48 protein-coding genes, 1 pseudogene and 1 riboswitch (2 of these 50 running past the window's edge) are annotated in these 57554 nt (G+C 66.8%); of the genes and pseudogenes, 17 read left to right on the top strand and 32 right to left on the bottom strand.

Features of this window, described 5'->3' with window-relative positions:
• Positions 1-124, bottom strand: partial view of an ABC transporter permease gene (locus tag J2T07_RS08905; RefSeq protein WP_306849080.1) — the 5' end (the start) only. The gene continues 860 nt to the left of window position 1, outside the view; the window shows 124 of its 984 coding nt (coding positions 1-124); its start codon is at positions 122-124; its stop codon lies off the left edge, out of view.
• Positions 121-1602, bottom strand: coding sequence for a sugar ABC transporter ATP-binding protein (locus tag J2T07_RS08900; RefSeq protein ID WP_306849079.1), 1482 nt, complete (start codon positions 1600-1602; stop codon positions 121-123). The genes J2T07_RS08905 and J2T07_RS08900 overlap by 4 nt, the downstream gene beginning before the upstream one ends.
• A gap of 242 nt (positions 1603-1844) precedes the next feature.
• Between J2T07_RS08900 and rpiB the strand changes: the two genes are divergently transcribed.
• Both rpiB and J2T07_RS08890 read left to right on the top strand, forming a co-directional pair.
• On the top strand, positions 1845-2306 hold the full coding sequence (rpiB, locus tag J2T07_RS08895) for a ribose 5-phosphate isomerase B (RefSeq protein WP_306849078.1): 462 nt from the start codon (positions 1845-1847) through the stop codon (positions 2304-2306).
• Positions 2307-2348: 42 nt separating this feature from the next.
• On the top strand, positions 2349-3317 hold the full coding sequence (locus tag J2T07_RS08890; RefSeq protein ID WP_306849076.1) for a sugar-binding transcriptional regulator: 969 nt from the start codon (positions 2349-2351) through the stop codon (positions 3315-3317).
• Here the strand turns inward: J2T07_RS08890 and J2T07_RS08885 are convergent.
• Positions 3314-5524 (bottom strand): autotransporter outer membrane beta-barrel domain-containing protein, encoded by a 2211-nt coding sequence (locus J2T07_RS08885; protein WP_306849075.1) that lies wholly within the window; start codon positions 5522-5524, stop codon positions 3314-3316. The two genes, J2T07_RS08890 and J2T07_RS08885, sit on opposite strands and share 4 nt — an antisense overlap.
• 159 nt (positions 5525-5683) lie before the next feature.
• Complete coding sequence (gene rsgA, locus J2T07_RS08880) at positions 5684-6739, bottom strand: ribosome small subunit-dependent GTPase A (protein ID WP_306849074.1); 1056 nt, start codon at positions 6737-6739, stop codon at positions 5684-5686.
• 118 nt (positions 6740-6857) lie between these two features.
• On the opposite strand from rsgA, the gene J2T07_RS08875 reads away from it, so the two are divergent.
• The 4 genes from J2T07_RS08875 to grxD all read left to right on the top strand — a co-directional run bounded on the left by J2T07_RS08875 (position 6858) and on the right by grxD (position 10788).
• Positions 6858-8102 (top strand): aminotransferase class I/II-fold pyridoxal phosphate-dependent enzyme, encoded by a 1245-nt coding sequence (locus tag J2T07_RS08875; protein ID WP_306849073.1) that lies wholly within the window; start codon positions 6858-6860, stop codon positions 8100-8102.
• Positions 8103-8105: 3 nt separating this feature from the next.
• A complete protein-coding gene (locus J2T07_RS08870) occupies positions 8106-8720 on the top strand; it encodes an SGNH/GDSL hydrolase family protein (RefSeq protein WP_306849072.1) in 615 nt (204 codons plus the stop codon).
• A gap of 215 nt (positions 8721-8935) precedes the next feature.
• Positions 8936-9808 carry a UDP-2,3-diacylglucosamine diphosphatase gene (locus tag J2T07_RS08865; RefSeq protein ID WP_306849071.1) on the top strand — a complete coding sequence of 291 codons (873 nt, stop codon included), beginning with the start codon at positions 8936-8938 and terminating at the stop codon, positions 9806-9808.
• Between the two features lie 71 nt (positions 9809-9879).
• Positions 9880-10788 carry a Grx4 family monothiol glutaredoxin gene (gene grxD / locus J2T07_RS08860; protein WP_306849070.1) on the top strand — a complete coding sequence of 303 codons (909 nt, stop codon included), beginning with the start codon at positions 9880-9882 and terminating at the stop codon, positions 10786-10788.
• 188 nt (positions 10789-10976) lie between these two features.
• Here grxD and J2T07_RS08855 read toward each other — a convergent pair whose 3' ends face one another.
• From J2T07_RS08855 to J2T07_RS08800, 12 genes and pseudogenes are all read right to left on the bottom strand, one after another.
• Positions 10977-11699: an adenosylcobinamide-GDP ribazoletransferase gene (locus J2T07_RS08855; RefSeq protein WP_306849531.1), complete on the bottom strand. Its 723-nt coding sequence runs from the start codon at positions 11697-11699 to the stop codon at positions 10977-10979.
• Entirely contained in the window at positions 11696-12235 is a 540-nt protein-coding gene (locus J2T07_RS08850; protein WP_306849069.1) for a histidine phosphatase family protein, read from the bottom strand. Before J2T07_RS08850 ends, J2T07_RS08855 begins: the two co-directional genes overlap by 4 nt.
• Positions 12232-13275: a nicotinate-nucleotide--dimethylbenzimidazole phosphoribosyltransferase gene (gene cobT, locus J2T07_RS08845; protein WP_306849068.1), complete on the bottom strand. Its 1044-nt coding sequence runs from the start codon at positions 13273-13275 to the stop codon at positions 12232-12234. Before cobT ends, J2T07_RS08850 begins: the two co-directional genes overlap by 4 nt.
• Entirely contained in the window at positions 13272-13793 is a 522-nt protein-coding gene (cobU, locus tag J2T07_RS08840; RefSeq protein ID WP_306849067.1) for a bifunctional adenosylcobinamide kinase/adenosylcobinamide-phosphate guanylyltransferase, read from the bottom strand. Before cobU ends, cobT begins: the two co-directional genes overlap by 4 nt.
• Positions 13787-15253, bottom strand: coding sequence for a cobyric acid synthase (locus J2T07_RS08835; protein WP_306849066.1), 1467 nt, complete (start codon positions 15251-15253; stop codon positions 13787-13789). The genes cobU and J2T07_RS08835 overlap by 7 nt, the downstream gene beginning before the upstream one ends.
• Positions 15250-16350 carry a threonine-phosphate decarboxylase gene (locus tag J2T07_RS08830; protein WP_306849065.1) on the bottom strand — a complete coding sequence of 367 codons (1101 nt, stop codon included), beginning with the start codon at positions 16348-16350 and terminating at the stop codon, positions 15250-15252. Before J2T07_RS08830 ends, J2T07_RS08835 begins: the two co-directional genes overlap by 4 nt.
• Positions 16343-17251: an adenosylcobinamide-phosphate synthase CbiB gene (gene cbiB / locus J2T07_RS08825; protein WP_306849063.1), complete on the bottom strand. Its 909-nt coding sequence runs from the start codon at positions 17249-17251 to the stop codon at positions 16343-16345. The genes J2T07_RS08830 and cbiB overlap by 8 nt, the downstream gene beginning before the upstream one ends.
• Positions 17248-18537 (bottom strand): cobyrinate a,c-diamide synthase, encoded by a 1290-nt coding sequence (locus J2T07_RS08820; RefSeq protein WP_306849062.1) that lies wholly within the window; start codon positions 18535-18537, stop codon positions 17248-17250. Before J2T07_RS08820 ends, cbiB begins: the two co-directional genes overlap by 4 nt.
• Entirely contained in the window at positions 18534-19136 is a 603-nt protein-coding gene (cobO, locus tag J2T07_RS08815; RefSeq protein ID WP_345783958.1) for a cob(I)yrinic acid a,c-diamide adenosyltransferase, read from the bottom strand. Before cobO ends, J2T07_RS08820 begins: the two co-directional genes overlap by 4 nt.
• Before the next feature lie 23 nt (positions 19137-19159).
• Entirely contained in the window at positions 19160-19741 is a 582-nt protein-coding gene (locus tag J2T07_RS08810; RefSeq protein ID WP_306849060.1) for a hypothetical protein, read from the bottom strand.
• Between the two features lie 26 nt (positions 19742-19767).
• Positions 19768-21642 (bottom strand): TonB-dependent vitamin B12 receptor, encoded by a 1875-nt coding sequence (gene btuB, locus J2T07_RS08805; RefSeq protein WP_306849058.1) that lies wholly within the window; start codon positions 21640-21642, stop codon positions 19768-19770.
• Positions 21643-21762: 120 nt separating this feature from the next.
• A riboswitch (cobalamin riboswitch) is annotated at positions 21763-21994 on the bottom strand.
• Positions 21995-22062: 68 nt separating this feature from the next.
• Positions 22063-22971, bottom strand: a pseudogene (locus J2T07_RS08800) (acyltransferase family protein); the annotation flags it as partial.
• A gap of 259 nt (positions 22972-23230) precedes the next feature.
• Here J2T07_RS08800 and J2T07_RS08795 point away from each other — a divergent pair.
• Together J2T07_RS08795 and J2T07_RS08790 are read left to right on the top strand one after the other, a co-directional pair.
• The gene (locus J2T07_RS08795) at positions 23231-23512 is read left to right on the top strand and encodes a hypothetical protein (protein ID WP_306849056.1); all 282 of its coding nucleotides are present in this window, start codon (positions 23231-23233) and stop codon (positions 23510-23512) included.
• Between the two features lie 18 nt (positions 23513-23530).
• Positions 23531-25351 carry a GGDEF domain-containing protein gene (locus J2T07_RS08790; RefSeq protein WP_306849054.1) on the top strand — a complete coding sequence of 607 codons (1821 nt, stop codon included), beginning with the start codon at positions 23531-23533 and terminating at the stop codon, positions 25349-25351.
• Here J2T07_RS08790 and J2T07_RS08785 read toward each other — a convergent pair.
• The 7 genes from J2T07_RS08785 to J2T07_RS08755 all read right to left on the bottom strand — a co-directional run bounded on the left by J2T07_RS08785 (position 25348) and on the right by J2T07_RS08755 (position 32470).
• A complete protein-coding gene (locus J2T07_RS08785; RefSeq protein WP_306849052.1) occupies positions 25348-26058 on the bottom strand; it encodes a LytR/AlgR family response regulator transcription factor in 711 nt (236 codons plus the stop codon). The genes J2T07_RS08790 and J2T07_RS08785 overlap by 4 nt on opposite strands.
• Positions 26055-27110: a sensor histidine kinase gene (locus tag J2T07_RS08780; protein WP_306849050.1), complete on the bottom strand. Its 1056-nt coding sequence runs from the start codon at positions 27108-27110 to the stop codon at positions 26055-26057. Before J2T07_RS08780 ends, J2T07_RS08785 begins: the two co-directional genes overlap by 4 nt.
• Before the next feature lie 35 nt (positions 27111-27145).
• Complete coding sequence (locus J2T07_RS08775) at positions 27146-27619, bottom strand: nuclear transport factor 2 family protein (RefSeq protein ID WP_306849048.1); 474 nt, start codon at positions 27617-27619, stop codon at positions 27146-27148.
• Between the two features lie 100 nt (positions 27620-27719).
• Positions 27720-28202 carry a hypothetical protein gene (locus tag J2T07_RS08770; protein WP_306849045.1) on the bottom strand — a complete coding sequence of 161 codons (483 nt, stop codon included), beginning with the start codon at positions 28200-28202 and terminating at the stop codon, positions 27720-27722.
• Between the two features lie 112 nt (positions 28203-28314).
• Entirely contained in the window at positions 28315-30942 is a 2628-nt protein-coding gene (gene mgtA / locus J2T07_RS08765) for a magnesium-translocating P-type ATPase (RefSeq protein WP_306849044.1), read from the bottom strand.
• Positions 30943-31098: 156 nt separating this feature from the next.
• On the bottom strand, positions 31099-31278 hold the full coding sequence (locus tag J2T07_RS08760) for a hypothetical protein (RefSeq protein WP_306849042.1): 180 nt from the start codon (positions 31276-31278) through the stop codon (positions 31099-31101).
• Between the two features lie 283 nt (positions 31279-31561).
• Positions 31562-32470 carry a LysR substrate-binding domain-containing protein gene (locus J2T07_RS08755; RefSeq protein ID WP_306849040.1) on the bottom strand — a complete coding sequence of 303 codons (909 nt, stop codon included), beginning with the start codon at positions 32468-32470 and terminating at the stop codon, positions 31562-31564.
• Between the two features lie 118 nt (positions 32471-32588).
• On the opposite strand from J2T07_RS08755, the gene J2T07_RS08750 reads away from it, so the two are divergent.
• Together J2T07_RS08750 and J2T07_RS08745 are read left to right on the top strand one after the other, a co-directional pair.
• A complete protein-coding gene (locus J2T07_RS08750; RefSeq protein WP_306849038.1) occupies positions 32589-32783 on the top strand; it encodes a hypothetical protein in 195 nt (64 codons plus the stop codon).
• Between the two features lie 63 nt (positions 32784-32846).
• Positions 32847-33794: an aldo/keto reductase gene (locus J2T07_RS08745; protein ID WP_306849036.1), complete on the top strand. Its 948-nt coding sequence runs from the start codon at positions 32847-32849 to the stop codon at positions 33792-33794.
• Between the two features lie 91 nt (positions 33795-33885).
• Here J2T07_RS08745 and J2T07_RS08740 read toward each other — a convergent pair whose 3' ends face one another.
• The 4 genes from J2T07_RS08740 to J2T07_RS08725 form a co-directional block, all read right to left on the bottom strand.
• Positions 33886-36123 (bottom strand): NADP-dependent isocitrate dehydrogenase, encoded by a 2238-nt coding sequence (locus J2T07_RS08740; RefSeq protein ID WP_306849034.1) that lies wholly within the window; start codon positions 36121-36123, stop codon positions 33886-33888.
• 283 nt (positions 36124-36406) lie between these two features.
• Positions 36407-39541 (bottom strand): efflux RND transporter permease subunit, encoded by a 3135-nt coding sequence (locus J2T07_RS08735; RefSeq protein WP_306849032.1) that lies wholly within the window; start codon positions 39539-39541, stop codon positions 36407-36409.
• A 134-nt stretch (positions 39542-39675) separates the two neighbouring features.
• Positions 39676-42918: an efflux RND transporter permease subunit gene (locus tag J2T07_RS08730; RefSeq protein WP_306849030.1), complete on the bottom strand. Its 3243-nt coding sequence runs from the start codon at positions 42916-42918 to the stop codon at positions 39676-39678.
• A gap of 75 nt (positions 42919-42993) precedes the next feature.
• Positions 42994-44250, bottom strand: coding sequence for an efflux RND transporter periplasmic adaptor subunit (locus J2T07_RS08725; RefSeq protein ID WP_306849028.1), 1257 nt, complete (start codon positions 44248-44250; stop codon positions 42994-42996).
• A 367-nt stretch (positions 44251-44617) separates the two neighbouring features.
• Between J2T07_RS08725 and J2T07_RS08720 the strand changes: the two genes are divergently transcribed.
• Positions 44618-45115 carry a c-type cytochrome gene (locus J2T07_RS08720; RefSeq protein WP_306849528.1) on the top strand — a complete coding sequence of 166 codons (498 nt, stop codon included), beginning with the start codon at positions 44618-44620 and terminating at the stop codon, positions 45113-45115.
• On the opposite strand, the gene J2T07_RS08715 is transcribed toward J2T07_RS08720, so the two are convergent.
• On the bottom strand, positions 45108-45704 hold the full coding sequence (locus J2T07_RS08715; protein WP_306849026.1) for an ACP phosphodiesterase: 597 nt from the start codon (positions 45702-45704) through the stop codon (positions 45108-45110). The genes J2T07_RS08720 and J2T07_RS08715 overlap by 8 nt on opposite strands.
• Before the next feature lie 96 nt (positions 45705-45800).
• Between J2T07_RS08715 and J2T07_RS08710 the strand changes: the two genes are divergently transcribed.
• From J2T07_RS08710 to J2T07_RS08695, 4 genes are all read left to right on the top strand, one after another.
• On the top strand, positions 45801-46451 hold the full coding sequence (locus J2T07_RS08710) for an alpha/beta hydrolase (protein WP_430539334.1): 651 nt from the start codon (positions 45801-45803) through the stop codon (positions 46449-46451).
• Entirely contained in the window at positions 46448-47560 is a 1113-nt protein-coding gene (zapE, locus tag J2T07_RS08705) for a cell division protein ZapE (RefSeq protein WP_306849023.1), read from the top strand. Before J2T07_RS08710 ends, zapE begins: the two co-directional genes overlap by 4 nt.
• A gap of 90 nt (positions 47561-47650) precedes the next feature.
• Positions 47651-48091, top strand: a complete 441-nt coding sequence (locus J2T07_RS08700) for a hypothetical protein (protein WP_306849021.1) — start codon at positions 47651-47653, stop codon at positions 48089-48091.
• Positions 48088-48870 (top strand): N-acetylmuramoyl-L-alanine amidase, encoded by a 783-nt coding sequence (locus J2T07_RS08695; protein ID WP_306849019.1) that lies wholly within the window; start codon positions 48088-48090, stop codon positions 48868-48870. Before J2T07_RS08700 ends, J2T07_RS08695 begins: the two co-directional genes overlap by 4 nt.
• Here J2T07_RS08695 and ltaE read toward each other — a convergent pair.
• Complete coding sequence (ltaE, locus tag J2T07_RS08690) at positions 48864-49877, bottom strand: low-specificity L-threonine aldolase (protein WP_306849017.1); 1014 nt, start codon at positions 49875-49877, stop codon at positions 48864-48866. The genes J2T07_RS08695 and ltaE overlap by 7 nt on opposite strands.
• An 85-nt stretch (positions 49878-49962) precedes the next feature.
• Here ltaE and J2T07_RS08685 point away from each other — a divergent pair, with 85 nt between their 5' ends.
• The gene (locus tag J2T07_RS08685; RefSeq protein WP_306849015.1) at positions 49963-50466 is read left to right on the top strand and encodes a gluconokinase; all 504 of its coding nucleotides are present in this window, start codon (positions 49963-49965) and stop codon (positions 50464-50466) included.
• Positions 50467-50544: 78 nt separating this feature from the next.
• Positions 50545-51756 carry an MFS transporter gene (locus J2T07_RS08680; RefSeq protein ID WP_306849013.1) on the top strand — a complete coding sequence of 404 codons (1212 nt, stop codon included), beginning with the start codon at positions 50545-50547 and terminating at the stop codon, positions 51754-51756.
• Between the two features lie 64 nt (positions 51757-51820).
• On the opposite strand, the gene J2T07_RS08675 is transcribed toward J2T07_RS08680, so the two are convergent.
• The 3 genes from J2T07_RS08675 to J2T07_RS08665 form a co-directional block, all read right to left on the bottom strand.
• The gene (locus tag J2T07_RS08675) at positions 51821-54280 is read right to left on the bottom strand and encodes a glucose/quinate/shikimate family membrane-bound PQQ-dependent dehydrogenase (RefSeq protein WP_306849012.1); all 2460 of its coding nucleotides are present in this window, start codon (positions 54278-54280) and stop codon (positions 51821-51823) included.
• 94 nt (positions 54281-54374) lie between these two features.
• A complete protein-coding gene (locus J2T07_RS08670; protein WP_306849011.1) occupies positions 54375-56054 on the bottom strand; it encodes an AMP-binding protein in 1680 nt (559 codons plus the stop codon).
• 63 nt (positions 56055-56117) lie between these two features.
• On the bottom strand, positions 56118-57554 hold the 3' portion of the coding sequence (locus tag J2T07_RS08665; RefSeq protein WP_306849010.1) for a methyl-accepting chemotaxis protein. 252 nt of this gene lie beyond the right edge of the window; only the last 1437 of its 1689 coding nucleotides appear in the window; its start codon lies beyond the right edge, outside the window; it ends in the stop codon at positions 56118-56120.

Genomic DNA, 57554 nt, shown 5'->3' with positions numbered 1-57554 from the left:
ACGCGAGCACCACGCAGAGCACGACGAAGATGATCGGCATCGCGAAGCGGTCGATGAAGGTGCGCATCCGCTGCCGCGGCGCGACGGTTGCCGTTGCCGGCGTGGTGAGGGTCTGTGCGTTCATGAGGCGAGATGCAGCAGGGTTTCCTGGGAGAGGTTGTCGTCGTCGCGCATGGCGACGATCCTGCCGCCCTTGAAGACGGCGATGCGATCGGAGAGATAGAGCAGCTCCGGCGCCTCGGACGAGACGACGATCACGGCGCCGCCGGCGCGAACGAACTGGTCGAGCAGCTTGTAGATCTCCTGCTTCGCGCCCTCGTCGATGCCACGCGTGGGCTCGTCGCAAAGCAGCAGCGTCGGGCCGGTGGAGAGACACTTGGCCAACACCACCTTTTGCTGGTTGCCGCCGCTCATGGAACTGACCGGCAGCTCTTGCGAGGCCGTCTTCACGTTGAGCTTGCCGATCATCTCGTCGGCCAGCGCCCGTTCCCTGCGACCATTGATGACCGACAGGCTCGACAGGCTGGGATACGCCGCCATCGCGATGTTCTCGCGCACGCTGCCGGACAGGACCAGGCCGGTATCCTTGCGATCTTCCGTCACCAGCGATATGCCGGCACGGATCGTCGCCGCCGGGTCGCCCTTCGGCAGCGGCTTGCCATCGAGCAACACGTTGCCGCCGTCCGGTGATGTCAGGCCGTATACGCAATTGAGGAATTCACTACGTCCCGAGCCCATCAGGCCATAGATGCCGAGGATTTCCCCGTGGCGCACCTGCAGGCTCACGTCGCTGAACTCGTTCTTGCGCGAAAGACCATCCACGTTGAGGCAGACCTTGTCGCTGGCGGGACGCTTTTCCTTGTCCACGGCCACGAGTTCCCGGCCGACGATGCCGCGGACGAGGTGGGCGCGGTCGATATCCACCAGCTTCCCGCTTTCGACGTAGGCGCCATCGCGGAAGATCGTGTAGTCCTCGGCGATTTCCGCGAGCTCGGACAATCGATGCGACACGTACACGATGCCCGCGCCGTTGGCCGTGACGCTGCGGATCGCCGCGAACAGCGTTTCGGTCTCGCGTTCGCCGATCGCGGAGGTGGGCTCGTCCATGATGATCACCTGGCAGTCGTAGCTGAATGCCTTGGCGATCTCGACGAGCTGGACCTGGGCGAGGCTCAGCTCGCTCATCACGCGGCCGGCATCGATGGCGAAGCCGAGCCGGTCGAGCAAGGCCTGGGCCTGTTTCCGCAGCTTGCGGTAATCGACGAAGAAGCCGCCCAGGGTGGGTTCACGGCCGAGGTAGAGGTTTTCCGCCACCGTCATGCCCATCACCGGGGAGAGTTCCTGGGTGATGATCGCCATGCCGTGGGCCAGCGCGTCGCCCGGGCTGGCGAACGACACCTCGACGCCATTGCGGCGGATGCTGCCGCCATCGCGCCGTAGCAAGCCCATGAGGATATTCAGGAAGGTCGACTTCCCCGCCCCGTTGCCCCCGCAGAGGGCGTGGACGCTGCCCGCGCGAAGGGTGAGCCGGCCGTCGCGCAAGGCGGTCACGCCATTGAAGCTCTTGGAAACCTCGCGTGCTTCGAGCAGGACGTCGTTCACCGAACACCTCTAGAACTTTTGCTCAACAGTGAGCAGTTGATCTAAGCGGAGCCGATAGTAGCCACGTCGTTTTTCGGGTGTCAACAGGGATGGTGACCCAGCTAACTCTTTGCTGCATAGCAACATTCGGTCCTGCGACGGGGTTACGCTTGACAGGATAGGAGCCCGCCCCTATAAATCGCCAGCATGATCTTTTGCTCAATGACGCGCATATGATCGCGCGATTTCCGGAGAAAGACCCCATGAAAGTGGCGATCGGCTGCGATGAAGCCGCCTACGCACTCAAGGAATCGGTGAAGCGGCACATCGCCGAAAAGCACCCCCACGTCGAGCTGACCGATTTCGGCACGCATGGTCCGGAGGAGAAGGCGTTGTACCCCGATGTCGCCATCGCCGTGGCCGAACGCATCGCCGCGGGCGACTTTCCGCGCGCCATCCTGCTCTGCGGCACCGGTATCGGCATGGCCATTTCGGCGAACAAGGTGCCAGGCGTGCGCGCCGCCCAGTGCCACGACACGTATTCCGCCGAACGGGCCAGGCGCAGCAACGACGCGCAGATCGTGACCCTGGGCGGCCGCGTTATCGGCAACGAACTGGCCAACAGCATCGTCGACGCCTGGCTCGGCGCCGAGTTCGACGGCGGCCGTTCCACGCCGAAGGTCGAGAAAATCCTCGCCTACGAGAAGACGCTCGGCCATCTTTGACCGCTAAGATGCGCCGTGCGGTTCCCACGCCCGAAGGATGCGATGACCAACGAAGAACTGACCCAGCTCGCCAAGCTCTACTACGTGGACGGGCTGACCCAGGAAGACCTCGCGAAGAAGTTCTCGCTCTCGCGGGCAAAGGTCGGCCGCCTGTTGAAGCGTGCCCAGGACGAAGGCATCGTCGAGATCCGCGTGCGCCATCACCCTCAGGCCACCCAGGCGCTGGAGGATGAGCTTACCTCCCGTTTCGGCATCGACCGCGCCATCATCTCGGTGGACCACAAGGACCAGGACAAGCAACGCGAACTCCTGGCCGGACTGGTGGCGAGCTACCTCGACCGCATCCTCACCGACGGCAGCATCGTGGCGGTGGGCATGGGCCGCAATGTCAGCTCCATATCGCACCACGCCGTGTCGTCCACCCAACGGCAGTGTTCCTTCGTCTGCGCCATCGGCGGTTCGTACCGCGGCGGTGAGGCGATGAACGCCGACCACATCAGCCGCCGCCTCGCGCTGCGCTTTGGTGGCGACAGCGAGACCCTGTATGCGCCGGCGCTGGTCAGCGATCCGGCCATGTGCAAGGCCTTGCTCGAGAACGAGACCGTCCGCCAATCGCTGAGCAAGGCGCAACGCGCGCATATCGCCCTGGTCGGTGTCGGCGACATCCTCGAGGACAGCAACATGGTGCGCATGGGCTGGTTCACCCAGGCCGAGATCGCCGAGGCGAAGCGCTCCGGCGCCGTGGGCGACATCATGGGCTACGACTTCATCGATATCCATGGCAGGCCCGCCACCACCCTGATGCAGGACCGCGTGGTGGGCCTTTCCCTGCCCGACCTGGAGCGCATCCCCAACGTGATCGCGATCGCCAGCGAGCACACCAAGGCCACGGCCATCCTCGGTGCGTTGCGCACGGGCGTGATCGATACGCTGGCCACGACGGAAGCCATCGCGCAGACCGTATTGAGCCTGGAGCAGGCCACGCGTGGCATGGATGTGGCCCGCGTCTAGAACGTGAGGGCCAGCCCGGCGCGCGCGGTGAGCCCGGCCTCCCCACCCTGCCCGATGCGAACGCGCCGGACCGCGTCGATATGGGCCGTCATGCGCGACCACAGGTGAAAGGCCGCGCCGACCGACAGTTCGGCCGCACGCGTCGCGCGCTCCATGGGAAACCGCTCACCGGACAGACCCGTCGATCCGTGCGAAGGACGGACGACCGCGTGCCGAAGCTCCAGGTAGGGCGTCCACGCATATAGCACGCCGCCTTTGGGCGCGAGCATCAGCGATGCCCTTGCCCCACTCTGAAGCATCACGCGCCGTGGCGTGCCGCCAAGCACGTCGAGCCCGTCGCCATCGACGGCACGGCTGAAGCGGAGCCGCTGCCAGAGCAGGGAGGAGCCCGGCTCGATGGTCAACCGATCCGTGACCTGCCAGCGATACCCTGCGGAAAGCGCGTTGTCGTTGCCATTGGCCCGCAGCCGTCCCAGCACCTCGCCCCGCGTGGGCGTGCGCACGCCGATCCGGTAATGCGTCATGGCGTAACTGGCCGCCACCTGCCAGCCGTCTTCCGTCGCCAGCTGCGCATGCACCGCCACGCCGCGAGCGCCGACGCGGGCTTCGCTTCGACCGTCGACGATGCGGGGCGACACGAGACTGCCACCCAGCGAAGCCGCCACCCCCACGCGCCACGTCGTATCGCCGGCGGCATGGACGAGAAAGTCTCCGGCGACCTGCACTCCCCGGTCGTGGCGCCTGTAGTCCACGCCGTAGGAGGTGAATGGCAAGGTACTGCGATAGGCCACGTCGCCACCGAACGTGCGTACGCGCAACGCCGGATCGCGAGCGATGTCCCGCTCGTGCGGACGGAGCGCATCGAGCGCCACCGCGCCATAGCCGAACAGCGCCTGGTTCAACACCAGGTATGCGGGCGCTTGCGGGGCAAGTGCGGGACGCATGGCGGGTGCCGTCGAGCGGCTCCGCCCCTCGCGTCCCTGCGCGGGGCCTTCGACTTTCCTGCTTTGCAGGCGGAAATCCCAGAATCCGCCGCCCTCGCCGTCGACCAGCCGCTGGCGGGCATCGCTCTGGCCCGGCTCATAGGCCTGCAAGGCGTAACTCCACGGCCCGACCACCACGTGGTCTCCCGCCAATTGGAAGGACCCCGCGCTGGCTCCGCCTCCGACCTGCACGAGACTGATGCCATCGTCGGGGCCGTTGCTCCCGTCTCGTCCCGCGGTCGCCGCGCCCTTGCCGCCGGCATGGGTCACGTGCACCACGGTGCTGCCGGATGCGTTGCCGCTGATGAGCAGGCGGTCGGTAGCCTGCCGGCGCAACGATCCGCCGGCATCGAGCCGCGTGCCGAGAACGATTCCGCTGGCACCCGCATCAGCCGTCCACGTGCCGACCCGGAGCGCCGTGAAGCCCGGCCTTGTCCGGTCGAACGCGACCGTACCTCCCCGGGACAATTGCAGTGTGTCGACGGTACTGTCCCCGCCCACGATCCAGATGCTGTCTTCGAGGGAGAGGCCTGAAAGCCGCCCCGCCTTGCCTCGCCATGCGCTGCGCGCCATTCGCAGGTCGAGCGCACCCGTGCCCTCGCGCACGATGTCGCCGTCGATACGACTGGCGACGGACGTGATGCCGAGACTCACGTCGCCACCGCCGATACGACCGCGGATCGTCGAATCCTCCAACCGCACCCATGCCGTTCCGCCACCGGGAAAATGCGTGGCGATCGCATGGCCACGCCCTCCATCGATCGAGGATCCATGGAGCCGTGCCGTGCCACCGGCGAGCGCCAGCGCGATGGACCTGTCCCCCGCGCCGCTGGATACCTCGACGCTGGAATGACCCAGTTCGATCGTGGCATGGCGTTGCGCCTGGACCCCGATCGTGCGGCGTCCGTTCAATTGGATACGGCTGTCGGCCAGCGACACCTCGGCACCATCGATGGCGAGGATGCCGAAGGCATGGCCCGTGGGGACGGTCGCGCCCTCGTGGACGAGGGTCAGCGCTTCCGCGTCGAAGGTGGCACGCGAGGCCACGCGGACCCCGACGGTCTTGTCTCCGGACACATGGATGATATCGCCGGGATCCAGCTGCACGGCTTCACCGTGGTCGATGAGGATGCCGGTCTTCCATTCCGTGGATTGCGCAGGCGAGGCGAGCGCGCCGACGAGGGCCATGGCGAGCGCGCCGCGCCCGCACGATACCGTGGCCATGGTGGCCTCCTTGCATGCCGATAGGGACAAGCAAGGTAGTTACCCGGGTGCGCGGTGTATGTCGGGTGCGGGCGCGAAGTGTGTAAGGGCGATGAGGTGCCATCGCCGACAGGGTCGGCTCCCACCGGATAGTGGGGGGGCACCGACAGGTCGGCGGTCTCAATCCTCGTTGCGTGACCAGTCGCCGCGGCGGGGTTTGCCGGCGGGCTTGGGGCCCGCCTTGCGCTTCAGGCGAGCTTCCAGCGTGGCGGCCTGCTCCTCTCGTTCGTCATGCAACTTGAGGTAGTTGCGCCAGCGCAGCGGCGACAATTCGCCCGAGGCGAGTGCCGCCTGGATCGCACAGCCCGGCTCGTTGCCGTGACTGCAATCGGCGAAACGGCATTGCGCGGCGAGCGCTTCGATGTCGGCGAACAGGTCGAGGTTTTCCTCGCCGGTGAGCTTGAGCTCGCGCATGCCAGGGGTGTCGATCAGGCAACCGCCGGTCGGCAGGCTCAGCAGGGCGCGATGCGTGGTGGTGTGCCGCCCACGGCTATCGTTCGTGCGCACCGCACCCGTGGCCATGCGCTCCTCGCCGAGCAGCGTATTGGTGAGCGTCGACTTGCCCGCGCCCGACGAACCGACCAGGACCGCGCTCATGCCGGGACCGAGGTAAGCCGCCAGCAGATCCACCGTGGCGGGATCCTTGGCATTGATCGCATGCACCGCGGCATCGGCGGGCAGGCGGGTCTCCAGCGCGGCGATCGCCGCGGCCACGTCCACGCCCGTGTCGGCCTTGCTCAGCAAGACGACGGGATGGGCGCCGGAGCCTTCCACCAGGGTCAGGTATCGCTCGATGCGCGAGGGGTTGAAGTCGCCATCCAGCCCGGTCAGCACCAGCACGTAGTCGATGTTGGTGGCGATGATCTGCCGCTCGTAGCGTTCGCCGGCGGCGGCGCGGGTGAGGACGGAGCGCCGTGGCAGCACCGCTTCGATCACGGGGTGGCTCGCGTGGTCGAGGAAGACGAAATCGCCTACCGCCGGCCGCAGCGAGGGATCGAGGCCTCGTTTGAGGAAGGGGCCGGCGGGCTGGGCGTTGAACGCCACCGAGCCGTCGTGCACCTCGTAGCCCGCGCGATGCTGTGCCACGACGCGCGCGAGGCGGCGTGGGTCGTCGGGCAAGGCGGGGTCGCGCCAGCCGATGTGGCGCAGGCGCGCCAGGTCCGAGGAATCGGTCATGGGCGGGATTATGCCCGCTCGCGGCCCGTTTTCCGCCTCGCGACGCCGTAAAGACGCTGTTAGGATCGGGACACGACCGCCGGGAAGGGCCCGGCCGGTACGCAATGGAAGTCCCGACGTGTCCTCGATCAAGCCCAGCGCGCACCTGGCGGAAGTGCGCTATGAAATCCGCGGCGCCCTCACCCGGCGTGCGCGCGAGATGGAAGCGGCGGGCCAGCCGATCATCAAGCTCAACATCGGCAACCCCGGCCGTTACGGGTTCACGACCCCGCCGCACCTGCGCGAGGCCATCGGCGCGCACCTCGTGGACAGCGAGGCCTACGGCCACGAACAAGGCCTGGAAGAAGCCCGCGAGGCGATCGTCGCCCAGCAGCGGAGCCGCGGCGCGACCGGCGTCGATGTCGAGCACGTCTTCATCGGCAATGGCGTGAGCGAACTGATCGACATCTCGCTGCGCGCCCTGCTCCAACCCGGCGACGAGGTCCTCCTGCCCAGTCCGGACTATCCGCTGTGGAGCGCCGCGACGATCCTCAACGATGGCAGCCCCCGCTATTACCGCTGCCTTGCCGAAAACGGCCACCTGCCCGATCCCGACGAGATCGATGCGCTGGTCGGCCCGCGCACCCGAGCACTGGTGCTGATCAATCCCAACAATCCTACCGGCGCGGTCTACCCGAAGGCGCTGCTCGAACGCATCGTCGAGGTCGCCCGGCGGCACGGCCTGCTCCTGCTGTGCGACGAAATCTACGATGAGATCCTCTACGACGGCATGCCGTTCCAGCCCCTCGCGGCGGTCGCCGGCGACCATCCGTGCGTGAGCTTCGGCGGGCTGTCCAAGGTCCATCGCGCCTGTGGCTACCGTGTCGGCTGGATGAGCCTCTCGGGCGACCAGCGGCGCACTGCCGAGTATCGCGATGCCTTGCAGCTGCTCGCCGCGCTGCGCCTGTGCGCGAACGTGACGGCACAGTGGGCCGTGCGCCCCGCCCTGCTCGACAAGCCGACGATCGGCGCACTGACCGCGCCGGGCGGCCGCCTCCACGAAGCCCGCCGCATCGTGCTCGAAAGCGTCGCCGCCAGTCCGTTCCTCGAGACGGTGGCGCCGGGCGGTGCGATCTACGCCTTCCCCCAGGTGCGCGCCGATGCGATCGCGCATTTCGACGACACCGCCTTCGCCCTGCGCCTGCTCGAGGACGAGAACGTGCTCGTCGTGCCTGGCACCAGCTTCAACCTGTCCGCGAGCCGCCACCTGCGCCTCACCTTGCTGCCCCCGCCGGAACAACTCGCCGAGGTCTTCGTCCGCATGGACCGCGTTCTCGCGCGCATGGCCGACGAGGCGATACCCGCCGCCAGCGCGGTCGCCTGATCGATGGCGGATCCCGCGTTTCTCGCCTTGGGCGATTCGTACACGATCGGCGAAGGCGTTCCCGACGAAGGCCGCTGGCCGGTGCAACTCGTCGCGCGGCTGCGCGAAAGCGGAGTCGCCTTGGGTGCGCCGCGCATCGTCGCCACCACGGGCTGGACGACGGACGAGCTCTCCGCGGCGATGGACGCGGCGGCACTGCAGCCAGGCTATGCGCTCGTCACCCTGCTGATCGGTGTGAACAACCAGTACCGCGGACGGCCCGCGACGGAATACCGCGAGCAATTCCTCGCCCTGCTCCAACGGGCGGCGGAGTTGTCCGGCGATGTCCGCCGCGTCGTCGTCGTGTCGATTCCCGACTGGGGCGCGACCGCCTTCGCGGAAGGGCGCGACCGCGCGGCGATCGGCCGCGAGATCGATACGTTCAACGCCATCGCGCGCGATGAAACACTGCGCATGCACGCACGGTGGGTGGACGTGACGGCGGCATCGCGCGAAGCGGGGGCGAAGCCTGGCATGCTGGTGGACGACGGGCTGCATCCGTCGGCTGCGCAATATGCCGAGTGGGTGAAGCGGATCCTTCCCGAGGCCCAAGCCGCGTTGCGTGAACTTCACCACTGATCGCCGATGAATCGGCTCCCACAGGAGCATCGCCGACAGGGTCGGCTCCCACCAGAGCCTTGACTGTCCAGGGGCCGGCAGGGTGGGAGCCGATTCATCGGCGATCCGGCGCGAAGCGCCGGCCAGGCCGCAACACCGCTGCAACACCGCCGCCACGCACCCGTTACCTCAAGCCCCGAGACTGGGCACCCGGGACAACCCCGGGAACCGATGCCATGGCGAAGCTCACCTGCCGCAGCGCCTTCATCTCCGACGTGCACCTCGGCACGCCCGATTGCAAGGCGGCCTATCTGCTCGACTTCCTCCGCCACCTGGAGTGCGAGCGGCTCTACCTCGTCGGCGACATCGTCGACCTGGAAGCGTTGGCGAAGCGCCATTGGTGGCACCCGGACCATAGCGCCGTGATCGCCGAACTGGTGGCGATCGCCGCGCGTGGCGTCGAAGTGATCTACATCCCCGGCAACCACGACTTCCAGATGCGCGGCCTGGCCGGATCGAGCATCGCCGGCATCCGCGTGGAACTGGATGCCATCCACGAAGGCGCCGACGGCCGCCGCTACCGGGTCAGCCACGGCGACGAATTCGATCCCGAGCACGTCGGCCGCCGTTGGATCGCCTGGCTGGGCGACACCCTGCACCGCTTCATCTGCTGGGCCAATCGCCGTGTGCACGCGGTGCGCCTGCGCCTGGAGCTGCCCTACCTGCCCCTGTCGATCATCCTGAAGTCGCACGTCGGCGCGGCCCTCGATTACATCCGCGGCTACGAGCAGCGCGTGGCCCGCGACGCCCGCGAACGTGGCCTCGACGGCCACATCTGCGGGCACATCCACTTCGGCCACGTCCGCCCGATCGACGGCATCCTCTACCTGAACGACGGCGACTGGGTGGAGCACTGCACCGCCCTGGTCGAGGACGCCACGGGCGCCATGGAGCTGATCCACTGGACGGAGCGGGTGACCCCGCTGGGCCGGGCCAGCCGGGAGACCGTGCTGCCCTCGCCGGAGGCGGTGCTCGGGTTCGCCCCGCTGGCCGACTGCCGGGCCGATCTCTCCACCCTGCGCGGCACCGGGGTGTCGATAGCGGGTTGAAACGGACCGGATAGGGCCCATGTGCGGTGGATGCCGGTAAAATGGCTCCCTTCCCTTTCCGCGGTGACCCCATGGCCCTCGACACCCCCACCCGCGAGCGCATCGAAACCCTCCTCGGCCAGCACGACGTCGTGCTGTTCATGAAGGGTTCGCGCCAGCAGCCGATGTGCGGTTTCTCCGCGGCGGCGATCAACACCCTCAACGACGTGATCCCCGCCTACCACACGGTCGACGTGCTGCAGGATCCCGAGATCCGCGAAGGCATCAAGGAATACGGCCAGTGGCCCACCATTCCCCAGCTCTACGTGAAGGGTGAACTGGTCGGGGGCTCGGACATCATCCGCCAGCTCTATACCAGCGGCGAGCTCTACACGATGTTCGGCGTCGATGCCCCGGACCGCACACCGCCGGAAATCACCATCACCGAGAAGGCCGCCGAGGCCATCCGCGGTGGCATGGCCAACGCCCAGGGCATGGCCCTGCACCTGGAGATCGGCCCTGACCACAGCGCCGGCTTCCAGCTGGCGCCGGCCGGCGACCACGACATCGTCGTCATCGCCAACGGCATCGAAGTGCATTTCGATCCCGGCAGCGCCGCGCGCGCGAAGGGCATCGTGATCGACTGGGTGTCCACGGTGCAGGGCGAAGGCCTGAGCCTGAATTTCCCGGGCGCCGTCGAGATCGCTTCGCTGAGCGTGCAGGAACTGAAGGCCAAGCTCGATGCGGGCGATGTCGTCCTCATCGACGTCCGCCCGGCCCAGAGCCGCGCGGTGGTCGCCCCGATCGACGGCGCACGCATCCTGGAAGACGAAGGCTACGAAGGCCTCGGCCAGTTGCCGAAGGACACGCCGATCGCCTTCATCTGCAACGTCGGCATGTCCAGCCGCGCCGCCGCCGAGCGTTTCGCCGCCCATGGTTTCACCCGCATCTTCAACGTCGAAGGCGGGATGGACGCATGGATGCGTGAAGTAGGCGGCTGAGCGAAGGGGTCCGGTTAGGGACCCGTCATGTCTTCTGGTGGGAGCCGACCCTGTCGGCGATGGGTGCTTGCCGTAACCTGGCCCGCTGCCGCGGGATCGCCGACAAGGTCGGCTCCCACAAGCTGAGGTCGGGTCGGCTCCCACAAGAAGGTCGGCTCCCACCAGGTTTGCCGCGACCCCGCAGGCTCTCAGCCGTGGATCGCCACGAGTGCGACCAGCGTCGCCGCCTCGACCATTTCCACCAGCGCGCCGGCGGTATCTCCGGTGAAGCCGCCGAGGCGCCGGATGCAAGCGCGCCGCCATAACCAGCCGGTGATAGCGGCGGCACCAAGCGCCAGCAACCCCGCGTATCCGAAACACGCCGCCAACCCCACGGCAAGCAGCAGCGCCACGCGGCAACCGACGGCCGGTGCGCCACGAAGCGGTTCGCCAAGGCCCTGCCAGCGCACATAGCTTGTCGTGAGGAACCACGCGACGATCGCCGTGCGCCCGAGTAGCGGTGGCAACACCAGCCACCACGTGCCACCCAGCGTCGCCAGCGCCGAGAACTTCAACAGCAACACGAGCACCAGCGAAATCACGCCGGCCGGACCGCTGCGTGGGTCCTTCATGATCGCCAGCGTGCGCTCGCGATCGCCCATGCCGCCGATCCAGGCATCGGCACTGTCGGCGAGGCCGTCCAGGTGCAGGGCGCCGGTCAACGCCACCCAAACAACGAGGACGATCGCCGCGGCCGGTAGCACGGGGAACGCATGCAGCAGGTGCGCGGTAGCCACCAGCAAGCTGCCGATCGCCAGTCCCACCAGCGGATACCATTTCAGCGACGCCGCCTGCGCACCGGCACCGAAGTTCACCCGCGGCACCGGCAAGCGCGTGAGAAAGGCGAAGGCCACCGCCAATCCACGCATCAGCGATTCCAATGCAAGGCGTGCAGCGACGCATGCGGCACGTCGATACCCGCCATGTCGCCGAAGCCGCGCCCTTCCGCGACACAGCGCAACAGGCGGATCGCGCCGCCATGGGTGACGACGAGGGTCCGTGCATCGGCCACCTCCGCCGCGACATCGTCCAGCGCCGCGGACAAGCGCGCACGGAACGCGTCGAAGCGTTCCGCACCCGGCGGCGGATACGTGACCGGATCGGCCCAGAAGCGCTCCAACGCCTGGCTGTCCGTCGCCGCGATCGTCTCGATCGGCACGCCCTGCCAGTCGCCGAAGTGGTATTCGGCCAAACGCGCGTCGACACGCAGAGGCAATCCGCGCCGTTGCGCGAACTCCGCCGCGAACGCGGCGCAGCGCGTCATCGACGACGACACCACGCGATCCCATTCACGGCCTTCGACGGCCTCGCGCAACTGTCGCCAGCCCAGTTCGCAGAGCGGATCGTCCAGTTGGCCGCGATAGCTGCGCTGGCCCGTGTCTCCGTGACGAAGCAGGTCGATGCTCATGCCTCGGACACCCCCGCTTCGGCGAAGGTCGCCATGGATGCGTGCAGTGCGCAGGCCATGCGCAGCAGCGGCACGGCGACCGCCGCACCACTCGCTTCACCCAGCCGCAACCGCAGGTCGAGCAACGGCTCGGCGTCCAACGCCGCGAGCACGCGTGCATGACCCAACTCCTGCGAACGGTGCGAGAAGATCAGCCACGGCTTCGCATCCGGGCGCAGGGCGACCGCGGCGAGTGCCGCGACGCTGGTGATGAAACCATCGACGAGCACCGGCAAGCCACGCTGCGCCGCGGCGACGAAGGCACCCGTCAACGCCGCGATCTCGAAACCGCCCAGGCAGCGCAAGCGCTCGCGCGCCGTATCCACCCCGGCGTGCATCGCCAAGGCGCGCGCGATCACACGCTGCTTCCGAACGACGCCTTCGGCACCCAGTCCAGTCCCCGCGCCTGCAAGTGCATCCGGCTGCGCATCGAGCAAGGCGCAAGCCAGCGCACTGGCGACCGTGGTGTTGCCGATACCCATGTCGCCACCGATATAGACATCCGTCCCTGCGTCGATGGCGTCGGCCACGCTTGCCGCGCCCGCCATCAACGCGGCGTCCAGCTGGGCATCCGTCATCGCCGGCCCCGCGCAGAAGTTGGCGCTCGACGGGGCGATCACGCGACGCCGCACACCGGGAACATCGCCCGGATCGTTCACCGTGCCCAGGTTCACCACCTCGAGCGTGGCGCCGAGTTCGCGCGCCAGGACGGCGATCGCCGCACCGCCACCGGCGAAATTGCGCAGCATCTCCCCCGTGACCGCCTGCGGGAAGGCGGATACACCTTCGGCGGCGACGCCGTGATCGGCGGCGAACACGGCGATCCGGACACGCGCGGCGGAGGGCCGTTCACGCCCTTGCAGGCCGGCCAGTTGCACGGCGAGCGCCTCGAGCCGGCCCAGCGAGCCCGGCGGCTTGGTGAGGGTGTCCTGGCGTGCGGCCGCGGCACGGGCGACGGCGTGGTCCGGAACGCGGCTGGGTGCCGCGAGCCAGTCGATCATGGCGGTGTTCCTTTGAGGGTCAGGGGCAGGCCGGCAGCGACGAAGACGACGCGATCGCACCGTTGCGCCAGGGCCTGGTGGAGGCGTCCCGCTTCGTCGACGAAGCGGCGCGTGAGTTCGCCCAGCGGCGTGATGCCGAGGCCGACTTCGTTACTGACGAGGACGATGTCGCCCGGCAGGCCGCATACGCCGTCGAGCAAGGCATCCCGCTGCGACGCGAAGTGCGCGCCATCGTCGATACCGAGCAGGTTCGATAGCCAGAGCGTGAGGCAATCCACCAGCAGGAAGCGGTCCGCGCGCGCGTGTTGGCGAAGCGTGGCGACCAAGGCCAGCGGTTCCTCGACCGACATCCATTCGGCGGGCCGCCGCACGCGATGATGCGCGATGCGTTCCGCCATCTCGGCGTCGAGCGCCTGCGCCGTCGCGATGTAGACAACGTCACGGCCGCTGTCGATGGCGAGACGTTCCGCCAGCGCGCTCTTGCCCGAGCGCGCACCGCCAAGGACAAGGCTCAGCACCGGCGCAACCCAAAGATCCGCTCCAGCGTAGCGGCATCCATATGCGCGTCGACCGCATCGGCCAGCCGTTCCAGTGCCGCTTCGCGCTGTACCTGGATGTCGAAGCGCTCGGCCGCGTGCAACCCCGCGTCGCGGAGCCACCCGGCCAGCGCATCGGGATGGTCGAAGATGCCGTGCAGATAGGTACCGATCACTCGTCCGTCGTCCGAGCGCGCGCCGTCGCCACGGCCGTCTTCCAGCCATACGGCCGGCATGGCCATGGCCGGTCCTTCGCTCACGCCACAGTGAATCTCGTAGCCGCTCACCGCGGCCTGGCTGTCCGCCAACCTGCCCCGCACGTTGCGCAACTGCTTCGTCGGCGCCAGGGTCGTTTCCAGGTCGAGCAAGCCGAGGCCTTCGCTGGATCCCTCCTGGCCCTCGATGCCACCGGGGTCGTGTACGGCGCGGCCGAGCATCTGCATGCCGCCGCAGATGCCGATCACCCGGCCGCCATAACGCACATGACGAAGGATCGCCTCGTCCCACCCCTGTGCGCGCAACCAGGCGAGATCGGCCCGCGTGGATTTGGAGCCGGGCAGCACGATCAGGTCGCAGGCCGGGAAGGCGTCGCCGGGACCGACGAAGACGCAGTCCACCTCCGGATGCCACCGCAGTGCGTCGAGATCGGTGTGGTTGCTGATCCGAGGCAGCGCGGGCACCGCGACGCGCAAGGCGGACCGTGGACGTTCGCTGCGATCTCGCGGCAACGCGTCCTCCGCTTCCAGGACCAGGCCGCTCAGGTAGGGCAACACGCCAAGCACCGGTTTTCCGGTCTCGCGCTCCAGCCAGTCCAGCCCCGGCTGCAGCAAGGCGATGTCACCGCGGAACCGGTTGATGACGAAGCCCACGATGCGTGCGCGCTCGCTTTCGGAGAGCAAGGCCAGGGTACCGACGAGGTGCGCGAAAACGCCGCCGCGATCGATGTCGGCGACGAGCACGACGGGGCAATCCACCGCCTCCGCGTATCCCATGTTCGCGATGTCCCGGTCGCGAAGATTGATCTCGGCCGGACTGCCCGCGCCTTCGACGACCAACGCGTCGTACCGATCCACCAACCGCGCATGCGAGGCGAGCACCGCCTCCATCGCCACCCGTTTGTAGGCGTGGTAGCCGACGGCGTCCATGTTGCCTATGGCGTGCCCGTGCACGATCACCTGGGCGCCGGTATCGCTGTTCGGTTTCAACAGTACCGGGTTGAAGTCGGTATGCGGGGGCACACCCGCCGCCTGCGCCTGCACGGCCTGTGCGCGGCCTATTTCGCCGCCATCCACGGTCACGGCGGAATTGAGTGCCATGTTCTGTGGCTTGAACGGTGCGACAGCGGCACCACGACGGTACAACCAACGGCACAGCGCGGCGACCACGGTGCTCTTGCCCGCGTCGGACGTGCAGCCTTGCACCATGAGTACGCGGGCACTCATCGCATGACCTCCGCGAGGACACGATCCAGTCGCGCGAAAGCGGCATCATCCGCGGGCAAGCCAAAACGCACGGCCCGCGGGGCGTCGAAATATCGGACGAGGACCGCGTGTCGCGCCAGCGACCGCTGCAGTTCCGCCGCGTCGGATCGTTCGCAGTACTGGAAGAATTCGCAGCCACGGGACGGACGCAGGCCATGCTTCGTCAGCATCGTCCACAATCGTGCGGACGCCTCGTGCAACCACGCCCGCGCGGAGACCTGCCACGCGCGGTCCATCAGCGCCTGTGTCACGGCATACCGGCTCGGGCCCGTCAGCGTCCACGGTCCGAGCACTTCCGCCAATGCATCGAGCAAGCCCGGCCATGCCGCGATGAAACCCGCGCGTGCACCGGCCATCCCGAAGAATTTACCGACCGAGCGAAGTACGATGATGCCGTCGCGTACATGCGGCACCAGGCTGTCGTCCGGCCGCGTGTCGATGAACGCCTCGTCCACCACGAGCCAAGGATCGTTACCTGCCATGGGACCTGCTACGGAGCCTGCTACAGGGCCTGCTTTTGTGGGAGCCGCTTCAGCGGCGATGAGGGCTTGACTCGAACTGACCCGCTGCCGCGGGATCGCCGCTGAAGCGGCTCCCACAAGAACGGTGTGCAAGTCCAGCAGAGCGTCACGGTCCAGGCAGGCACCGGTGGGATTGTTCGGGCGGATCACGATGACGACATCGAACTCCGAAGCCCGTGCGAGCAGTTCCGGAAGTGGCAGTGGCACGACGTCGTGACCCGCTTGCCGCCATGCGTGCGCATGCTCCGCATAGCCGGGCGCGATCACGCCCACTCGCGACCGCGCGCGCAAACGCGGCAGCGCCGCGATGGCGGCTTGCGAGCCCGCGACCGGCAGCAGGTGCCGGGTACCGTAATAGGCACGCGCGGCATCCAGCAGGCCATCGTCATCCTCGGGAAGACGCTGCCACGCGTCGGCCGGGACGAGAGGCACCGGCCACGCGCGAGGACTCACCCCCGTCGACAGATCGAGCCAGGCCTCGCGTGGGATAGCGAACTCGCGAGCGGCGCGCGCAAGACGTCCACCGTGTTCAAGCATGCGCCGCCACTCCCACCAACAGCACGACAACCAGCCAGGCGACGACCGCGCGATCGACCAGACGCAACGCGCGGACTATCGAGGACGCATCGGGCAACTCGCCCTCGCCAAGCATGGGACGCTCTTCCCACCGGCCGTGATAAGGAGCCGGACCACCCAGACACACGCGCAGCGCACCCGCGCCGGAAGCCATCACCGGACCCGCATTGGGGCTGTCCCATGACGGGGCTTGCGTGCGCCAGCAGCGGAGGGCCGTGACGGCATCGCCCATGGCGGCATAGCTGAGCGCGGTGAGCCTGGCCGGCACGTAACCGAGGACATCGTCGGTCCGCGCCGCGGCCCAACCGAAGCGTTCGTAGCGATCGGTCCGGTAACCCCACATGGCGTCAAGCGTATTGACCAGGCGGAACAGCAAGGCCCCGGGCGCGCCGAACACGATGAACCAGAACAGCGCACCGAATACGGCATCGTGGCCGTTCTCCAACACCGATTCCGTGCCGGCCGCGGCGACATGCGTGGCATCCAATGCGCCTGTGTCGCGGCTCACCATGCGGCCCACGGCGGCACGCGCCCGTGGCAGGTCGCCATCGCGCAAGGCGGCAGCCACCGGCCGCGCATGTTCACCGAGGCTGTGTCGCCCCAAGGCGAAATACAGTACGAGCACGTCGAGGGCAAAGACGAGGACAGGCGGCGACACGGCACGCAATCCACAAAACAATGCCACCGGCACGAGCACGGCAAGCATCCACGCGGCAATACCCGCCAGGCGATGGTCGGCATGGAGCCGGCGTTCTACCGCGCTGGCCAGCGAACCGAAGCCGACCAGCGGATGGAAACGGCGCGGCTCGCCGAGTACGGCATCCAGCGCCAAGGCCAGCAGCATCGCCAGCAAGGTCGTCATCGCAGGAAGAGCCGGCACGCCGCGCCGGGATTCGACGGAAAGTAGAAGTGCACGAAGCTCGCCGTCATGCGTCCGCGGCGGTAGACCTTCTCCGCCGTGGGACCGCCGTGAGGGTTGCTCGCCAGGGCCAGCGGCGTCGCCTCCACCGTCGCCTGCGCATAGTGGAACGAGTGCCCGCGCAGGCTTCCCTCGGGCAATTCGACGGCCTGCATGCCCAGCGCCGCCAGCCGCGGCTGGATCGCGGCGTGGCCATGCAACAAGCCCAGCATCGCACCTTCATGGCCATCGCGATCGGCAAGGCGGTCCAGCGCGTAGAGCAGTCCACCGCATTCGGCGAGCAGCGGGCGGCCTGCCTCGACGTGCGCGTGCAGGTCGCGGCGCAGGTCGTCGTGTGCGGCGAGTGCGTCGATATGCAGTTCGGGATAACCGCCCGGCAGCCAGGCCGCATCGCAATCGGGCAGCGGATCGCCCGCCACGGGCGAGAAGAACGACAGATCCGCACCCGCGTCGCGGAGCACGTCGAGGTTGGCGGGATAGAGAAAGGCGAATGCCGCATCGCGTGCGATGGCGATGCGTACGCCATCGAGGCGTACCGAGGAGACGGGCGCCGGGGGCGCCTCGAAGGCGACCGCAGGCGGCAGGTCCATCGGCCCTTGCGCAAGCAAGGCATCCGCCAGCGCATCCAGTCGCGCATCGAGGTCGGCCAGTTCCGCCGCCGCGACGAGACCCAGGTGCCGCTCCGGCAAGGCCATGGCCGCGTCGCGCGGCAATGCCCCGTACCACGCCATGCCCGGGGGCAGGCTGTCGCGCAACAATCCGGCGTGATACGCGCCGCCCACGCGATTGGCGAGCACGCCTTGCACGTGCAGGCCGGGGCGGTAGCTCGCCAGCCCATGTGCCAGCGCACCGAAGGTCTGCGCCATGGCGCTGCCGTCGATCACCGCCATCACCGGCAAGCCGAACGCCATGGCCAGGTCCGCGCTCGACGGCGCACCGTCGAACAGGCCCATCACGCCCTCGACCAGGATCAGGTCCGCGTCGGCCGCGGCGGCGTAAAGCCGTGCGCGAACGTCGTCGTCCCCGCCCATCCAGGGATCGAGCTGATACACCGGTGCCCCGCTCGCGCGCTCCAGGATCATCGGATCGAGGAAATCCGGCCCCGTCTTGAACACGCGCACGCGGTGTCCCTGCCGCACGTGGGCACGGGCGAGCGCGGCGGTGACGCTGGTCTTGCCCTGCCCCGACGCAGGCGCGGAAACCAGCAGCGCGGGACAGGCACGGCTCACAGCTCGACGCCCTTCTGCGCGCGGATACCTGCCTGGTAAGCGTGCTTGACCACGCGCATCTCCGTGACGGTGTCGGCGGCGGCGACGAGTTCATCGGGCGCACCACGGCCGGTGATGACGACATGCTGCCGTTCGGGCCGTAGGCGCAGTGCCTCCAGCACGCGGTCGAGCGGGACATAGCGCTTCACCAGGGCGATGTTGAGTTCGTCGAGCAACACGAAGTCGTAGGCGGGATCGCGAAGCATGCTCTCCGCCACTTCCCACGCCGCCGTCGCCGCGGCGACATCGCGCGCCTTGTCCTGGGTTTCCCAGGTGTAGCCCTCGCCCATCACGTGGTAGTCCAGCGGGCCGTCCTCGAACATGCGGAAAAACGCCTCCTCGCCGGTGGAGAAACTGCCCTTGATGAACTGCACGACGCCACAGCGGAAGCCATGGCCGAGCGACCGCGCCAGCATACCGAAGCCCGACGAACTCTTGCCCTTGCCGTTGCCGGTGTTCACCACCAGCACGCCGCGGTCGATGGTCGCCCTGGCGATGCGCCGGTCGATCAGCTCCTTCTTGCGGCGCATCCGGTCGCGATGGCGCGCATCCTCGTCCATGTCCTGCCAGGGCACGGCGTCGTTCATGCGCTGGCCGTCTTGCCGTCGCCTGCGCGCGGCGCGAAGCGGAACACCAGGGCCTGGACCAGCTGGGCCGCGAGCACGTAACCGGCAGCGGCACGAACGAACAACGGCGCCCATTGGGCGAAGCGCTGCACGTACTGGGCCATGTTCGGCTCGGTGTAACGGCCACCCAGCCAGTAGAACGCGCCGTTCGAGATCGCATAGGAGACCGTGGCGCTGACGACGATGCCCGCGAAGACGAGGGCGTGCGAGGCAAGCGATCCGTCGAAACGCGGCGCCAGGAGCCGCCCCGCGTACCACAGCACCGCATAGGCCAGCGGCAGGAACGAGTAGGCCACGGTGATGCAGAAGTCGCTCACCCCCGCGTAGCTCACCGAGTACCAGTCGATCAGCACCGAGAGAACGACGAAGCCGAGAAAGGCCAGGTGCTTGCGCAGGTAGAGACCACCCAGGAAGAACAACGCCATCGAGGCGTCTGGCAGGTGCAAGGCGTCGCCGAAGTGGGAGAAGCGCGTGCCGAGCATGAGCAAGGCGAACAACGCGGCGACGGCGGCGAACAAGGGACGCGAAAGCGGTTTCATCGGAAAGACCTCGATGGTGTGCACGGTTATGAACGGGGCTGGTAGCGCAGCGTGAGCATCCAGTTGCGACCCGGCTGGTTGAAGTAGCGGGCCGTTTCGTAGTGGCGGTCGAAGATGTTGTTGGCCGAAAGTTCGACCTTCCATGCCGCGTCGAAGGCGTATGCCATACGCAGGTCGGTCAACGCGTAGCCGCCGAGGCGATGGGCGTTGGCGGTATCGTCGTAGCGATAACCGGAGGCGAACACGCTCGCACCGGCACTGAACGCGCCGAAGCTGCGGTCGACGTCGACATGCGCGGTACGGCGCGCACGGCGCGGCAACAGGTTGCCGTGCGAGGCATCGTCGCTATCGTCTTCCGGCTGCAACCAAGTCGCGTTGCCGGCCAGGCGCCAGTCGCCAAGCGTGGTGTCCGCCGCCAGTTCGACACCGCGAATGCGCGAACGATCGATGTTGTTCGCCCCGCCGAAGGGGAATAGCGGTCCGCTCAGGCTCGCGTCGAACACGATCAGGTTATCGATCTTGTTCTGGAAGGCGTTGATCGACCAGTTGCCCCAGCCGGGCGTGCCACGAACGCCCAGTTCCCAATTCCGCGAGGTCTCCGGGCCCAGGTCGGGGTTGCCGTAGTCGGGGTAGTAGAGATCGTTGAATGTCGGCGCCTTGAACGCGGTGCCGTAGCTGCCCGTGACGCGCAGGGTCTTCGTCAGCGTGTAACCGTATTGCAGGCTGCCGGTGGTCTTTCCGCCGAACTGGCTGTTCTCGTCGCGGCGCAGGCTGGCCTGCACGGAGCTGGCACCGAACTCCTGCTGCCACTGCGCGAACAACGCGTGGTTGCGCCGCGCGTCCACGAGGTAATCGGTATTGCCGACGACGCGATCGCGTTGCCAGTCGAAGCCGAGCGTGGTGAGGCCGGCGCCACCGCCCACCCGGCCAAGGTCGGCCTGCACGGACGCGACATCGCGATGCGTATTGAAGGTATCGGCGTAGACGCTGTTCTCGTAATCGGTGGACAGGTCTTCGCTACGGCCCAGGTTGGCGGTGAACAGCATGTCCTGCGACGGCTTGTAGCGCAGGCGGCCACCGACGACCTGGGTGGCGGATTCGGCGAAGTTGCTGCTGGTCCCATCGTAATGGTTGCGTCCTTCCGTGCGCGTGGCGCTCGCGTCCGCATCCCATTGCTCGTCGAATCGCCAGCCGCCCTTCAACGACAGCGCATTGTCGCGGTAGCCGTCCTTGTCCGGTTCATAAGTGAAGCAGCCGCCGCCGCCCGGGCTGGGTTTGCCCCGGCAGGCGTTGATGCCGTCGGTCTGGTCGTGGCTCGCCTCCACCGCGTACCAGCCCTGGGCACCACGGCCAGCGAAGCCCGCCGAGCCGCGCAGCGTGTCGTAGCTGCCCACGCCCACGGAGAAATGGGGGACGAAGCCGCCTTCGGGATGACGGGTGAAGATCTGGATGACGCCGCCGAGGGCGTCGGAACCATACAGGCTCGAGTACGGGCCGCGCACGATCTCGATGCGCTCGATCTGGTCGACCGGAATATCCTGCAACGCCGCGGTGCCGGAGGTGGCCGAACCGATCTTCACGCCGTCCACCAGCACGAGCACATGGTCGGCCTCGGTGCCGCGCAGGAACACCGAGGTGGCCTTGCCCGGGCCGCCATTGTTGGCGATCGAGACGCCCGGCGTGCCGCGCAGCAGGTCGGCGAGCGAGCGCGGTTGCAAGCGCTCGATCTCGGCCCGGTCGATCACGGTGGAGGCGGCGAGCACCTGGTTGAGGGTCTGGTCGGTGCGGCTGGCGGTGACGACGACCTGGTCGAGGTCGGTGGACGCATCGGCGAACGCCGCGGCCGGCATGAGGAAGGCCACCGCGATGGCGACCGCGAGGCTGGAGGAACGAAATGACACGGGGTGACTCCCTGCTCACCGCGCCTACCCGCGCGGCATGAATGGCGAGGGACAGGAAGCGGGATGGCGGGATCGCCGGCGGCGGAAGGCTGTCGGCCACCCACGACACGGCCCTCCGCCTGTCCGGTGTACCTCGAGGCCGGTCTCCGGGCTCACGAGCGCAGGGAATCCCTGCGGGGACGGCGCCTTCCCATGCCTTGGCACAGTGGCTCGATGCCGACCTTTTGCTCGCCTACCGTTGCGGGGGCAGCTCCGGAATGGCGGCGACCCTTGGCAGGCCGCGCACGTCACCGGATTCCCGTTTCAATCCCCGGCGCTGACGCCGTGGATCACCTTGGGCGCCGACAGTGTAGCCGAACGCGCGGCACGCTTGTCCCGCCAACGCAGAAAGGGCCGCTCGACCGCGTAATGCAGGACGGCGCCACCGGCCAGGGTCGCGGCCGCATAGATGGCGAAACGCAGGAATCGATGGTCGGCCAATTGGCCGTCCAGGGCACCTTGCACCAGATGGAAGACGCCCTTGTGGCTGAGGTAGAGACTGTAGGAGGCGCGGGCCAGCCAACCCGCACCCGGGATATCCAGCCGCGCCAGCCAGGTGTCGCCACTGGCGGCGGCCACGAAGGCGGCCATCGCCAGCGCGATCAACGGATAGCCGACGACGCAGGGCCAGAACCCCGTGCGCGCGCCATCGAACAGCATGAGCGCGGTCGCGAGCAGGAGCGCGCCAAGGATGAGCACCCCGTTCACCCGTGCCCGTAACCACGCCATGGCCCGCGGCCGGTACACGCCGCACACCGCGAGCGCGACACCGGCCAGCAGTCCATCGAGGCGCGCCCATGTCGGGTAGTACAGGTAGCGAAGGTAGACGGTTCCTACGTTCTCGCCCGCCGCCTGCGCCGGCGCGAGCCAGTGGGTCCACGACCATCCGCGCACGAACATGCCGCCAACGACCACCACGGCGCCTGCGACGACGAGCTTCCAGGCGGCCGGCTTACGCGTCAGGGTGAAGGCGAGTATGGGAAACACGAGGTAGAAGTGCTCTTCCACGCAGAGCGACCACACGTGGGAGAAGGCGTAGTTGTCGCCGTTATCGAACAGCAGGTTGAAGGTGAAGGTGGGGAACTGCCATAGCGGCTGCATCCCTGGCGTCTCCCGCCACGCTGGCCACAGCACATACAGAGCGAGCACCGTGAAGAACGCGGGCAGGATGCGCACGGCACGGCGCCCGTAAAAGGCTGCGAAGTCGAGTCGGCCCGTGGTGGCGAGGGATTTCAGCACCTGCGTGCCGATCAGGTAGCCGCTGAGCACGAAGAACAGGTCGACGCCCATCCAGCCGGACTGTTCGAGCTTCGAGAAGCCGTCGCCAAGGCCGCCGACGAGGTAGCTGATGCATGGTCGGATGTCCCTTGGTCGGTCCGGGCATGATGGAGCCGTTTGCAGCCAGGCGAGGGCCGACTTCATGGCATTACCCGGGCAACGTTCGTAGGCGATTCCCACCCGGTCCGACGGGCTGTCGCCCGCCGCGCTATGATCGCCACGCGCACGGTCACCTGGGGAGGTAGCCCGGCGTCTTATCAAGGGGGCACACATGTCTGACGTTATCGATTTCCTGGAACGCATGGGCGGCAACGCCGCGCTGAATGACGCCGGTACGGCCGAACTCGCCCGCGAACTGGACGCGGCCGCTGTTGATGGCGCGCTGGCCGCCGCGATCCTCGCCGGTGACGAGGGAGCGCTGCGCGACCGCATCGCGCCGGGCACGTTCTACAGCATCCAGCTTGGCGACACTCCGCAGAACGAGGAAGGCTCGGAACCGCCCGCGAACGATGCACCCGAGACGCCCGACGTGCCCGATCCCTCGGACGCCTGAGCGCGAGGCCACGGTGGCATGATCGGTCGCTTCGGACGCCGGCTGGGGCTGGCGATCGCATTCACGCTGGCGTTCCATGCCGGCGCGGCCCTCGCTCAGCTCACGCCGGGCGAGGACGCGACGGCGACGCTCGCACATGCCGACGCGACCAAGACCTCCGACCATCCCGCCTTCATGGATACGGTGGCGCGGCTCGGCCGTGACGTTCCGCGACTGACCGCGGCACAACGGGCCCATCTTCATTATCTCGAAGCCTGGCAGGTCGCCTATGCCGGCAATTACGAAGCCGCGGTGCCATTGCTCGAGGCGGTGATCGGTGGTTCATCCGATACCACCTTGCGTTTTCGCGCCACCGCCACGCTGATCAACATCCTGGGCATCGGGCACCGTTACCAGGAAGCGTTCTCCCGCCTGACCGAACTCACCGATAGCCTGCCCGAGGTAAGCGACCCGCAGGCCCGCCTCCAGGGCCTGGGCGAGGCGGCGCAGATGCTCACGTCCGCCGGCCAGTACGACATCGCCGCCGAATACGCCGAGCGGATGATCGAAAGCACGCCCGCCGGCGACAGCGCCTGCAAGGGCACCTTTATCAAGCTCCATGCGCTTTATCGGGGCAAGCGCATCGAAGGAGCCGATCCGCGTTTCACCCAGGGCATCGCGGCATGCGAGGCCGCCGGCGAGAACCTCATCGCCAATGCGCTTCGCGCGGACGTGGCCGAGGGAACCATCCATGCCGGACACGCCGCCGAAGCCGTCGCCATGCTGGAGAAGCACTACCCGGCGGTCGTGCGCGACCAATATCCGAGCCTCATTTCACAATTCGAGTCGCTGCTCGCCGAGGGCCATTGGCAGACCGGCGATGTGGACGCGGCGGAAAAATATGCCCATGCGGCGGTCGACAGTTCGATCGCGGGGGAATATTCCGAACCCATGGCGGTGGCGCTGCGAACGCTGTACCTGGCCGCCAAGCGGCGCGGCGATTTCCGCGCCTCGACCGATTGGCTCGAACGCTACATGCAGGCGGACAAGGGCTATCTCGATGATGTGACGGCCCGTGCGCTCGCCTACCAGGTGGTGAAGCAACAGGTGACCTCCAGCCGCATGGAAGCCGACGCGCTCGACCGCCAGAACCAGATCCTGCACCTGCAACGCGAAGTCGACCGGCGCTCGATGGAAACGAGCCGGCTCTACATCCTGTTGTTGCTCACCGTCCTGGCGGCGATCGGCCTGTGGCTGGTCCGCACCAAGCGTTCGCAGCTGCGTTTCATGCGCATGGCACGCCGTGACAGCCTCACCGGCATCTGCAACCGCCAGCATTTCGTCGAGGAAGCCACGCAGACATTGCAGAACGTTCGCAAGAACGGCAAGCCCTCGTGCCTGATCCTGTTCGACCTGGACCATTTCAAACTGGTCAACGATACGTACGGGCACGCCGAAGGCGATTGGGTGCTCCTGCGCGTCGTCGCCGAATGCCGCGACCACATACTCGAGGGAGACGTGTTCGGCCGGCTGGGCGGGGAGGAATTCGGCATCCTCCTGCCGAACGCCGACGAGACCGCCGGCGCGAAGCGCGCGGACATGATCCGCACGGCGCTCGCCGCGCCGCCCGCCGGCGGCCCCTCCACGGCCCATGTGACGGCCAGCTTCGGCGTGGCTTGCACGTCACGCCACGGCGAACAGCTCGACCGGCTACTGGCAAAGGCAGACGAGGCGCTCTATCGGGCCAAGGCCGCTGGGCGCAACCGCGTCGAGATCGCCTTGCCTGACGAACCGTTGTCCGAATCCGTGTCCCGCGAAGCCATGCCGGCCGCTTCGTCGACCTGGGCCGCCCGGCACTAGGCGATGCGGTGCAACGCCGCGAGCAACGTCTCGATGTAGGTACGGCTTGCCCTGAGCGCCGTGCCGTCGCGCAGGCGCAACACCGCGTCGCGATTCGGTCGCGGGCGCAGCTCCTCCACCTGGTCGATGCGAACGATCGCCGATCGGTGCACGCGCACGAATCGCGCGGGGTCGAGCCGGCGCGCAAGCGTGTGCAGCGGCTCGCGCAACAGGTGCCGTCGTCCCAGTACATGCAAGACCGCGTAGTCGCCGTCGGCTTCGATCCATTCGACATCGTCCGCATCGATGAAGCTCAATCTGGTACCGACCCGGATGGCGAAGTGCCGTGTTGTCGCCGCCATCGTCTGTCCACGCAATTGACGCCTCGTCCGGTCGATCGCTTCGCCGAAACGCTCGTCGTCGATGGGCTTCAGCAGGTAATCCACCGCCTGGAGTTCAAAGGCGCGCACGGCGAAGTGCTCGTGCGCGGTGAGAAGAATGGCAAGAGGACGTTCGGCCACCGGAATCGTCGCCAGGGCGTCGAGGCCATCGCGTCCGGGCATCTGGACATCGACGATCACCACATCTACCGAATGGCGGCGAAGCGCGGCGAGTTCGTGTCCATCCACGAACTCACCAACGACAACGACATCGGGCTCGCCGCGCAACCGCGCCACGACGCCGGCGCGGGCCAGCGGTTCGTCGTCCACCACCGCCACGCGGATCATGCGGCAGCCCGCCCGGGTTCCACGATCCGCCACGGCAGTTCGATCGCGACACGCCATTTCGCCTGGACCGGTGCGGACTCGAATCGGTATGCGCCGGGGTACAGTGCATCCAGCCGCGCGCGTACGTTTGCCAGCCCTACGCCAGTCGCCCGGTTATCCACGGGGAATGGCACGTCGTTGTCGACGGTCACGCAAAGGCGATCACCTTCGCGCACGATGCGGATGGCCAACTCCCCCGCGATCCCTAGCGGGGCGATGCCATGGTGGATCGCGTTCTCGACCAGCGGCTGGAGAAGCAGGTACGGCAAGGTTGCATCGAGGACATCCGGCCCTGCCCGCATATCCACGTACAGGCGATCGCCCAACCTCGCTTTTTCGATGTCCAGGTAGGTGGAAGTGAAAGCGATTTCCTCAGCCACGCTGACTTCGTGCCCACGGATTTCCTCCAGCGTGGCGCGGAGGAAATCGCCGAGGCGGGCGATCATGCGGCTGGCCTCCCGCTTTCGATCGTCAGCGACGAGGGCGGAAATCGCATTGAGTGTATTGAAGAGGAAGTGCGGCTGCAGCTGGTAGCGCAAGGCGCGTAGTTCGGCATCGCGCGCCGCAAGCCACGCGAGCCGCACGCGCTCACCCTCGGCCTGCAGGGCTGCACGGTGCAGCACGATCGCCTGCAACCCGCAGAAGGCGACGAGGGCAAGCCAGCAACCGTCCAGCCCGCCAAACACCCAGGTCCAGTTCCAACGCACCCGCGCGTCCTCGTTGGCGATGAAACGCAAGGCGATCACGGCGTTCAGCACCGACATCGCGTAGGTGGCCGGGAGGAGCACGGCGGCCATCGTCCAGGTACCGGCGCCGCGCCGCCAAAGCGAGCGCTGCAGCCAACCCACCGGCACGATCCAGAACAGGTAGGCGACGGCGTAGAAAAGCCGGAAGGCCAGCACATGCGCATCGCCGACCGACGGAAGGCCCATGACCAACATGCAACCCAGCACGGGCAGGCCCGCGACCCAGGCCATGCCTGGCGACACCGTCACGCTGCGATCTTCACGCATGGCCTTGCCCGTGGCTTCCGTGCCCGCAGTATCGGTCAGAAGTTGGAGGAGTACAGCATGGAGGCAATCTTCCAGCCGTCGTCGGTGCGGATCAGCTGCCAGGTTTCCGCTCCCTTGTTACCCACCTTGCCATCGGCCACGAATTCGAAATCGAAGTAGACCGAGGCCACGCTGCCGTCGGTCTCGATGCGCACGTTGTGGAAGCGTTCCTCGATGCTGGCCTTGGTGCCGCCGACGTAGTCGGCGAACTCCTGCCAGGTCCCCGCCTTGTAGCGGGCGGCTTCCGGGTGCTTCGCCTTGACCTTGCGGTAGCTTTCGTCACCCAGCACGTTCCACCATGCCTTGCTGTCGGCGAGGAAGAGGTTTGCCAGTGCGGCGCGATCGTGGGTTTTCAGGGACGCCTGGAAACGCGTCACCACCTGTTCGATCTCGGCCTTCGGTGAATCGGCGGCGGCGCAAGGGGCAGCGGCCACGAAGGCCAACAGGACGAGAAAATGGCGGAAGCGCATGGCGTGACCTCGATGGTGGGTGCATCGAGCAAACCAGCGGAACCGCCCCGCCGCCAGTGGGCGTGCGGCGGGACGGTGGATCAACGCTGTGAAACGGTCGTTACAGGCAACCCACCAGCCCGTCGTAGACGGAGTAACGCGACATCGGCAGCTTCGCGTGCAGCGCGTCGTCGCCGTTCATCACCTCGTAGAATTTATCCACCGGGGTGTCCTTGGCGAGCAGAAGCTTGCATTTGTAAAGCTTGGCCGCGGTCTGCACGGCGCCGGATTTCGGGTTCACCATGGCGGTACTGCCGGAGAACAGCCAGAGGCACTGCTTCATGGTCCCCTTGGTGGTGTCGACCGAGCAGCGAAGCTGCATCGGGCGAAGATTGGCGTATTCCCCTTCGCAGAAGGTGTCGCCGCAGATCTTGTCGAAGCCGGCGCTGAGCCGGGCCTCCGCCTCGACGAAGCGATCCATGCCTTGCTCCGATGCGGGCCAGTCGATGGCGTCGACATAACGGGCGGGAGTGGGTGCGACCTGGGCGAAGGCGGCGGCGGGCAGGACGAAGAGAACGGCGGCGAGCGTGTTTCGAAGCATCATGGTGACTCCTTGGTTGAGGAGCCACCATGAAACGCTCATCGCGAAAGCGCGTATGTCCCTCTCCGCCCACGCCCGCGTGTAGCCACCCGGCCAGCCGCGAAGTAGGAAGGATCTATAGCCAGCGCCCGTAGCGCCGGATATAGATCGTCTTCACCACCTGCGTGAGCACGCAGTAACACACCAGCGTCAGCGCCAGCCACGCGAAATAGATGCCCGGCAAGGGATGCATGCCAATGCGCGCGCCGAGGCCCGAGTAAGGAATCAACATGCCGACGACCATGATCGCGCCGGTCAACGCCAGCACGGGCGCGGACGCCATGCTGCGCAGGAACGGGATGCGCCGCGTACGGATCATGTGCACGATCAGGGTCTGCGAGAGCAGGCCCTCGATGAACCAGCCCGACTGGAACAACGATTGGTGCGCGACGTCGTTGGCGCCGAACCAGTGCCACATCAGCCAGAACGTGGTGATGTCGAACACCGAGCTGACCGGGCCGATCCAGACCATGAAGCGGCCGATGTCGCCGGCGTCCCACTTGCGTGGCTGGCGCAGGTACTCCTCGTCCATGCGGTCGAACGGAATCGACAGCTGCGAGAGATCGTAGAGCAGGTTCTGCACGAGGATCTGCAACGGCAGCATCGGAAGGAACGGAAGGAAGGCGCTTGCCACGAGCACACTGAACACGTTGCCGAAGTTCGAGCTGGCGGTCATCTTGATGTACTTCATGATGTTGCCGAAGGTGACCCGTCCCTCGATCACACCCTCCTCCAGCACCATGAGGTTCTTTTCCAGCAGGATGATGTCCGCCGACTCCTTCGCGATATCCGTCGCGGTATCGACCGAGATACCCACGTCGGCATCGCGCAGGGCGGGAGCATCGTTGATGCCGTCGCCCAGGAAGCCGACGGTATGCCCCTTGCGCTGGAGCGAGCGAACCACGCGAGCCTTCTGCACCGGCGACATCTTCGCGAAAACGGTGGTCTTTTCCACCATCGCGTCGAGCGCCTCGTCGTCCAGTTGCTCGATGTCGCGGCCCTGGGCCGACGCTTCCACGTCGAGGCCGACCTCGGTGCAGATCTTCCGCGTCACCGCCTCGTTGTCGCCGGTGATCACCTTCACCGCCACGCCATGGTGGTTCAGCGCGCGGATGGCGGTGGCGGCCGAGTCCTTCGGCGGGTCGAGGAAGGCCAGGCAGCCGACGGCGGTAAGGCCCTGCTCGTCCGCCACGCCATAGGCACGATCACCCGTCGGATCGCGGCGGACGGCCACGACCAGCACACGCAGGCCGTCTTCGTTGAGGCGACGGGTCATCGCGCGGATCTCCGTGCGCTTCTCCGCCGTCATCGACTCGGTCACGTCGCCGATGCGTGCCTCGCTGCAGATTGCCAGCATCTCCTCGACCGCGCCCTTGCAGACCAGCAGCTGTTCGCCCTTCCCGTCCGCCACGACCACCGACATGCGGCGGCGCTGGAAATCGAACGGGATCTCGTCCACCACGTGGAAGCGGTGCGCCACGGGTTCGAGATCCCGGTGAGCCAGCACGGCCTTGTCCATCAGGTTGCGCAGGCCGGTCTGGAAGCGGCTGTTGAGGTAGCCGTACTCCAGCGCCTCGTCCGAATCGTCGCCATTGAGGTCGACGTGGCGTTCGAGCACGATCTTGTCCAGCGTCAGGGTGCCGGTCTTGTCCGTGCACAGCACGTCCATCGCACCGAAGTTCTGGATCGCGTTGAGGCGCTTCACCACCACCTTGCGCTTCGACATGGCGAGGGCGCCCTTGCCGAGGTTGGCGGTGACGATCAGCGGCAGCATTTCCGGCGTCAGGCCCACCGCCACCGAAAGCCCGAACATGAAGGCTTCCACCCAGTCGTGCTTGTCGAAGCCGTTGATCAGGAAAACCACCGGCACCATCACCGCCATGAAGCGGATCAACAACCAGCTCACCGAGGAGATGCCCCGGTCGAAGCTGGTCTGCACGCGCTCGCCCGAAAGGGTGTGCGCCAACGATCCCAGGTAGGTGCGCCCGCCCGTCGCCAGCACCACGGCGGTGGCGGTGCCGGAAACCACGTTGGTGCCCATGTAGCAGATCGTCGGCAGGTCGAGTGGCCCGGACGAAGTATCGCCGGCCGTGGTGCCGTTGGGTGCGGCCTTCTCGACCGGAATCGACTCGCCGGTGAGGATCGCCTGGCTGATGAAGAGGTCCTTCGCCGCCAACAGGCGCAAGTCGGCCGGCACCATGTCGCCGGCGCCGAGGTGGACGATGTCGCCGACGACGAGTTCCTCGACCGGCACCTCGATGCGCTCGGCGTGGCCGTCGTCCGCGCGGCGGGTGACGGTGGCCGTGTTGCGCACCATCGCCTTCAGCTTCTCCGCCGCACGCGAGGAACGGAACTCCTGGGTGAACGACAACAGCACGCTGATCGCCACCATCACCGCGATGATGACGGGACCGGTGACATCGTCGGGCTCGGTGAACAGCTGCACCCCCGCGAGCACGAGCAGCACGATGATGAAGGGGTTACGGAAAGCACGCAGCAACTGGATCGACCAGTGCGGCGGTTTCTCGTGACCCACCTCATTGATGCCATCACGATCGAGACGCTCGGCGATGGCGGCCTCGTCGAGACCGTCCGGCCGGGCATCCAGCGCACGCAGCAGTTCATCCGCGGGACGATAGGCGTCCGCGGTGGCTTGGGTGTAGATCTTGGCGGCGACGGCCGCCTGCGAGGTGTGGATCTTCATGGCTCGCTACCTCTCCGGACGCGCGGTCCGGTCAGGCGCGAGCGGCCGCCGGCGGTTAGCCGAAGGCGAGCGCGCCGGCGCGGGGCCGACGTTCGGTGTCGCTATGGATATCGACGGCGGACGGCGTAAGCCGCGCCGTAGTGTCTATGTCGCTGTTCATGGCCTCGGAAGTTTGCCATCCGCGGGTTTCAACGAGCTTTCAGCAGTGTCGAGCGAACGCGGCACGGTGATCGTGCGCTTGGCCGGCACCGGGCCGGTGGCGCGGCGGCGGGCGAGTGCGAAAGCGAGACGGCGGCCGAACATGCGCGGCGCGGTCTTGTCGAGCTGGAGGTTCATGGCTCAATCCTCGAATAACGGAAGCTCACGGCTTCCGACGAGGAGAGCCGGACTTTCCCTAGCGGAGGAAAGCGCCGGCCGACCGGGTGCGGTCGCCGCGGGCGATGAGTTTTGCCAGCGCCGGGACCCGATGCGTGCGGGAACCGGCGCGTCGACTAGGGTAGACGTCCATATGCCTGGATAAGCTAAGAGGGTTACTGCCGCACGAGACCCCGTACGGTAGCCGGGGAATTGTCGCGCCGCGGCGAAGCGCGGTCAAGCGAAATTCGCGGGCCGCGAAGATTCAGGCCGGCAGGGGCAAGCCGTGCTTGATGCCCGCTTCGTACTCGGCCGCCTCGCCCAGCAACCACTCGCGAAAACGCGCCACGCCGCTGTGCGATTCCGAGCGCTTCGGGTAGACGAGGTAGTACGCCTCGGCGACACGCATGCGCTCCTTGCACAGCACCGTCAACGCCCCGCACTCGATCAGCGAGCGCGCCATGACGAGGCGGCCCAGTGCCACGCCCATGCCTTCGAGCACCGCGCGCTGCAAGTGCTCGGTGTTGTCGAAGCGCGCGACATAGCGCGACGGCAGTGGCATGCCGAAGGTTTCGGCCCAGTCGTTCCAGCGGCCCGATGGATCGCCGAGCAAGGGCCAACCCGCAAGCGAGGTGTCCGGCAGGCCGCCCATGCGGCGCACCAGGGATGGGCTGGCGATCGGCACGATGTACTCGTCGAACAGGCGCTCCGCCTTTGTCCGCGGCCATGCGCCGAGACCGTAGCGGAACGCCACGTCCACCGTCGATTCGCGATCGAAGTCGACCACCGACACCGATGAGTGAAGGCTGAGTTCCAGTTCGGGATGTTTGCCGACGAGCCTTGGCAGCCGGGGGACCAGCCAGCTCGACGCGACCGACGGCAGCACGCTCAGCGTCACCGCATCCTGGTGCCTTCCCTCGAAACGGCCCAAGGCATGCTCGATACCTTCGAAATGATGGCCGATGGCTTCCAGCAGGTGGGCGCCGTCAGCGGTCAGGGTGACGCCACGCGGCCCACGGTCGAACAAGGAGCGGCCGAGGCGTTCCTCGAGGTTGCGGATCTGGTGGCTCAACGCGCTGACGGTAAGGTTCAGCTGTTCCGCCGCGCGCGACAGCTTCCCCGTGCGGGCGACCAGGACGAACCCCTGAAGCAGACCGAGCGGGAGGCGGGACATGTGAAAATTCCTCAAGGCCGGGTTGCAAACATATCGCTTTTTGGCCCGCGTTAGAACGGGCACCCTTTACCTCACCGAAAGCCGCAAGTCGTTGCGAACGGTGTAATGGGAGGGTGTCATGGCATCGATCTTCACCGGCCTTGCCTTCATGCACGGCCACATCGTCGACCGCGAACTGGTGCTCCGGCTGGGCCGTGAGGACACCGTAGTCGATCGCGGTGCGGGCGTTCCAAGAGCTCCGGCGACCACTCGCAAGGAAACCGTCAAGGCCACGGCGAGACTGCCGGGAAGTCCTGCCTGCGCCACCTGCTGAAACACGCCGCCTGAACCTGGCTTGCGTCATCATGGGCATTTCCGCCCTTATCGGAGATGACGCATGAAGTTACGCAACCTCGGGCGTTCGCCCCTGCGGGTCGCCCCGCTTGCCTTCGGCGGCAACGTCTTTGGCTGGAGCGCCGACGAGCCTCGCTCGTTCGACCTCCTCGATGCCTTCGTCGACCACGGCTTCAACCTCATCGACACGGCCGATGTCTACGAGGCGTGGGTGCCGGGTAACGAGGGGGGCGAGTCCGAGACGATCATCGGCAAATGGCTGAAGAAGAGCGGCAAGCGCGACAAGGTCGTCATCGCCACCAAGGTGGGCAAGTGGGCGCGTTATCCCGGGCTGGCGCCCACCAATATCAAGGAGGCGGTGGAGGATTCCCTGCGCCGCCTGCAAACCGACCACATCGACCTCTATCAGTCGCACGAGGACGACCCGAAGGTGCCTCTCGAGGAGACGTTGCGCGCATTCGACGACCTCGTGAAGACCGGGAAAGTACGTGTCATCGGTGCGTCCAATTACGACGCCACGCGACTGGCCGACGCCCTGAGCACCAGTGCGTCGAAGGGCCTGGCGCGTTACGAGTCGATGCAGCCGGAGTACAACCTCATGGATCGCAAGGGCTTCGAGGAAGCCTTGCAACCGCTGTGCGTGAAAGAGCAAGTCGGCGTGATCAGTTATTACTCGCTGGCGAGCGGCTTCCTCAGCGGCAAATACCGTAGCGAAGCGGACCTGGCCAAGAGCAGCGCCCGGGGTGGCAAGGTGAAGGCGTACCTCAACGACCGCGGGTATCGCGTCCTGGCGGCACTGGACGAGGTGTCAAGGGCGCACGATGCGAAGCCGGCACAGGTGGCGCTGGCATGGGTGATGGCGCAACCGTCGATCGCCGCCGCCATCGCCAGTGCCACGTCGCTGGAGCAACTGGACGAGATCGCGAAGGCGGCGACACTCGAGCTGACGCCGGCGGACCTGGCGACCCTGAAGGCCGCCAGCGACTACTGACTGGCGGCCCCGGGCCTTTCCCGCAGGCCCCATCGGAGCCTCCTGTGGGAGCCGCTTCAGCGGCGATGGGTGCCTGCGGCTCACATACCGGTCAGCGCGAGGCCACCAACACGTCCAGAGCCGCGTTGAACGTGGCGCTGGGGCGCATGGCGGCGCTCACCCGCTTCATGTCCGGGTGGTAGTAGCCGCCGATCTCCACGTGCTTGCCCTGTGCGCCGTTGAGTTCGGCGACGATCTTCGCCTCGTTCTCGGCCAGGGTCTTCGCCACGGCGGCGAACCTGGCCTTCAGTTCCGCATCGTCGTCCTGGGCGGCCAGGGCTTCCGCCCAGTACATCGCCAGGTAGAAATGGCTACCGCGATTGTCGATCTCGCCGACCTTGCGGGCGGGAGACTTGTTGCTGTCGAGGAAGCGGCCGTTGGCCTGGTCGAGCGTCTTCGCCAGCACGCGGGCGTGCTTGTTGTCGTAGCGCTCGGCCAGGTGCTCCAGCGACGCGGCCAGGGCCAGGAATTCCCCCAGCGAATCCCAGCGCAGGTAGCCTTCCTCGACGAACTGCTGCACGTGCTTCGGTGCCGAACCGCCCGCGCCGGTCTCGAAGAGGCCACCGCCGGCCATCAATGGCACGATGGAGAGCATCTTCGCGGAGGTGCCCAACTCCATGATGGGGAACAGGTCGGTGAGGTAATCGCGCAGCACGTTGCCGGTGACCGAGATGGTGTCTTCGCCCTTGCGGATGCGCTCGAGCGAAAACCTGGTCGCCTCCACCGGCGGAAGCACGCGGATGTCGAGGCCACTGGTGTCGTGGTCCTTGAGGTAGCGCTCGACCTTGGCGATGACCTGCGCGTCGTGCGCACGATTCTTGTCCAGCCAGAACACCGCCGGCGTCGCCGACAGCCGCGCGCGCTGGACGGCGAGCTTCACCCAATCCTGGATCGGCGCATCCTTGGTCTGGCACATGCGCCAGATGTCGCCCGCCTCGACGGCGTGTTCGAACACCACGGTGCCATCGTCCGCGACGACGCGTACCGTGCCGTCGGCGGGGACCTGGAAGGTCTTGTCGTGCGAGCCGTATTCCTCGGCTTTCTGCGCCATCAGGCCGACGTTCGGCACGCTGCCCATCGTGGCCGGATCGAATGCGCCGTGCGCGATGCAATCCTCGATCACGGCCTGGTAGACGCCGGCGTAGCAACGATCGGGAATGACCGCCTTGGTGTCCTGCAACTTGCCTTCCGCATTCCACATGCAGCCGGAGTCGCGGATCATCGCCGGCATCGAGGCGTCGACGATCACATCGCTGGGCACGTGCAGGTTGGTGATGCCCTTGTCGGAATTGACCATCGCCAATGCCGGGCGCTGCGCATACTCAGCCTGCAGGTCGGACTCGATCTGCGCACGCGTGCCCGCGTCGAGCTTGTCCAGCCGTGCATAGAGATCACCGATGCCGTTGTTGGCGTCGAAGCCCACCTGCTTGAGCGTGTCGGCGTGCTTCGCCAGCACGTCCTTGTAGAACTCGCGCACGACGATGCCGAACATGATGGGGTCGGAGACCTTCATCATCGTGGCCTTCAGGTGCAGCGAGAACAGTACGCCCTTGGCCTTCGCGTCCGCGATCTGGGTATCGATAAAGGTTGCCAGCGCCTTGCGGCTCATCACCGAGGCATCGACGATCTCGCCGGCCTTCACCGCGAGCTTGTCCTTCAGGACTTTCGTCGCGCCGTCCTTGCCAGCGAACTCGATGCGCAGGCTGCCCGCCTTGTCCAGCGTGGACGACTTCTCGCTGCCGTAGAAATCGCCGCCATCCATGTGCGCGACGTGCGACTTCGACTCCGGCGACCACTTGCCCATGCGATGCGGATGCTTGCGCGCATAGTTCTTGACCGAAAGCGGTGCGCGGCGGTCGGAGTTGCCTTCGCGCAACACGGGGTTCACGGCGCTGCCCATGGCCTTGCCGTAGCGCGCGTTGATTTCCTTCTCTTCGTCCGTCGACGGGGCATCCATGTAGTCGGGCAGGTGGTAGCCCTGCGACTGCAGTTCGCGAATGGCGGCCTTCATCTGCGGCACGGAGGCGCTGATGTTCGGCAGCTTGATGATGTTGGCTTCCGGCGTGGTGGCCAGTTGTCCCAACTCGGCGAGGTGGTCGCCGATCCTCTGCGCATCGGTGAGACGCTCCGGGAACTGCGCCAGGATCCGGCCAGCGAGCGAGATATCGCGCGTTTCCACCGCCACGCCCGCGGTGCCGGCGAAGGCCTCGACGATCGGCAGGAACGAAGCGGTGGCGAGGAACGGTGCTTCGTCGGTGAGCGTATAGATGATCTTGGGCGAGCTGGACATGATTCGGCGAGCCTTATGCTTGAGTGGGCCAGGTCATGGGGCTCGCCAGCGCAGGCCTCGAGGGCGCACCGGCGAGCGGGAAACCTGTCCATTGTGGCCCGATTCGGCGGGAGGGGGAAAGCGATCCGGAGGCACGGCCGTCATGCCGCATGGGAAAGGTGGGGTCTGGGCCAGCACCTATCGCCGACAGGGCCGGCCCCCACCAAGGCGAGAGCGCGAGCCTGGTGGGGGCCGGCCCTGTCGGCGATTCTTCGGCTCGGTGGGAACCAACCTTGCGAGTGATTCAGGTACCGGCGGCGCGCAGGGCGCGCCGCTCCCTCTTCCGCGCCAGCCGCCTTGCCTTGCGCGCCTTCCAGCGCTCCGACAGGCAGGCGAAGATCACATACAGCGCCGGCGTGGAGAGCAGGGTCAGGCTCTGGGAAATCACCAGGCCGCCGATCATGGCGATGCCCAACGGCCGGCGCAGTTCGGCGCCCTCGCCCAGGCCGATCGCCAGCGGCGTGGCAGCCAGGATCGCCACCATCGTCGTCATCATGATCGGGCGGAAGCGGACCAGGCAGGCCTCGCGAATGGCGCCCTTGTAGTCGAGCCCGTGCTCGCGCTGCGCCACCAGGGCGAAGTCGATCATCATGATCGCGTTCTTCTTCACGATGCCGATCAACAGCACCAGGGCGATCATCGCGACCACCGACAATTCCGTGTCGGTGATGACCAGTGCGGCAAGCGCGCCCACGCCCGCGGCGGGCAGGGTCGAGAGGATGGTCACCGGATGGATGAGGCTCTCGTAGAGCATGCCCATCAGGAGATAGACGGTGACGATCGCGGCCAGGATCAGGAGCGGCATGTCGCTCTGCGACTGCTGGAAGCGGCGGAAGTCGGTGCCGGCGTCGAGCCGGATGTCACCGGGCATGCGCATGCCGTCGATCGTCTTCTGGATGATCTCCATCGCCTCCCCCATGCTGACGTTGGGCGCGAGGTTGAAGCTGACCCCCATGCTCGTGTACTGGTCCTCGTGCACGATCTGGGTGGGCGCGAGCCCCGGCACCTGCCTGGTCACCGCGGTCATCGGTATCATCGCGCCGGAACTGGAGCGTACGTAGATCTGGTTCAGCGATTCCGGCGTGGCCGCCATCTGCGGCAGCGCGTTGACGATCACGCGGTACTGGTTGATGTCCGAGTAGATCGTCGAGACCGCCCGCTGGCCGAAGGCGTTGTAGAGCGCGCCGTCGATGTCGCCGATGGACACGCCCAGGCGTGCCGCCGTATCGCGGTCGATCACCATGTTCTGGCGCAGGCCCGCGGCATCGATATCGCTGCCGACGTCCTTCAGCATCGGATTCTTCTTCAGCGCATCGACCAGCCTGGGAAGCCACGTCTGCAACTCGACGATGTCGTTGCCCTTCAGCGACACCGAATACTGGCCGCCCTGCGTGTTGCCACCGCCACCGCCAGTGGGCAGATCCTGGATCGGGCGCAGGCGCAGGTTGAGGTCGGGATACTTGTTGGCCTTGGCCGACAACCGGTCGAGCACGACGAAGGTGCTCTCCTTGCGCCCTTCCGCCATGGTCTTCAGTTCGATGTTGAAGAAACCGCTGGAACCCGTACGGCTGGTGCCGAGGCGCGAGCCCACCGCCTTCACGGCGGGGTCGTCCAGCAGCATCTGGGTAAGGCGGGCCTGGCGTACCTTCATCTCCCCGAACGACACCGTGGAGCTGGACGTGGCGCGGGCCCCGATCAGGCCGGTGTCCTGCGGCGGGAAGAAGCCCCCCTTGACCATGCCGGCGAGCACGAAGGTCACCCCGACGAGGACCAATGGCGTGATGGCCATGAGCAGGGCGTGGCGCAGGGTCCAGTCCAGGGCCACCCGGTACATCCCGAGCAGGCGCTCGTGCATCCGCTCCAGAGCCTGGCCCAGCTTCGATTCCGGCTTGTCGTCCTTGTGCGCGGTGAGGAAGTGGGCGCACAAGGAAGGCGTCAGGGTCAGCGACACGACGGCCGACACCACGATCGCGGCGACCAGGGTGACCGTGAATTCCTTGAAGAACATGCCGATGATGCCCGGGGCGAGCAGCAACGGAATGAACACCGCCACCAGCGAACCGGTGATCGAGACGATGGTGAAGCCGATCTCGCGCGCACCGAGCAAGGCCGCTTCGAACCGGGGGATGCCTTCGTCCATGTGCCGGATGACGTTCTCGATCACCACGATGGCGTCGTCGACGACGAAACCGATCGCGATCACCAGGGCCAGCAAGGTGAGGTTGTTCAGCGTATAACCGAACGCATACATCGCCACGAACGCACCGGCCAGCGATAGCGGCACGGCGAGGCCCGCGATCACGGTTGGCGCCAACCGCCGCAGGAACAACGCCATCGTCATGATGACCATGGCGAGGCTGATCAGCAGCGTGGCCTGCACCTCGTGCAGCGAAGCGCGGATGGTCGGCGTGCCATCGAAGAACGAATGCAGCTGCACGCCCGCCGGAAGCCATGCCTGCATCGTCGGCATCTGTGCCTTGATCCGGTCCACGGTCTCGATGACATTCGCATCGGATTTCTTGTAGACGTACATCAGGATGCCGGGCTTGCCGTTGAACCAGGCTGCCTGGTAAGCATCCTGCTGCCCGTCGTAGACCTTGGCGATGTCCGACAGGCGGATCGGCACGCCATTGTTCACGCCGATGATCAGGTTGGCGAACTCCTCGGCCGTATGCAGCGAATCCGTGGCCGTTACCGCCATCGTGGTGACGCCGTCGCTGAGGAAGCCCTGCGGCGAGGTCACGTTGGCGGCGGTGAGCGCATTTCGCAACTGGTCCGGTGACAGTCCCATCGCATTCAGCGCGCGCAGGTTCACGTCCACGCGAATCGCGGGCGTGGCGCTGCCGGCGATATCGACGGTGGCGATGCCCTCCTGCTGGCGCAAGCGCTGGGCGAGGATCGAATCCGCCACGTTATAAAGCGCGGTCGGCGCCACCGTGTCGGACGTGAGCGCCAGCACGATGATGGGATCGTCGTTCGGATTGGCCTTGGTGTACGACGGCGCGTTCAACAGCCCCGTCGGCAGGTCGGGCTGGGCGGCGTTGATGGCGGATTGCACGTCGCGCGCGGCGGCGTCGATGTTGGTGCCGTTCTGGAAGAACAACAACACGAAGGCGCTGCCTTCGGAACTGTTCGAGCGCATGGACTCCACGCCCGGCACCTGGCCCAGGTGGCGTTCCAACGGTGCGGCGACGGTGGAGGCCATCGTGCTCGCGTCGGCGCCGGATTGCTGCGCCTGGACGAAGATCGCCGGGAACTGGATGTTCGGCAGCGCGGCCACGCCAAGCAACGCATAGCAGATGATGCCGACCGCGAAGATGCCGATCGCCAGCAGCGACGTGCCGATGGGACGGCGAATGAAGGGGCCGGAAATGTTCATGGGGCGAAGCGGCTCATGGGGAGCGGGATGGCATTGGGCATTCCCTGCCTAACGCGCCAACCGGAAAAAGGTTTCGCCGGGCGGCGAACCGTCCGGCGAAAAGGAGGTATTTCCTTGGGGAGGGCGATCCGTCATCAGCCCGCGGTCTGCGCTTCGATGCCGTGCGCCAGGGCGCGTCGTCGCTTGCGCTCGGCCAGCCAGTCGGAGAAACGCTCCATGTACAGGTAGATCACCGGCGTGGTGTAGAGCGTGACCAGCTGCGAAAGCAGCAGGCCACCGACGATCGACACGCCCAGCGGCTTGCGCAGCTCCGAACCGATGCCGTTGCCCAGGGCCAGGGGCAGCGCACCGAGGAGCGCCGCCGCGGTGGTCATCATGATCGGACGGAAGCGCAGCAGGCAGGCGCGGCGGATGGCCTCATGTGCATTCAGGCCGGTGCGCTTCGCCTCGATGGCGAAGTCGATCATCATGATCGCGTTCTTCTTCACGATGCCGATCAGCAGGACGATACCGACGATGCCGTCCACCGACAGGCTCATGCCGCACAGGAGCAGCGCAAGCAACGCACCGACGCCGGCCGGGGGCAACGTGGAGATGATCGTCAGCGGGTGGATGTAGCTCTCGTAGAGCACGCCCAGCACGATGTAGATGACGATGATCGAGGCCAGCAGCAGGAGCACTTCGTCGCCGACCGAGGACGAGAACTCCGCCGCCTTGCCGATGAACTGGCCGCGCACTTCCGGCGGGAAGTTCAGCTCCTTCTCCACCTCGTGGATCGCATCAACCGCCGATGACAGCGAGTAGCCAGGCGCCAGGTTGAACGAGATGGTCACCGCCGGCAGCTGCTGCAGGTGGCTGACCACCAGCGGCGCGCTGGTGACCTCGGCGCTGGCCAGCGCGGCCAGGGGGATCGTGCCGCCACCGCCGACCTGGAAGCCGACGTTGCCGGTATTGCCGATGCCCGCCGGCGTGGCCGAGTTGCTCGAGGTGAGCTGGCCGAAGCTGGTGGCGTTGGAGCCCGTGAGCGCGCCGTTGCCGTTGCCGCGCACCGTGAGCTTGTTCAGCAGGTCGGTGCTGGTGCGATATTCCGGTGAGACCTCGAGCACCACGCGGTACTGGTTGAGCTGGGTGAAGATCGTCGAGATCTGCCGTTGGCCGTAGGCGTCGTAGAGCGTGTCGTCGATGGTCTGCACCGGCACGCCCAGGCGGCTGGCGCTGTCGCGGTCGATGGTGAGCTTCAGCGCATTGCCCTTGTCGGCGAGGTTGCTGTCGACATCGGCCAGTTCCTCGCGCTTGCGCAAGGCCGATGTCATCTGCTGCGCATAACCCGCCAGCGCGGTCGAATCCACGGCGGACAGCGAATACTGGTACTCGGTGGCGGACACCTGGCTGTCCAGTGTCACGTCCTGTACCGGCTTCAGGTACAGCGCCACGCCGGCGATGTGCGAGGCGGCTTCCTGCAGGCGCGGAAGCACCTCGTCGAGGCTGTCGCGGTCGCCGCGATCCTTCAGCACGATCGAGATCTGACCCTGGTTGAGGGTCGGATTGACCGAGCCGGCGCCGATGAAGGCGGCCACGCCGGACACGGCGGGATCCTTGCCGAGCGCGTCGGCCACCGCCTTCGTGCGTTTCTCCATCTGCGGGAAGGCGACGTTCTGGTCGGCCTGCACCACGGCGGTGATCAGGCCGGTGTCCTGCTCGGGCAGCAGCCCCTTCGGGATCACGATGTACAGGACGACCGTGAGCGCCACCGAGAGCGCCGCGACGATCATGGTCAGCGGCCGGTGGGCAAGCACCCAGTCGAGGCTGCGGCCGTAGCCATCGACGATGCGCGACCAGGTGGTGTGCTTGCCGGCGGCCGCGGCGTGTTCGTGGGCATCGTCCGCGTCCGGCAGCTGGTCGGCCTTGAGCAGATACGCGCACATCATCGGCGTGAGCGTCAGCGAGACCAGCATCGAGATCGCCACGGCGATGGTCAGCACCCAGGCGAATTCGTGGAACAGGCGGCCGGTGACGCCCGGCATCAACAGCAGTGGCAGGAACACCGCGATCAGCGAGACGGTCAGCGAGAGCACCGTGAAGCCGATCTCCTTCGCGCCCACCTCGGCGGCGGTCTTGGCGTCCTGGCCCTGCTCGATGTAGCGGACGATGTTCTCGATCATCACGATCGCATCGTCGACGACGAAGCCGGTCGCAACCGCCAACGCCATCAGCGAGAGGTTGTCCAGCGACATGCCGGTGAAGGCCATCACGCCGAACGTACCCATCAGCGACAAGGGCACGGCCACCGACGGGATCACCGTGGCCCACAGGCGGCGCAGGAAGACGAAGATCACCGCCACGACGAGGCAGATCGTGAGGATCAGGGTGAACTGGACATCCTCGACCGACGCACGGATGGTGATGGTGCGATCGGAGAACACCTGCAGGTGAACGTCGGCCGGCAGCACCTTTTGCAGGTCGGGGATGGTCTGGCGGATCTGTTGCACCGTCTGCACGATGTTCGCGCCAGGCTGGCGGCGGATGTCGAGCAGCACCGCCGGCTTGCCGTTCGCCCATGCGGCGAGTTGGTCGTTCTCCACGCCGTCGATCACATTCGCCACGTCGGACAGGCGCACGGGAGCGCCGTTCTTGTAGCTGATGATCGTACCCTTGTACTCGGCGGCATCGGCCAGCTGGTCGTTGGTGCCGATGCTGTACGACTGGGTCTTGCCGTTCAGCGTGCCCTTGGGCGCGTTGACGTTGGCCTGGGTGAGCGCACTGCGCACGTCCTCCATGGTCAGACCGAGATTGGCCAGCTGGGCCGGGTTCACCTGGATACGCACGGCCGGACGCACGTTGCCGGCAATGGAGACCAGGCCGACGCCCTGCACCTGCGAGAGCTTCTGCGAGAGGATCGAATCGGCGAAGTTGTTCACGTCGCGCAGCGCACGGCTGTCCGAGGTGAGCATCAGCGTCATGATCGGCGCGTCGGCCGGGTTCACGCGGTTGTAGACGGGCGGATAAGGCAGGTTGTTCGGCAAGGTGCCGCGCGCCTGGTTGATGGCGGCCTGCACGTCCTGCGCGGCGATGTCGATGTCGCGGTCCATGTTGAATTGCAGGACGATCGTCGACAGGCCCGCCGACGAGTCCGAACTCATCATGTTCAGCCCGGAGATCTGGCCGAAGTTACGCTCCAGCGGCGTGGTGACCAGGGCCGCCATGGTGGTGGCGCTGGCACCCGGATACTGCGTGGTGACGACAAGGCTGGGCGCGTCGATCTCCGGCAGCGCCGACACCGGAAGCTGCCGGTAGCCGAGGATACCGAGCAACAGGACCGCCACCATCAGCAACGAGGTGGCGATCGGCCGGCGAATGAAGAGTGTCGAGAAACCCACGTTCTATTCCTGGTGTCGGGACCTTGCGATCCGTGGCGGCGCATCCGTCGTGGACACGCCGCGCGCTAAGCGCTATCAGCCGCGGCGTCCGCCCTGGCGGCCCTGCTGATCCTTCTTCGCCTTCAATTCCTCGGCCGTGGGCGCTGCGGGAACCTGCCCCGGCGCCAGCGGCTGCACCTTCGAGCCCGGCTTGAGACGGAACTGGCCCTCGGTCACCACCTTGTCGCCGAGCTTCAGGCCCTTGCTGATGAGCATGTGGCTGTCACCCACCTCGGTGGCGGTTTCCACCGCCTGCATCTTGACCGTGTTGTCGCCCTGCACGAGATAGACATAGTCGCCATCCGGCCCGCGTTGCACCGCCTGGGCGGGCACGACGAGGCCGTTCTTCACCGTGCGCACGCGAACGCGCGCATTGACGAACTGGCCGGGCCACAGCTCGGTCTTGGTGTTGTCGAACAGCGCGCGCAGGCGGAACGTGCCGGTGGTGGTGTCGATGGTGTTGTCGATGACGTCGAGCTTGCCGGTGGCCACCACATGCGCGTCGACACGGTCGAGCGCGGCGACCTCGAGCGGTGTGGCGCCTTCCTCGCGCATGGAGGAACGGACCAGGTCGAGGTTCTTCTCGGGCAGGTTGAACGAGACGTAGATCGGATGGACCTCGGTCAGCGTGACGATCGTGTCCGTGGTGGCGACGATGTTGCCGACGTCCACCGCACGGATACCGGCGAGCCCGTCGATCGGCGCGATCACCTTGGTGAAGCCCAACTGCACCTGCGAGGCACGGATCGAGGCCTGGTCCGCGACCACCGTGGCGAGGGCCTGGTCGAGGGTGTTCTTGAGATTGTCGAGGTCCTGCTTGGACACGTACTGCTGGCCGCCCTTGCTGACCAGATTCTGCGAACGCTCGAGGTTGTTCTTGGCGGTGGCCGCGGCGGCCTGGTCCTGGCGCAGCTTGGCGACGGACTGGTCGTATTGCGACTGGATGGTGCGCGGGTCGATCTCGGCGATGACATCGCCCTGCTTCACCTCCTGGCCTTCCTGGAAGTTGAGCTTCATCAGCTGGCCGCTGACCTGCGGGCGCACCACCACGGAATTACGCGCCTGGGCCGTACCGGTGGCGGTGAGGTAGACGGGCACATCCTGGCTGGCGACGGGTACGACCGTGACCGGCACGGGCGGCTGGTCCTTCCCCTGGCCCTCGCCATCGGCCTTGCCTCCCTGGGTCTGGGCTGCGTTCGCACCGTCGGCGTGACGCAGCCGGGGAACGACGAATATGCCCGCGATCACCAGAACCACGATGACGGCCAGCGCGATCTTCCAAAAACGCGACATGCAAAACACTCCCAGGATGAATGACCGGACGGGGGTACCTGGTCCGACCGGCGCGCCGTGCGCCATGGGGGTTTATACCCCCAAAAGGTGAAAACCCGACGGCGCCAATATAGGTGTAGGTGAACGGCATTGAACAATGCCGGTTGACAGGGGTACAGCATGACTGACGGCACGTCTCCCCCGCCGGTCCCCTGGCGCGGCACCGGCATGCGGACCGCTGACTCCCGCGGAGGTTCCGTTATACTCGCGAAATTCGACGCCGCATTTGCGGCCGGCAGGCACGCCGGATCCCGGGGAGGGGACGGCACACCCAAATCAGTGGAGTCAATGCGTGAGCGGTTCTCCGAGCAAGTCCGACCAGAACTTCATGCGTCAGTTCTCGTGGCTGACCGCCGGCCTCAGTGTCCTGGCCCTCGTCCTGATGGTTATCGCCTATACCATCTACAGCAACATCCCCAAGGATCAGGACCCGGCCGTCGCCAAGCACACCGAGGCCCGGATCGCCCCGGTGGGCGGCGTCTATGCCGGCGACACCGGCCGTGCGGCGATGCTGGCCGCCCAGGAAGCCGCCGCCAAGGCCGCCGCTTCGCAGGTCGCCTACGGTGGCAGCACCGACGGCAAGACCATCTACGACAACCTGTGCCACAGCTGCCATACGGCTGGCGTGGCCGGTGCGCCGAAGCTCGGTGACAAGGCCGCGTGGTCCGCACGCATCGCCCAGGGCATCGCCACCCTCACCAAGCACGCCATCGACGGCTACACCGGCCCCGACGGCAACCACATGCCGGCCAAGGGCGGTAACCCTGCCCTGACCGACGAACAAGTCGGCAACACCGTCAAGTGGATGGCCGATCAGGTCAAGTAAGCGGCGGAAGGCGGGCCACCCACTCCGTCGCGAACGCTCGCAACTGCGGGAAGAACCGCTCGAACGTGGCCTGCAGCATGGCGTCCTCGGCCATCAACAGCGGCATGGCCTCGCCGACGGGGTTGGCCCGGGACAACCGTTGCGAGATACCGCGCAAGGCCTTGGCGATCGCCTCGGCCCGCGCATAGCCTGCCGGAAGCCGGTTCGCGTCCATATAGCCGAGGAAACGCTTCAGCGCATCGGGTAGCAACGGACCGGCCGCATGCAGTTCGGCGCGCAGGTCGTTCGAGAAATCCTCCAGGGGCCGCGTTGACCAGCGTGCGAAGCCGCGCGCCAGGCAGTGGTCGAACCACATGTCGAGGAGGATCCCCGCATAGCGGCGGAAGGGCGCGGGCAAGCGCTCGCGGGCCGCGCGGACCTCGTCGTGGCTGTCGGTGAAGCTGTCGATCGCCCGGTGCAATTGGATACCCTGACGAACCCGCTCGGGAATGGCCGGATCGGGCTTGCCATGCACGAAGTCGCCCATGATGCCGCCCAGGCGCAAGGCCGCGTCGTCACCCGCCAGCAAGGCATGTGCCAGCACGTTCATCGCGGGTCCTCGCCGCGAGACGGCCAGCCAGCGGGTATCATGGAGAGCATGAGCGATCTTCTACCTACAGCGCCGGATCACTTTCCGGACGAGAGCATGAGCTTCGCGCTCGCAGGCCCGGCGGGCAAGCTCGAATGCGAAGCCAAGGCCGCCACCGCCGACGTGGCCCGTCATGGCATCGCCGTGATCTGCCACCCGCTGTCCACGGACGGCGGCAGCATGCACAACAAGGTGGTGACCATGATCGAGCGCTCGCTGCGTGAGTCCGGCATGGACACGATCATCTTCAACTTCCGCAGCGTGGGCAGGTCGGAAGGGGCGTTCGACAGCGGCCATGGCGAAAGTGACGATCTCGCCGCCGTGGTCGCCTGGGCGCGCAAGGTCCGTCCCGGCGCCGCCCTGTGGCTGGCCGGGTTTTCCTTCGGCAGTTACGTGACCCTGCGTAACGCCACCCACCTTGGAGCCGAGGCCTTGATCAGCGTGGCGCCACCCGTGGCGGGCCGTGGCTGGGATTTCGACCAGTTGGAACTGCCCCGGTGCCACTGGCTCGTGGTCATGGGCGACGCCGACGAGATCGTCGACCCGCAGGCCGTCTACGACTGGATCGACAACCTGCCGGAAGATACTCGCCCGCAACTGGTGAGAATGGAGGACACCAGCCATTTCTTCCATCGCCGCCTGATGGACCTGCGCGGCGTCATCAAGAATGGCGTGAAGAACTGGTTGCCGGAGTCCCGCGCTGCATGACCTGCACGGAATCGACGCCCGGCGAGCGCTACCGGGACGGGATCGCCGGGCATCGCTGGGAATCCGATCCGGCCCAGCTACCCGTCATCGCCCAGTTCGACCGCCTGCATGCGGCACTCTGCACACCCGCGCCTTCCGGTGGCGGCCTTTTCGGCCGCCTTCGCAGCATGCTCGGCAACGAACCACGCGCCGCCGTGCGCGGCCTGTACCTGTGGGGCAGCGTCGGCCGGGGCAAGACCTTCCTCATGGACCTCTTCGTCTCCAGCCTCGCCCCGGGTCTCGCCCTGCGGCGGCATTTCCACCGCTTCATGCTGGAGGTGCACGGCATGCTGCGCGAACTCGGCGAGCGGCAGAGTCCGCTCGACGAGGTGGCCGAACGCCTCGCCGCGAAGTGCCGCGTGTTGTGCCTGGACGAATTCCTCGTCTCCGATATCGGCGACGCCATGATCCTCGCCGGGCTGCTGGACGGCTTGTTCGCGCGCGGCGTCACGCTGGTCACCACCTCGAACACGCCGCCGAAGGGCCTCTACAAGGACGGCCTGCAACGCGCGCGGTTCCTGCCTGCCATCGCGGCGATCGAAAAGCACTGCGTGGTCCATGAAATGGTGTCTCCGCACGACTGGCGCCTGCGCGCCCTGAGCCAGGCGCCGGTCTACCTCGTGCCGCCCGGCCAGGAGGCCGAGCGCTCGCTGACGAAGATCTTCATGGGCCAGGCGGAGGGCGAGATCGCCGAGGCCGGCTCCATCATGCTCAGCGGCCGCGACGTGCCGGTGCGCAAGCGTGCGAAGAATATCGTCTGGTTCGACTTCGCCGCGCTCTGCGAAGGCCCACGCGCCGTCGCTGACTACATCGAGCTGGCGAAATCGTATCCGGCGGTGATCCTGTCCAACGTGCCGCAGTTCACCATCTACTCGGAAAACGAGGCCAAGCGCTTCGTCCTGCTGGTGGACGAGTTCTACGACCGTCACGTGAAGCTGGTACTCTCCGCGGCCGCACCGATCACGGAACTCTACGATGGCCGCAAGGTTCGCGCCGAGTTCGGCCGCACCGAATCGCGGCTCATCGAAATGCAGAGCGAGGACTACCTTGGCCGTGACCATAAACCCTGACACGGCACGGACAGGACCGGCTGGCCGGTCGTATCGTTGGTCCGCCATGCTTCACCGGCGGGTCTCCCGCGCCATCTGACGAGGTATGCCATGGAACATTGCGAGCTGGTCCCGGGCCGCGGCATCCGCCGCGGCGACACCGACATCTTCTTCGGCATGTCGCGAAAGAAGCTTCGCGACGCACTCGGCTGGAAGTCGGGTGGCGAGAACATGTGGGACGACGAAGACGAATACGCCGATGCCGCCGGAGACGACTGGCTGCGGCTGCGCTTCCTCGACGACAAACTGTGCGACATCGAAGTACTGGGCGGCGTGCTCACCCATGAAGGCACCGAACTGTTCGCCACGAACATGCCCACCCTACGCACGGCGCTGAAGAAATCCGGCATGGCACTCGAGAAGACCGAATGGCTTTCCGAAGGCCACGATTGCGTCGACCTCCAGATCGTGGTGGCATCCAGGGAAGACATCGGAGACGTGGGCGAGGACATCGCGTGGGTCATCACCAGCAGCGACTTCCGGGTCGAATGACGCGAACAAGGGCCACCGTCGCAAGGCGCATCCGCCTCGCGGCGGTCGTGCTGGCGATCGCCTGCCTTGCCGGCTGCGCCACCGGGCCACGCGTCGCACCGCAGCGCAGCGCCCTGGCCCACTGGACACCGTCGCCCAACTTCAACGCGCGCAAGGCGCAGATCATCGTGTTGCACCACACCTCGATCGGCAACGCCGCGGAGGCCCTGCGCGTGCTGAGCACACGTAACAGCGAAGGCCAGGTAAGCGCTCACTACCTCGTCGAGGCCAATGGCCGCATCGACCAGCTCGTCGACGACAACGACCGCGCCTGGCACGCGGGCGCCTCGCGCTGGGGCGACATGACGGACCTGAATTCCTCGTCCATCGGCATCGAGATCGACAACGATGGCGAGTCCCCGTTCACCCAGCCGCAGATACAGGCGCTGGTGAACCTGCTGGCCGACCTCACCACGCGCCTGGGCATCCCGCGCGAAGCCGTGGTCGGTCATGGCGACATCGCGCCCGGCCGGAAGAACGATCCGAGCGTGCAATTCCCCTGGTCGACGCTTGCCAGTTACGGTTTCGGGCTATGGCCGGAGGCGAACCCGATCCCCGCACCGCCCGGCTTCGATAGCCTCGCGGCGATGCGCCTGGTCGGCTATGACGTATCCAATCCGCGCAATGCGATCATCGCCTTCCATCGCCACTACCGGGCGATGGAAACCGACACGCTCGATGTCACCGATGCCGCCATTCTCTATTCGCTGCAACGCAAGCTGATGGCGCCACGTCAGTAATCGAACGAAGCGAACGCGGCGATCGTCCGTTCGATGGCCGCGTCGTCGATGTCCAGGTGCGTTACCAGGCGGATCGACGGAAGATAGCCGATGCTCAGTCGTACGCCGTGCGCGGACATGTGTGCGGCGAGGTCCTTCAAGCGTGCGGGCGGCACGTCGACGAAGACCATGTTCGTATGGCAACCCTTGACCTCGAGACCGTCGATCCGGCGCAAGCCGTTCGCCAGCCGGCTGGCGCGTGCGTGGTCGTCGGCCAGGCGTTCCACATGGTGGTCGAGCGCATGCATCGCCGCCGCGGCAAGCATGCCTGCCTGCCGCCAGCCACCGCCGGCGACCTTGCGCCAGCGACGAGCACGGTCGATCAGCGCCACGCTGCCCAGCAACACCGAACCCACGGGCGCGCCAAGTCCCTTGGACAAGCACACGGACACGCTGTCGAAGCCCGCCACGACCTCGCGTGCCGGACGGCCATAGGCGATCGCCGCGTTGTAGAGGCGCGCGCCGTCCATGTGCAGTCCGAGGCCGCGCCGTGTCGCCAGTTCGCGCGCGGAGGACAGGTAATCGAACGGAAGGACGCGGCCATGCCAGGTGTTCTCCAGCGCCAGCAGGCGGGAGCGGGCGAAGTGCGGGTCGATCGGCTTGATCGCCGCCTCGACCTTGTCCAGGGGCAATGTTCCGTCGGTGTCCTGCGGGATCGGCTGTGGCTGGATCGAACCCAGCACCGCCGCACCGCCGCCTTCGAAGCGGTAGGTATGCGCATCCGCACCCACGATGTATTCGTCGCCACGCTCACAGTGGCTCATCAACGCAAGCAGGTTGCTCTGGGTACCGGTGGGGACGAACAGCGCCGCGGCGAAGCCGAGGTCGGCGGCAAGACGATCCTGCAAGGCGTTGACCGTGGGGTCCTCGCCATAGACATCGTCGCCGACCGGCGCCCGCGACATCGCCTCGCGCATGGCGTCGGTGGGCCGGGTGACGGTATCGCTGCGCAGGTCGATGGGTTCCATGGGCGTGTGTTCAAGAGGGACCGGTCCACGATGGTACGCGATGCCGTTCACGATTCCGTGGCCCGAAAGGCGGCATGCTCGGGACATGATCACAATCGTCATGGGTGTGTCCGGCAGCGGCAAGAGCACGATTGGCGGCGGCCTGGCGGCACGGCTGGGCCAGCCCTTCGTCGATGGGGATCACCTCCATCCGCAAGCCAACCGCGACAAGATGGGCAGGGGCATACCGCTCGACGATGCGGATCGCCGGCCCTGGCTCGCCGCCATCGTGGAGGAGATCGATCGCCACCGGCGGCAGGGCGAGTCGCTGGTGGTGGCGTGCTCTGCGTTGAAGCACCGCTATCGCGATTTCTTGCGAAGCGGACACGACGACGTCAAGTTCGTCTACCTGCATGGCTCACGCGACGTGCTTGCCGAGCGCCTCGGTCATCGGGCGGGACATTTCTTCGATCCGGCGCTTCTCGACAGCCAGCTGGCCACGCTGGAGGAACCCAGCGACGAGGAAGCCATGCGCGTGGAAATCGGAAAGCCGCCCGCCGAGCTCATCGAGTGCATCATCCGCGCGGATTGCCACGGACCCCAGGCCTAGGGCCTGCGATCACGCAGGCAGTGGCCGCGTCGCTTCGCCCGTGTTCTCATATTCGCTCCCCTCCCCCCAGGAAAGCCCATGCAAGCCCCCGTCGACGCGGCGCTGGACGGCCGCCGCGCGGACACGACCGTCTATGGCGTGATCTTCGCGATCAGCTTCTGTCATCTGCTCAACGACATGATGCAGTCGCTGCTTCCGGCCATCTACCCGGGCCTGAAGACCGACTTCCAGCTCGACTTCGGTCAGATCGGTCTCATCACGCTGACATATCAGATGACTGCGTCGATCCTGCAGCCACTCATCGGCCTCTACGCCGACCGGCGTCCCACGCCGCTTGCGCTTCCCGGTGGCACGCTGTTCTCGCTGTTCGGCCTGCTCGTGTTGTCGAAGGCGCACGCGTACCCGTTGCTGCTCGCCGGCGCGGCGTTGCTGGGCATGGGTTCCTCGGTCTTTCATCCCGAATCGTCTCGCGTGGCGCGGATGGCTTCCGGCGGCCGCCACGGCCTCGCGCAGTCGCTTTTCCAGGTGGGCGGCAACGCTGGCCAGGCATTGGGCCCGCTCGCCGCGGCGCTGGTCGTGGTGCGCTGGGGACAGTCGAGCCTGGCCTTCTTCGCGCTACTTGCCCTGCTGTCCTGCGCGATCCTGTGGAATGTCGGCCAGTGGTATCGCCACTACGGGCTGCCACGCCTCAAGAACAACGCAGGTAAGCATGGCCAACTCACCCCGGCCACCCGGGAGGCGCGGCGCGGCATCGCCGTGCTGCTCGCACTGATTTTCTCGAAGTACGTGTACCTCGCCAGCCTCACCAGCTATTTCACCTTCTACCTGATCCACCGGTTCGGCGTGTCGGTGGAGAATGCGCAATTCCACCTGTTCATCTTCCTCGGCGCGGTGGCGGTGGGAACGGTGCTGGGCGGCCCCGTCGGCGACCGCATCGGACGCAAGCGCGTGATCTGGTTCTCGATCCTCGGCGCCCTGCCCTTCACCCTCCTGCTGCCGCACGCCAGCCTGTTCTGGACGGCGCCGCTCACCGTGGCGATCGGCTTGATCCTGGCCTCGGCCTTCCCCGCGATCGTCGTCTTCGCACAGGAGCTCGTGCCAGGCCGCGTAGGCATGATCTCCGGCCTGTTCTTCGGCTTCTCGTTCGGCATGGGTGGCCTGGGCGCGGCGGTGCTCGGTGAACTGGCCGACCACATCGGCATCGAGGCGGTGTACCAGGTGTGCGCCTTCCTGCCCCTGATCGGTTTGCTGGCGGCCCTGCTGCCCAGCCCCAAGCGGGACGCCAGCTAAGAAGACCGCCGAGACCATGGTGGGAGCCGACTGTGTCGGCGATGGGTGCTCGCCCACTACGTCCCTATTTAGGCAGGGCGTAGGCGATCACCCAGTCGCCTTGCTTGGTGCCCAGCGAGCCGTGCCCACCTGCCGTTACCAGCAGGTACTGCCGTCCGTCCTTGTCCGCATAGGTCATCGGCGTGGCCTGGCCGCCGGCGGGGAGGCGGGCCTCCCACAGCTTCTTTCCGGTACGCACGTCGTAGCCGCGCACGTAGTAGTCCAGCGTGCCCGAGAGGAAGGTGACGCCGCCTGCCGTGGTCACCATGCCGCCGAGGCTCGGGACGCCGAGCGGCATCGGTATCGGCAGCGGTGCGCTGTCGACGATGGTGCCGTTCTTGTGCCGCCACATCATCTTGCCGGTGCGCAGGTCGACGCCCGCGACGTAACCCCACGGCGGGGCCTGGCAGGGAATGCCCAGCGGCGAGAGGAAGGCCGACAACTCGATGCCATAGGGAATGCCTTCGGCCTTCTTCACGCCTTCGGTCTCGCTCTTGGCCGGCCCGACTTCCATCTTGGCCAGCACGTCCTTCGGGATGAGGCGCGACTGGAAAGCCATGTAGCTCGGATTGATCAACATCAACTGACGCGTGGGATCCACCGACACGCCACCCCAGTCGAAGACGCCGAAGTTACCCGGAAAAACCAGCGATCCTTGTTCGGAGGGTGGCGTGAACATGCCTTCGTAGCGCAACGAACGAAAACGCACGCGGCACCAGAGCTGGTCCAAGGGCGTCGTGCCCCACATGTCTTTCTCCCGCACATCCGGTGGCGCGAAGTTGAGATCCGATAACGGCTGCGTCGGCGCGGTGTGGTCGCCCGCCACGGCACCCTGAGGACGTGGCACTTCGCGAATGGGAACGATCGGCGTGCCGTCGCGCCGGTCGAGCACGTACACGCTGCCCTGCTTGGTCGAGGCGACCAGCGCGGGTTTCATGCCTTGGGCGGTCTGCAGGTCGACGAGGGTCGGCTGGCCGCCGATGTCCATGTCCCAGAGATCGTGGTGGGTGAACTGGTAGTTCCACCTCACCTTGCCGGTGGCCACATCCAGCGCGACGATGCCCGCGCCGTACTTCTCCGACATGGGCGTGCGTCCGCCACCGAACTGGTCGGGCGTCTGGTTTCCCATCGGCAGGTAGACGATGCCGAGGTCCTCGTCGGCGCTGAAGAGCGACCAGACGTTCGGCGAATTGCGGGTATAGATGCCGCCGGGGGCGATCGGAGCCGTGGCCTCGGGATTGCCTGGGTCCCAGTTCCATACCAGGTGGCCGTCGTGCACGTCGTAGGCGCGGATCACGCCGGAGGGCTCGTTGGTCGACTCGTTGTCGGTGACATGGCCGCCGATGATGACCAGGTCCTTCGTCACCGCCGGCGGCGAGGTGGAGTAGTAGCCACCCGGCGTGAACGGGCCGATGTTCGTGCGCAGGTTCACCGTGCCGTGGTCGCCGAAGTCCGTGCAGGGCTGGCCGGAATCGGCGTCGATCGCCATCAGGCGCGCATCGGCCGTGGGCAGGAACAGGCGGCGGGGGCAGGTCGCCGAGGCGGTGGATGCCGTCGCGATCGCCGCGGTCGAGGCCGAGGCGGGTGTGCCGGCCGCGGTCGTCGCCGGAGCGGGGATCGTCGCCGCCGCGTACTTCGCATCGTCGTGATACGACACGCCACGGCAGGTCATGTGTTCCCAGTGCTTGAATCCGACGGGACTCTGGATCTTCGGATCGAACTCCCATCGCTTTTGCCCCGTGGCCGCATCCACCGCGATCACACGGCTGTGCGGCGTGCACAGATAGACGGTGTCGCCGATCTTCAGCGGTGTGTTCTCGGAGGTCGTTTCGGTCGGATCGTCGGGCCCCGGGGTATCGCCCGTCTGGATCTTCCAGGCCACCTGCAACCGTCCCACGTTATCCGGGGTGATCTGCGTCAGCGGGGAGTAGCGCTGGCCGAACGGCGAGCCACCGTAGTCGGTCCAGTCGCCGTCGGGGCGTGCGGCGCGATCACCTTGTGGTCCGGCAACGTCGGCCATCGGCAGTTCGCCCGACAGGTCGTGATCGGAATGAAGCGCCCCCGCTGCGCCCACCACCGCGACGATCAACAGCGAGACGAACAGGAAGCCACCGCCTGTATTCCGGGAGGTTTCGTAGAGGCTGTCCCGGTTGAGGCCACGGCGCGGCCAGGGCAGCAAGAGCCACAAGCCCAGCACGAACCATACATCGAGGCGCGGAAGCAGTTGCCACCAGTCCAGGCGCACTTCCCAGACCGACCAGGCGGCGGTGCCGATCAGCAGGAATCCGTAGAGGGGCACGGCCAGCCGCACGCGGAACAGCAGCAAGGCCGCGACCACCAGGGTGACCGCGCCCGCGGCCAGGTAATAGGCGGAGCCGCCGAGATTGACGAGCCGTATGCCACCCAGCAGGGTCGCGGCACCGAACAACGCGAAGAGGAACGCCGTAAACAGCGTCGCGGGATGGTGTCTCCTGACTCGATTCACATGCGCCTCTCTGGTGTCCTGAGCCCTCCCTCTCGGCCAGGGTGGAGAAAAGGGCGTGAATCCAAGGTGGAGAACGGGGCCGCCGGGCCTATCTTTACCGTCCGGCCTTCTCGGACAGTTCCGCTTCCATCGCCTCGCGCATGAGGTACTTCTGCACCTTTCCGGTCACGGTCATCGGGAAGCCGTCCACGAAGCGGACGTAGTGCGGCACCTTGAAATAGGCGAGGTGCCGCCGGCAATAGTCCTGGATCGAGCCCTCCGTGGCCGCCGCCCCATCGCGCAGGCGGATCCACGCGCACACCTGCTCGCCCAGCCGGTCATCCGGGACACCGAACACCTGCACGTCCTGGATATCCGGGTGTCCGTAGAGGAATTCCTCGATTTCGCGGGGATAGATGTTCTCGCCGCCGCGGATGATCATGTCCTTCAGGCGGCCCACGATCGTGCAGTAGCCCTCATCGTCGATGACCGCGAGGTCGCCGGTATGCATCCAGCGCGACGCGTCGAGCGCCAGCCGGGTATTGGCCTCGTCACCCCAGTAGCCGCGCATCACGGAATAGCCACGCGTCAGCAGCTCGCCCGTCGTACCGCGCGGAACGACCCGCCCCGCCTCGTCCACGATCTTCACTTCCACGTGTGGATGGATGCGCCCCACCGTCGACACACGCAGTTCGAGCGGATCGTCCGGTACGGTCTGGAAACTGACAGGGCTGGTTTCGGTCATGCCGTAGGCGATGGTCACCTCGCTCATGTGCATCTCGCGCACGACACGGCGCATCACCTCGATGGGGCATGGCGAACCCGCCATGATGCCCGTGCGCAGGCTCGACAGGTCGAACTCGCGGAAGCGTGGATGCTCGAGCTCGGCGATGAACATGGTCGGCACGCCGTGCAGCGCGGTGCAGCGTTCCTCCGCCACCGTTTCCAGCGTGGCCAGTGCGTCGAAGCCCTCGCCGGGGATCACCATGCACGCGCCGTGCGTCACGCAGGCGAGGTTGCCCAGGACCATCCCGAAGCAATGGTAGAACGGCACGGGGATGCACAACCTGTCGGCCTCGGTAAGGCGCATCGCTTCGCCGATGAAGAAGCCGTTGTTGACGATGTTGTGATGCGTGAGCGTCGCACCCTTTGGCGCACCCGTGGTACCGGAGGTGAACTGGATATTCACCGCGTCGTCGAACGATAGCTCCGCATCCACCGCCGCGAGGCGCTTCCGCGCCGCGTCGTCCGCCGCGATATCGCACCAGCGCAGCGTACCGGGCGCCGCTTCCCCGTCGAGCAGGATCACGTGGCGCAGGTCCGGCAATGCCGCCGCGCGCAATCCGCCCGGCGGGGAGGCGTCCAACTCCGGAGTGAGGCCGCGGAGGATGTCCAGGTAGTGCGACGACTTGAAGGCGCGTGGCAGGATGAGCGCGCGGCAACCGACCTTGTTCAGCGAATACGCCAACTCGTGCGAACGGTAGGCGGGATTGATGTTGACCAGGATCAACCCCGCCTTCGGCGCGGCGAATTGCGCCACCGCCCATTCCGCACGGTTCGGTGCCCAGATGCCGACGCGGTCGCCGGGCTCCAGGCCCAGCGCGAGAAGGCCGGCGGCGACGCGCTCGACCTCGGCGTGGAATTCCCGGTAGGTCCAGCGGACGCCCTGCTGGCGCACCACCAGCGCAGGCCGGTCCGGCCAACGTGCGGTGACGCGATCGAGCAGGGCCCCGACCGTCTCGCCGAGCAGGGGTGTGGGGCTCGCGCCGTGCACGTAACTCGCGGCGTGGTCCATGTGGCTATCCTCGTTGGGGCTTCGCCCGAGGATAAACAATGTGCACCGGCACGTGCGCCCTTGTCAGGCGAACTCGGTCCAGCCCGCGGTGTCCGCCGTGGCAGGCGCCGGCTGGTGGCCGAAACTGAGATCGTGCATCGCACGGCCGGATGTCGCCGACGGCACGTCGTCGGCGCCTGCCGCGACGTCGACCGTGAAGAACGCCACCTGATCGCGCAACGACTTCGCCTGGTCCTGCATGGACTTCGCGGCGGCGGCGGCCTCTTCCACCAGCGCGGCGTTTTCCTGCGTCACCTGGTCGATCTGCGCGATGGCGAGGTTCACCTGGTCGACGCCGGACGACTGCTCGGCGCTGGCCGCGGCGATCTCGGCGACGATATCGGTCACCTTCTTCACGCTGTCGAGGATGTCGCGCAGCGCATCCGACGACTGCTCCACCAAGGTGGCACCCGCATCGACACGATCGCCACTTTCGACGATGAGTCCCTTGATCTCGCGTGACGCCGCCGCGCTGGATTGGGCGAGGCGGCGCACTTCCGTCGCCACCACGGCGAAGCCACGACCCTGCTCGCCCGCACGCGCCGCTTCCACGGCGGCGTTCAATGCCAGCAGGTTGGTCTGGAAGGCGATATCGTCGATGAGGCCCACGATGTCCCCGATGCGACGGCTGGAATCGCCGATCTGGCGCATGGCCTCCATCGCTTCGCCGACGACGGCACTCCCCTTCTCCGCCGCGCCGCGCGCATGCCGCGACAGGCGGTCGGCGGCCAGGGCGTTCTCCGCGTTCTGCTTCACCGTCGCCGTCATTTCTTCCATGGATGCGGCGGTTTCCTCCAGGCTGGAGGCCTGTTCCTGCGTGCGCTGGGAGAGGTCGTCATTGCCGCGCGCGATTTCGCTGGAGGTCGTGGAGACGACATGCGCGCCTTCCTGCACTTCCGTGACGATCGAGGCCAGGGTGCCGCGCATGCGTTCCAGCGCGCCCAGCAAGCTCTCCGGCGCGAATGCGGCCGCGCCATCCGCGCGAAGGTCGCCGCCGGCGATACGCCCCGCGATCTCCACGGCGTCGCGCGGTTCGCCACCCAAGCTGCCCCGGATGCTGCTCATCGAGAACCAGACGATCGACAGCGCCAGCAACGCGATGAGGCCGGACTTGATCAGGTCGCGCTCGATCTGGGCCTGAAAGGCCGCGTCGATGGCTTCGAAATAGGCACCGGAGACGAAGTGCAGGTCCCACGGCTTGTACCAGGACGAGAAGCTGATCTTGTCCTTCAGTTCCTTGGTCTTGGGCATGACCTGCGTGTAGCGGGTCATGCCGTGCCCGGCCTTCGTATCGGTGGTGAGCATGGCCTCGTAGTGGTGGAAGCCCTTGCCGTCGACATCGTCGCGGATGTTCTTGCCGATGTCGTCGCGGCGCAGCGGATGCATGCGCATGGTCAGCGACGAATCGAACGCGAAGATGTAGCCGGTATTGTTCGCCCAGCGCATCGCCTCGATGTCCTG

The organism is Luteibacter jiangsuensis (assembly GCF_030812295.1).
In the GTDB taxonomy this organism is placed as follows: Bacteria; Pseudomonadota; Gammaproteobacteria; order Xanthomonadales; family Rhodanobacteraceae; genus Luteibacter; species Luteibacter jiangsuensis_A.
Note: the sequence above shows the minus strand (reverse complement) of the source record. Positions and strands in the feature narration are given on the sequence as shown.

What these genes read in the sequence shown, in the direction of transcription:
- J2T07_RS08755 (WP_306849040.1), bottom strand. Translation starts at nt 32,470, where the DNA reads ATGTCCCGCCTCCCGCTCGGTCTGCTTCAGGGGTTCGTCCTGGTCGCC.
- J2T07_RS08830 (WP_306849065.1), bottom strand. Translation starts at nt 16,350, where the DNA reads ATGCTTGAACACGGTGGACGTCTTGCGCGCGCCGCTCGCGAGTTCGCT.
- ltaE (WP_306849017.1), bottom strand. Translation starts at nt 49,877, where the DNA reads ATGGAACCCATCGACCTGCGCAGCGATACCGTCACCCGGCCCACCGAC.
- J2T07_RS08885 (WP_306849075.1), bottom strand. Translation starts at nt 5,524, where the DNA reads ATGGCCACGGTATCGTGCGGGCGCGGCGCGCTCGCCATGGCCCTCGTC.
- J2T07_RS08810 (WP_306849060.1), bottom strand. Translation starts at nt 19,741, where the DNA reads ATGAAACCGCTTTCGCGTCCCTTGTTCGCCGCCGTCGCCGCGTTGTTC.
- J2T07_RS08720 (WP_306849528.1), top strand. Translation starts at nt 44,618, where the DNA reads ATGCGTCAGTTCTCGTGGCTGACCGCCGGCCTCAGTGTCCTGGCCCTC.
- J2T07_RS08865 (WP_306849071.1), top strand. Translation starts at nt 8,936, where the DNA reads ATGGCGAAGCTCACCTGCCGCAGCGCCTTCATCTCCGACGTGCACCTC.
- J2T07_RS08735 (WP_306849032.1), bottom strand. Translation starts at nt 39,541, where the DNA reads ATGAACATTTCCGGCCCCTTCATTCGCCGTCCCATCGGCACGTCGCTG.
- cobT (WP_306849068.1), bottom strand. Translation starts at nt 13,275, where the DNA reads ATGATCGACTGGCTCGCGGCACCCAGCCGCGTTCCGGACCACGCCGTC.
- J2T07_RS08680 (WP_306849013.1), top strand. Translation starts at nt 50,545, where the DNA reads ATGCAAGCCCCCGTCGACGCGGCGCTGGACGGCCGCCGCGCGGACACG.
- J2T07_RS08695 (WP_306849019.1), top strand. Translation starts at nt 48,088, where the DNA reads ATGACGCGAACAAGGGCCACCGTCGCAAGGCGCATCCGCCTCGCGGCG.
- J2T07_RS08780 (WP_306849050.1), bottom strand. Translation starts at nt 27,110, where the DNA reads ATGCGTGAAGATCGCAGCGTGACGGTGTCGCCAGGCATGGCCTGGGTC.
- J2T07_RS08740 (WP_306849034.1), bottom strand. Translation starts at nt 36,123, where the DNA reads ATGTCCAGCTCGCCCAAGATCATCTATACGCTCACCGACGAAGCACCG.
- J2T07_RS08725 (WP_306849028.1), bottom strand. Translation starts at nt 44,250, where the DNA reads ATGTCGCGTTTTTGGAAGATCGCGCTGGCCGTCATCGTGGTTCTGGTG.
- J2T07_RS08890 (WP_306849076.1), top strand. Translation starts at nt 2,349, where the DNA reads ATGACCAACGAAGAACTGACCCAGCTCGCCAAGCTCTACTACGTGGAC.
- J2T07_RS08850 (WP_306849069.1), bottom strand. Translation starts at nt 12,235, where the DNA reads ATGAGCATCGACCTGCTTCGTCACGGAGACACGGGCCAGCGCAGCTAT.
- J2T07_RS08760 (WP_306849042.1), bottom strand. Translation starts at nt 31,278, where the DNA reads ATGAACCTCCAGCTCGACAAGACCGCGCCGCGCATGTTCGGCCGCCGT.
- J2T07_RS08835 (WP_306849066.1), bottom strand. Translation starts at nt 15,253, where the DNA reads ATGAGTGCCCGCGTACTCATGGTGCAAGGCTGCACGTCCGACGCGGGC.
- J2T07_RS08670 (WP_306849011.1), bottom strand. Translation starts at nt 56,054, where the DNA reads ATGGACCACGCCGCGAGTTACGTGCACGGCGCGAGCCCCACACCCCTG.
- J2T07_RS08700 (WP_306849021.1), top strand. Translation starts at nt 47,651, where the DNA reads ATGGAACATTGCGAGCTGGTCCCGGGCCGCGGCATCCGCCGCGGCGAC.
- J2T07_RS08715 (WP_306849026.1), bottom strand. Translation starts at nt 45,704, where the DNA reads ATGAACGTGCTGGCACATGCCTTGCTGGCGGGTGACGACGCGGCCTTG.
- J2T07_RS08775 (WP_306849048.1), bottom strand. Translation starts at nt 27,619, where the DNA reads ATGCGCTTCCGCCATTTTCTCGTCCTGTTGGCCTTCGTGGCCGCTGCC.
- J2T07_RS08795 (WP_306849056.1), top strand. Translation starts at nt 23,231, where the DNA reads ATGTCTGACGTTATCGATTTCCTGGAACGCATGGGCGGCAACGCCGCG.
- cbiB (WP_306849063.1), bottom strand. Translation starts at nt 17,251, where the DNA reads ATGACGACCTTGCTGGCGATGCTGCTGGCCTTGGCGCTGGATGCCGTA.
- J2T07_RS08785 (WP_306849052.1), bottom strand. Translation starts at nt 26,058, where the DNA reads ATGATCCGCGTGGCGGTGGTGGACGACGAACCGCTGGCCCGCGCCGGC.
- J2T07_RS08745 (WP_306849036.1), top strand. Translation starts at nt 32,847, where the DNA reads ATGAAGTTACGCAACCTCGGGCGTTCGCCCCTGCGGGTCGCCCCGCTT.
- mgtA (WP_306849044.1), bottom strand. Translation starts at nt 30,942, where the DNA reads ATGAAGATCCACACCTCGCAGGCGGCCGTCGCCGCCAAGATCTACACC.
- zapE (WP_306849023.1), top strand. Translation starts at nt 46,448, where the DNA reads ATGACCTGCACGGAATCGACGCCCGGCGAGCGCTACCGGGACGGGATC.
- J2T07_RS08770 (WP_306849045.1), bottom strand. Translation starts at nt 28,202, where the DNA reads ATGATGCTTCGAAACACGCTCGCCGCCGTTCTCTTCGTCCTGCCCGCC.
- J2T07_RS08750 (WP_306849038.1), top strand. Translation starts at nt 32,589, where the DNA reads ATGGCATCGATCTTCACCGGCCTTGCCTTCATGCACGGCCACATCGTC.
- J2T07_RS08870 (WP_306849072.1), top strand. Translation starts at nt 8,106, where the DNA reads ATGGCGGATCCCGCGTTTCTCGCCTTGGGCGATTCGTACACGATCGGC.
- rsgA (WP_306849074.1), bottom strand. Translation starts at nt 6,739, where the DNA reads ATGACCGATTCCTCGGACCTGGCGCGCCTGCGCCACATCGGCTGGCGC.
- cobO (WP_345783958.1), bottom strand. Translation starts at nt 19,136, where the DNA reads ATGGACGAGGATGCGCGCCATCGCGACCGGATGCGCCGCAAGAAGGAG.
- J2T07_RS08790 (WP_306849054.1), top strand. Translation starts at nt 23,531, where the DNA reads ATGATCGGTCGCTTCGGACGCCGGCTGGGGCTGGCGATCGCATTCACG.
- J2T07_RS08710 (WP_430539334.1), top strand. Translation starts at nt 45,801, where the DNA reads ATGAGCTTCGCGCTCGCAGGCCCGGCGGGCAAGCTCGAATGCGAAGCC.
- J2T07_RS08685 (WP_306849015.1), top strand. Translation starts at nt 49,963, where the DNA reads ATGATCACAATCGTCATGGGTGTGTCCGGCAGCGGCAAGAGCACGATT.
- rpiB (WP_306849078.1), top strand. Translation starts at nt 1,845, where the DNA reads ATGAAAGTGGCGATCGGCTGCGATGAAGCCGCCTACGCACTCAAGGAA.
- grxD (WP_306849070.1), top strand. Translation starts at nt 9,880, where the DNA reads ATGGCCCTCGACACCCCCACCCGCGAGCGCATCGAAACCCTCCTCGGC.